Here is a 47,491-nt window from a genome sequence, read left to right on the forward strand (position 1 = left end):
CCTAGACCACTTGCCATCTCTTGGATCAACGTATCCATTTGGTAAAAATCACCTTGGTCAAGCTGCGTTTGCAATTTTCCAGCACGCTCTAGTAATTTATCGTCCATCGTTTCAGCATATTCAGTATAGGCTGCAGTTATTTGCGCTTCCATATCTAATTCTTTTTGAAAAGCTGTTTTCAAAAATTCAAAGATCGTTAACGCTTCATCCACTTCAACGTATTGATCTAAATAGCCCATGTGACAATTTTTAGGCATCGTGACTTGCCCATTATCTGGTAATAATTCGCCTGTAATGATCTTGATCAACGTCGATTTTCCAGCACCATTTTGTCCGATGAGCCCGACATGTTCCCCTTTATTGACTTGCAAATTAAGTTGTTCATATAAAATTTTATCTCCAAATTGTTGCGTAATATCAATTAAACTAAGCATTTTTCTTTCCCTTCTTCATGTACAGAACCAAAAACGCTGTAGACAAAATGTCTACAGCGTGACGCTATTTGATTCATCTCACACTGATTTACACGGATAATCCTCAAACCAGTCTAACATGCACACTCTAAAAAGTCTAGATAAGCTACTTCACTCAAATGAAAGTTCGACTTCTAACAGATGATCTTCTTGTGCGGATACCCGATAATCCGGTAACACATCGCTTCCCCAACTATCGATACCACCAACACCACGAACCGCACTATAAATAGATAATACGGTACGTCTAGCCAGCGGCAATTCCTCTTGATGGGTCGCACTTTCTAATTCTAAAGGTGTATACGGTACACACGAAAAGTGAAAGGGTTTATCTAAGGCATTTACGCGCAAGTGACTTTCATGATAAGGTACGTGACGATTGTCTAATTGTGTATCACGTGTTACTTTGACCCAGTTGGTCTCCATATGCATGCCTGAGTCTTGAGGCACAAGATACGGTGCTACTGGCAGACCTTCTACATGGTATTCCCCAGGCTTTCCACCTTGTTTGCGATCTGGATACGTCTCACCAGAAAGTCCATCATACGTAAATCCAGTAGCCAAAGTAGGCATGATCATGCGTATTCCAAAAACAGGTAATTCAGGAAGATCAGCCTGTCCGTGATATCGCGCAGTCACTTTGATCGTACCTTCCACGCCTACAGTATATGTGATATCCGTGGTAGTTTTTGGTACAGTGATCGTTTCATACGTATACGTGATTGCTACTGTTTCGGCTTTTTGAGTCGTTTGAAATTGATTGTTTGCGGGTGCGATCGCTACTGCTGTTTGATCTTGTTGATCCACAACAACCTGAATTGCGGTACATTGAGTAAAGTGATCTGCACTTAACCACATGCCAGATTTCAAATGAAATTGACTTCCACGATCGTTGTCCGTCAATGCTCGCCAATAAGTCGGCTTGATTGGACGATACAGCCACTCGCGCTGCTTGACCTTAACTGACTCTAATCCACCGGCTACATGTGAAAATAAATAGCTAAACTCTTCACCATGAACACCTAACACGACATCGCCATAGACGACAGCTAATTTAGCGGTATTTTTCATAATAATAAGCTACCTCCTGAATTGATGGTTTGGCCTGACGTGTGGCAAACAATAATCCATTACCAGAAAATTCATAATCTGATGGACGATCATCAAAATCGCCACCATAACGTAATACTTCTTGTCCAGTCAACGGATCTTTACGTAAAATTGCTTGATCGATATAGTCCCAAATAAAACCACCTTGATAAGATTCAAATTCATCATACAATTCCATATATTCTTTTAGTCCACCTAAAGAATTTCCCATATTATGCATAAACTCACACAAGATAAACGGTTTTTGTCCATCTTGTTTAAAATAGGTACGGATTTCTTTGGGCGAAGCATACATACGACTTTCCATATCTGAAATGAAAGGTTTCATCGCCTCATCATAAAATACGCCTTCATAATGAACCAAACGAGATGAGTCGACTTTTTTATAATATGCATTCATCTCTTTTAATGTTTCGCCGACGAAAGATTCATTTCCTAGTGACCAAAATAAGATCGATGGATGGTTTTTAAACCATTCATAATTGGAAATCGCTCGATCCAACGTCACTTCACGCCATACTGGATAATCACCAGGAACATTCCAAGACGGTTCGATCGCGCCCATTTTTTGCCAAGAACCATGGGTTTCTAAGTTAGTTTCAGCCATCATATAGATTCCTGCATGATCACAACGATCGTAAAACGATAAACGATTCGGATAGTGTGATGTACGAACGGCATTAATAGCATTTTCCTTCATAAACTCAATATCGAACTGTTCATCTTCATCTGTAATGACGCGACCACTTTTCGCATTCCATTCATGACGATTGACGCCATTTAATTTCAAACGTCGACCATTTAAATACATGACCTTATCGTTTAAGACCAATTCACGAAAACCAAACGTTACAGGTGTATACGAAATGACTTTATCGTCTTTTAAGATCTCAACAATCACTTGATAACACTCTGGTGTAGTGACATCCCATAATAAAATATCAGAAAGTTCGAATTCGATCATTTTCTCACTCGACGTCTTTTGTAACAGCTCGTGTCCATCTTTTTGTACAGTATAACGATAACACGCTCCTTCATCGCGTAATACTTTTAATTCGATCGCTACTTTTCCTGTTTTTTCTTGACTATTCACCTTAGGCTTTACTGTGATATCTTCCAAATGAATAGGGTTTTCACCAATCAATTCGACCGAACGAAAGATCCCAAAAAAACGAAAGAAATCTTGATCTTCTAAAAAAGCAGCTGTGCTTCGTTTATATACTTCGACAGCTAATAAATTATCATTCGCTTTTAAAAATGGTGTCAAATCAAATTCTGAAGGTGTGAAACTGTCTTCTGCATAACCGATAAATTCCCCATTTAACCAAATATACATCGCTTGCTCTACACCGTTAAATCGAATCCTTACTGGACGATCAAGTAGTGCTTCTTCTAGATCAAAGGTCAAGCGATACGAGCCCACTGGATTTTCTGGATCTTGGCTAAACATCCCTTGCGTTTGATCTGGGCGACGATAACGTTTCCCTTCCCACGGATACATCGTATTGATATAGTGTAACGTATCGTAGTCAGAAAATTCGATATGTTGCGGAACACGAATCGTATCAAAACTAGAACCATCAAAGTCCGTCTGATAAAAATCTTTAGGACGAACTTGAGGGTTTTGACTATAACAAAAATCCCAAATACCATCTAAATTTTGTACACGTGATCGCTTTTGCTCATACATGTCTTTTGAGCTGTAGTTTATATGATCACTATGTGCATCCAAACGTCCAACACGAAATATTTCTGGTTGATCTAACCATTCAATCGATGGATTCATTCCACTACCTACTTTCTTTTTTAGCTTGCAGAAGAAACTGCTTGCTGAGCGGTAAACTCTGCTTCTAGTTCTGCTACAATTTTTTTATGTTTTTTCTCAGTTAGCGTTACTTTAAAGGCAAACACTAAACCTGAGAGAATCATTAAAGCTGCGGGTAAATAAAACGCATAAATCTTAAAGACGGTAACATCTTTCGTCGTGATTTCTTGGAACGTAGCGTTACCTGTCATGCCGGCTGCGATCGCTACAATTCCTACGATCCCGTTAGATAATGCACCAGCGATTTTGTCTAATAATGGACGAATCGATAAGGTAACAGCTTCATTCCGTACCCCATTTTTCCATTGACCATATTCAACAGCATCCGTAATCGTCATCAATGCGGACAAAAAGATCAATTGTTGTGGGAAATAAAATAAAATCAAGCCGACTAAGATCAAACCTAAGTGTTGACCTGCAATACTAAAGAAAATATAAGACGATGCCATCACCGCAAGTCCGATCAAATACACATATCGTCTAGAAATCAAACGAGTTAAGGTTGGAAATAGCGGTACTGCGATAATGCCTAGCGCTGCTGCTACGAATCCTACTAACCAAAATGCTGAAGCATCACCATAAACAAATTTAAAGTACAATAACAATACAGCCGTCGTCGCGACATTCGCGATCGCATACGCAATGTATGATAATGATAACCACATCAACTGATCATTTTGTGCAATCGCTTTAAATACTGTGCGCATCGTTACTTTTTCAGTTTGTTGACGGATAACGCTATCATTTTCTTTAGTGTTTAAAGCTGTAATGATCGCACTTCCTGCAGCAACGATGGCAACGATGATTCCAAACCAAAACCAACCAGAAGCTCCTTGCTCACCTTTTTGGCCAGTCATCAAATACGTAAAGAAAATTGTAATCGGTACCACTACTAAAGTCGTTCCATTAGCACCTAGCGATGAACCAAAACGAGCAAATGTTGCCAAATTCTCACGCTCTTTTGTTTCTGTACTCAAAGCCGGGATCATTGACCAAAACGCGATATCTTTAAATGAATAAAATGAATCTAATAAGATAAAACAAATACCAAATAATATTACAAATAATACCGGGTTCGTTTCTGGTAAACCAAAAAAGTTCGTAAATAATGGAATCAATAGTAATGAACTCATCACACCACCAACAACTAGCCATGGTTTAAATTTACCATATTTGGTTCTCGTATTGTCGATGACTCCCCCAATGATTGGATCAAATAAAATCTCGACTAAACGAATCCCCACGACCAAAGTAGTGACGATCCCAATCAATTTTGCTGCTGTAGCTTTATCTGTATTGGCAAACATCGAACTGGTGACAAACAACATAAAATACGTACTTAGTGTTACATAAAATACATCATGACCAAAAGCACCAAAAGCATAACTAATTCGTTGACCTAGTTTTTTCCCCATAATCCATCATCCCTCTTAAAAAATATTTAACGCTTTCATAAACCTAGTATAGCAGTTAATAAAACGTTTTCCTTATGTTTTTGTCGCACTTATTTAACAAAATGTTGCATATTATGCTAAAGTAAGCAGAGAGGTGATTTTATGGAACAAGCGATTTTTTCAGTTTTACCACAACGAACGATCCAAGCTTCTTTGCAATTTGAATTTTGTGGTTTTTCCAAAACACTAGATCATCATTCATTTGGTCCAGCTGTACGTGATCTATATATTTTACATTTAGTGTTAGATGGTGAAGGAATGTATACCGTCAAAAATAAACAATATAGTCTTAAAAAAGGCGATTTTTTTCTGATCCGACCTCATGACACTACTTTCTACAGTTCCTCGATCAAAGATCCTTGGAGCTATATTTGGCTAGCCTTTAGCGGTGTGACTGCAGATCAGATCATCACGAAAAGCTGTTTAGAACGAGATTACTATGTCGCTTCAACGACAAATATCACACCTTATATCAGTACGATCCAAGCATGTTTAGAATTAGATCATAGTGACTTGATCCAAGAATTGAAGCTCACCGAACTGACCTATCGCTTTTTAGCTCTCTTTGTACAAGATGCGGTCAATTCTGAGCCGAATATTGCTCAAAAAGTGTCTCCACTGATCTTACAAGTGATCCAATTGATCAAAGAAGAGTATCAAACGATCTCAATCCAACAATTGGCTGCAACTCTAGCTGTCAATCGTAGTCATCTTTCACGTCAATTCAAAAAAGAGATGAATATGACGATCCAACAATGGTTGATGAGTATTCGGATCAATCAAGCTGCTTTTTTACTAATCAATACCGATCAAAGTGTTGAAAGCATCAGTGAAGCTGTCGGGTTCTCTAGTTTGGTTTCATTTAGTCGTGCTTTTCATCGCTATACTAATGAAGCTCCGACTACTTATCGTAAACGTGTACATCAACCTGAAGGCTCTATCGATTCTTTTGAAACGTTGATCAGACGTATCGCAAAACAATCCCCTACGACTCGTTCCACATAAAAAAGGTGATGTGACAAAAATCTGTCACATCACCCAAAAATCAAATAAACAGCATACCCGAAATAGTAGTTTCAAAAAAAGCCGAATAATAACCGAAATAGACAAAGCTATTATCGGAATTATTCGGCTTATTTCATTTAGCTGTCCATTTCTGACACAGCTTCATTTTTGATTATACTTCTTGATTGTTTGCCAATGCATCTTCGACAGCCATTTGTGCTTCAATATCAGAGATACTGTAGACATTTTCGCTTACGACTGATACTTCTTTTGGCTCCATGTTACGGTAACGAGCCATACCAGTACCAGCAGGAATAATTTTCCCGATGATAACATTTTCTTTCAATCCAAGTAATGGATCTTTTTTACCACGGATCGCAGCATCTGTTAATACACGAGTTGTTTCTTGGAATGACGCAGCAGATAAGAAACTGTTTGTTTCTAATGATGCTTTGGTAATTCCTAGTAACACTGGACGTGCAGTGGCTGGTACGCCACCTGCTACTAATGTTTCGTAGTTACGATCTTTAAAGTCAGCGATATCTAATAATGTTCCTGGTAAGATATCTGTATCACCTGGATCCATCACGCGAACTTTACGTAACATTTGACGAACCATTACTTCGATATGTTTATCGCCGATTTCTACCCCTTGCATACGGTATACACGTTGTACTTCACGCAATAGATAATTTTCAACTGATAATACATCACGAACTTGTAACAATTGTTTTGGATCGATCGAACCTTCAGTAAGTGGTGCACCACGATGAATCATGTCGCCTTCCACTACTTTCATACGTGCTGTAAATGGTACAGTATACGTACGAGTATCTGTTTGACCTTTGATCGTTACTTCTTTTGTACGTGTAGCAGAATCTTCAGAGATGTCGATTACATCACCAGTAACTTCAGTGATGACCGCTTGCCCTTTAGGATTACGTGCTTCAAAGATTTCTTGGACACGAGGAAGCCCTTGAGTAATATCGTCTCCGGCAACCCCACCGGTATGGAATGTACGCATTGTTAACTGTGTACCAGGTTCACCGATTGATTGGGCAGCGATCGTTCCAACTGCTTCACCAACTTCAACTTGAGCACCAGTCGCTAAGTTACGACCATAACAATGTTTACATACACCGTGTTTTGTATTACATGTAAATACCGAACGGATCGATACCATTTCGATTCCTGCTTCGATGATTTGTTTTGCAAGATCTTCAGTGATTAATTCGTTTGTACCCACGATAATCGCACCTGTTTCAGGATCTAAAACAGCTTTACGTGTGTAACGACCAATTAAACGCTCTTCTAGTGATTCGATGATTTCGTTACCTTCAGTAATCGCACGAATATCTAAACCACGATCAGTTCCACAATCGTCTTCACGGATGATCACATCTTGAGCAACGTCTACTAGACGACGAGTCAAGTAACCTGAATCGGCAGTCTTCAAGGCAGTATCGGTCATTCCTTTACGAGCTCCATGGGTAGAGATAAACATCTCTAAGACAGTTAGTCCTTCACGGAAGTTTGAGATGATCGGTAACTCCATGATTCGACCATTCGGAGCGGCCATCAATCCACGCATACCAGCAAGCTGAGTAAAGTTGGAGATGTTACCACGGGCTCCAGAATCTGACATCATAAAGATTGGATTTTTCGCATCTAAAGATTCCATCAGTTTTTGTTGGATTTGATCTTTAGCGCCATTCCAAACCGCAATTACGCGTTCATAACGTTCATCGTCTGTAATCAAACCACGACGGAATTGTTTCGTAATCACTTCTACTTGATGATGGGCTTCTTCAATAATTTCTTGCTTCTCATGTAAGACCATGATATCCGCAATCCCTACTGTGATCCCAGCAGTTGTAGAATGTTTGTATCCTAAGTCTTTCATACGGTCAAGCATGTGAGACGTTTCGGTTACTTTAAAACGTTTGAAGACTTCAGCGATGATATTTCCTAGATTTTTCTTCTTGAATGGTCCCACAAGTTCTTGTTCTTTGATAAACGTTGGGATATCTGATCCAGCACCGACAAAGTATTTGTCAGGTGTTTGGACTGTCAAGTTGAAATCAGTCGGTTCATTTAAATAAGGGAATTCTGGTGGCATGATTGAGTTAAAGATAATCTTACCAACAGTAGTTACCATTAATTTATTGCGTTGTTCTTCAGTAAATGGTTTGTCACCTAAAGTTTTAGGATTTACAGCAATACGTGAATGTAAATGCACGTAGCCATTGCGCCATGCAGTCACTGCTTCATCCATATCACGGAAGATCATGCCTTCGCCTTCGCGATTAGATTCTTCCATTGTTAAGTAATAGTTTCCTAATACCATATCCTGAGAAGGCGTTACAACTGGTTTACCATCTTTAGGGTTCAAGATATTTTGAGCCGCAAGCATCAACATACGCGCTTCTGCTTGTGCTTCTTCATTTAATGGTACGTGAACGGCCATTTGGTCTCCATCGAAATCGGCATTGTACGCTTCACAAACAAGTGGATGCAAGCGGATCGCACGACCTTCAACTAAAACTGGTTCAAAGGCTTGGATACCTAAACGGTGAAGCGTAGGTGCCCGGTTCAACAGTACTGGATGCTCTCTGATGACGTCTTCTAAAACGTCCCAAACTTCATCTTCTTGGCGTTCGATCTTACGTTTTGCGTTTTTGATGTTTGATGCAAGTTCGCGTTGAACTAACTCGCGCATCACAAATGGTTTAAATAACTCGATTGCCATTTCTTTAGGTAATCCACATTGATACATTTTTAAGAATGGTCCTACTACGATTACTGAACGACCAGAGTAATCGACACGTTTACCAAGTAAGTTTTGACGGAAACGACCTTGTTTCCCTTTCAACATATGAGAAAGAGATTTCAATGGACGGTTACCTGGTCCAGTCACTGGACGGCCACGACGACCATTATCGATCAACGCGTCAACAGCTTCTTGCAACATGCGTTTTTCATTTTGAACAATGATATTTGGCGCGTTTAAGTCTAATAAACGTTTCAAACGATTGTTACGGTTGATCACACGACGGTATAGATCATTTAAATCAGAAGTCGCAAAACGACCACCTTCTAATTGAACCATCGGACGTAGATCTGGAGGAATAACAGGAATAACATCCATTACCATCCAACTTGGTTTGTTACCAGAAGCACGGAAAGCTTCTAAAATATCTAGACGACGAATCGCACGTGTCCGTTTTTGACCTGAAGCAGTTTTCAATTCTTCTTTTAATTCAACAACTTCACCATCAAGATCAACAGTTTCCAACAATTGACGGATTGCTTCAGCACCCATCGCAGCATTGAATTCTTGACCATATTGTGCACGTTTTTCGCGGTATTCGCGTTCAGTCAATAATTGTTTTTTCTCTAAGCTAGTATTTCCAGCATCGATTACAACATATGAGGCAAAATAAATGACTTCTTCTAAGGCACGAGGGCTCATGTCTAATACAAGACCCATACGTGAAGGAATTCCTTTAAAGTACCAGATATGTGAAACAGGTGCTGCTAGTTCGATGTGACCCATACGTTCACGACGAACTTTTGAACGAGTGACTTCTACGCCACAACGGTCACAAACGATTCCTTTATAACGGATACGTTTGTATTTTCCACAAGCACATTCCCAATCTTTTGTAGGACCAAAAATACGCTCGTCGAATAGACCTTCACGTTCAGGTTTTAAAGTACGATAGTTAATAGTCTCAGGTTTTTTTACTTCACCATAAGACCAGCTTCTGATTTTTTCTGGAGAAGCTAAACCGATTTGCATACTTTCGAATTTATTTACATCGATCAAAAGGGGTTCCCTCCATTTCATTTCACGGCTGAATCAAACAAGTAGGTCACTTTGCTAAGCAAAGTGACTACTTTTTAATCTAACGGGTTTTTTACTGCTTCTTCATCACGAGGTAAGACAGTTGGTTTTTGATGTTGTGCATCTTTTGCACTTTGTTGTTCAGCGTATTTTGTCAACGCATCCACAGTTAGTAAATCATCATCTTCATCGTCCATGTCACGCAATTCGATTTCTTGATCTTCGATATCTAATACGCGCATATCAAGTCCTAATGATTGTAATTCTTTTACTAATACGCGGAATGATTCTGGAACACCAGGTTTTGGAATTGGTTCACCTTTAACGATCGCTTCGTATGTTTTCACACGACCAACCACGTCATCGGATTTGTACGTTAAGATTTCTTGTAAAGTATATGCCGCACCGTAAGCTTCAAGTGCCCATACCTCCATCTCACCAAAACGTTGTCCACCAAATTGAGCTTTCCCTCCAAGTGGTTGTTGCGTTACTAATGAGTAAGGTCCGATCGAACGAGCATGTAATTTGTCATCAACCATGTGGGCCAATTTGATCATATACATGACACCGACTGAAATACGTCCATCGAATGGTTCACCTGAGCGTCCATCATAAAGAACTGTTTTCGCGTCACGAGCCATACCCGCTTCACGTACAGTTTCCCATACGTCCTCATCTGATGCACCATCAAATACTGGAGTTGCTACGTGGATACCTAATTGACGGGCAGCCATTCCTAAATGCAATTCTAATACTTGTCCGATATTCATCCGTGATGGTACCCCAAGTGGGTTCAACATGATATCGACTGGTGTACCGTCTGGTAAGAAAGGCATATCTTCTTCAGGCATGATGCGTGAAACTACCCCTTTATTTCCGTGACGTCCGGCCATTTTATCTCCTTCGTGAATTTTACGTTTTTGAACGATATAAACACGAACTAGCATATTGACACCTGGTGATAATTCATCGCCAGCTTCACGGGTAAAGATCTTCACATCATGGATGATCCCGCCACCACCGTGAGGAACACGTAATGATGTATCGCGTACTTCACGCGCTTTTTCACCAAAGATCGCATGCAACAAGCGTTCTTCAGCTGAAAGTTCAGTTACCCCTTTAGGAGTGACTTTCCCAACTAATAGATCGCCATCTTTTACTTCAGCACCAATGCGGATAATCCCCATTTCGTCTAAGTGTTTCAAGGCGTCTTCACCAACGTTTGGAATCTCGCGAGTGATTTCTTCAGGTCCTAATTTTGTATCACGTGCTTCTGATTCATATTCTTCAATATGGACTGAAGTATAGACATCATCTTTCACAAGACGACGACTCATGATAACCGCATCCTCGTAGTTATACCCTTCCCAAGTCATGAAGGCTACAAGAACGTTTTGACCTAATGCCATTTCACCGTTTTCCATCGATGGTCCGTCAGCTAATGTATCCCCAGCTTCTACTTTTTCATGTAAAGAAACAAGTGGACGTTGGTTATAACTTGTACCTGAGTTTGAACGACGGAATTTTGTTACTGAGTACGTATCTAAAGTACCATTGTCACGACGAACACGAATTTCTTTCGCATCCACGTATTCAACGATTCCATCATGTTTACATAGTAAAGCAGCACCTGAGTCATGCGCTGATTTGTATTCCATACCAGTTCCGACCCATGGAGATTTAGGATTGATCAATGGAACAGCTTGACGCTGCATGTTGGCACCCATCAAGGCACGGTTGGAGTCATCGTTTTCCAAGAAAGGAATACATGCTGTCGCAACGGCAACTACTTGTTTAGGTGATACATCCATATAATCGATTTTATCAATTGAGATCTCTAAGTTTTCACTTGTTGCACGAGCCATTACGACATCGTTTGTAAACGTACCATCTTCATTTAAAAGACTGTTCGCTTGGGCTACAACATAATGATCCTCGATGTCTGCTGTTAAATAATCGATTTGATCCGTTACACGACCTGTTTCACGGTCTACACGACGGTAAGGTGTCTCAATAAATCCATATTTATTAACTTTCGCGTATGAAGCCAAACTATTGATTAACCCGATATTTGGTCCCTCAGGTGTTTCAATCGGACACATACGCCCATAGTGAGAATAATGTACGTCTCGGACTTCATAACCAGCGCGGTCACGAGTCAATCCACCAGGTCCTAAGGCTGATAGACGACGTTTGTGTGTCAACTCACCTAACGGATTGGTTTGATCCATGAACTGTGACAACTGAGAAGAACCAAAGAATTCTTTGATACTTGCCACTACTGGACGAATATTGATTAATTGTTGTGGTGTTAGTGTTTCCGTGTCTTGGATCGACATACGTTCACGTACTACACGTTCCATACGGGCTAAACCGATTCTAAATTGGTTTTGTAATAATTCACCAACTGAACGGATACGACGGTTTCCTAGGTGATCGATGTCATCTACGTTTCCGATATTTTCCATTAAGTTGAAGAAATAGCTCATTGAGGCAATGATATCTGCAGGACGTACTGTGCGTACTTCGTCTGTTGGATAACCATTACCGATCACTGTCACTTCACGCTCAGGATCTAGTGGTGAAAAGACTTTGATGACTTGAACTGTCATTGGATCAGTCACAACACCATCTTCTGAAGGATAGTACGTTACTGCGTTTAAACCATTGACTAATTGCTCACCTAAAAATTCATCCATGATTTGATGTGTGATCACAGTTCCTTTTTCAACTAAGATCTCACCTGTTTCAGGATCAACTAAGGTTTCTGCTAAAGTTAAGTTTAGTAAGCGTGTGCGTAGGTCTAGTTTCTTGTTCACTTTATAACGACCAACAGCTGCTAAATCATAACGACGTGGGTCAAAGAAACGGGCATTTAGCAAGTTACGAGAACTATCCGCAGTTTTTGGCTCACCTGGACGTAGACGTTCATAAACATCTTTTAGTCCTTCTTCAGTACGAGAATCACTTGCATTTTTGTGTAAATCTTTTTCGATCGTGTTACGTAAAGACTCACTTTCACCAAAAATCTCAAAAATCGTATCGTCAGAACCAAAACCTAATGCACGAACCAATACTGTCAAAGGAATTTTACGTGTACGGTCGATACGTACATATGAAATATCTTTGGCATCTGTTTCCATCTCTAACCATGCGCCACGGTTAGGGATCACAGTTGATCCAAAACCTTCTTTACCATTTTTATCTACTTTTCCGTGGAAATAAACTCCCGGAGAACGAACCAATTGAGAAACGATAACACGTTCCGCACCATTGATGATGAATGTTCCTTGCTCTGTCATTAACGGGAAATCGCCAAAGAATACTTCTTGAGCTTTGATCTCGCCTGTTTCACGGTTTGTTAAACGTAACGTTACGTGTAAAGGTGCAGAGTAGTTTGCATCATGTGCGCGTGCTTCTTCCACCGTATATTTCGGTGTTTTCAATTCATAGTCGACAAATTCAAGTGATAAGTTTCCATTAAAATCATCAATCGGCAAAATGTCTTCAAACATTTCTCTTAATCCTTCATCTAAAAACCATTGATAAGAGTCAGTTTGAATCTCAATCAAATTCGGTAATTCCAATACTTCACTGATCCGTGCGAAACTTCTACGTTCGCGGTGCTTTCCGTATTTTACTACGTGTCCAGCCAAGCTCTTCACCCCTCTAAAATTTCTTTCAAAATAGCTATCATAAATTTTACATTTTTATTACAAAAATTAAAATTTAGTGACAAAGAACATTTTTTACGGGTTTAGGACAAAAAAAAACCAAAAATAGATTCCCTTCGTTAAATGAAGTTTTCTACTTTTGCTCCTTATCCTACGGCCGAAACGGACAATAGATCGTTTCTGCTCCCTGCACTTGCGATAGTTTTTGCTCTATTAACTATACAGATATTTTCAGAAAAAGTCAAGGAAAAACTATTGTCTTTTCATCTTGATTATTTCCTACAATAGACAGCCACTCCAGACTTCTTTATACTATGAAACAACTATACAAAAAAGGATGAGTCATGTGAGTACAAAAACCAAAATCTTAGAAGTGATGAAACAAGCACCCGATACTGTCTTTTCGGGAGAAAAGCTTGCCCAGTTACTTGATCTATCACGCACTTCGATTTGGAAAGCGATTCGTGAGCTAGAAAAAGAAGGCTATCGCTTCGAACATTTAAAAACCGGCTATCTTTATAGACAGTCGGATGTTTTAGAGCCAAATGAAATGAGCTGTGAGGCATTGCCTAGTACACAAATCTACTTGAAAAAATCGACTGATTCCACGATGAACGATGCCAAAAACGGCTTACTTTCACATGTTCAAACACCAGCGCTATTTGTTTCAGAAGCTCAAGATGGTGGTCACGGACGCTTTAATCGTCCCTTCTTTTCTCCTGAAGGCCAAATTTATATGAGCCTATTGATCGAGCCGCATCAAACATTTGAAGAATTGCCTCAGTATACGTTACTTGCGGCTGTAGCTTTAGCACTGGCCATCGATGAATTGGCTGGAGTGTCTTGTGAAATCAAGTGGGTCAACGATATTTATCTAGATGGCAAAAAAATTTGTGGGATTTTATCCGAAGCTACTAGCGACATTGAAACTGGACAAATCAGCAGTGTCACAATTGGGATCGGCATCAATTTTTCGATTGATCCAGCTGATTTTCCCAAAGAAATCGCGCAAAAAGCGCGTTCAATCTTTAACAATCAAACAGCGACAACTACTCGTAATCAGTTGATCCAACTGGTTTGGAAAAACTTTTTCGAGTTACTTGATAGTCTTCCAGATCAAAGCTACATGAAAATCTATCGTCAAAAATCGCTAGTTTTAAATCGCGAAGTTTCATTTACTAAACAACAAACTCAATATACAGGTATTGCAAGAGAAATCACTGAAACGGGAGAATTAGTAGTCGATACACCGACTAAACAATTCAAGTTGTCTTCAGGTGAGATCAGTCTGACCCATATTGAAAAATATTTTTAAAGAAAAAAGAAGCTGTGACAAAATGCTGCCACAGCCTCTAAAGATCAGAATAAACGGTGTTCCAGAAGTAGCTCCTTTGAAAATAAGCCGCATCATGACCGAAATAGATGAATCTATTATCGGAATGATACGGCTTATTTCTTAGAGCTGCCCACTTCTGTCACAGCCTTTTTTTAACGTAAGATCAATGTTAGTACAAACGTTAAGGCATATGCGCTATTGAATAAAATCATATTTTTGATAGCATAGCCAAAGCTTTGTGGTTGATCAACTTGTTTTTTGTGGTTCATCAAATGCTTGTGTACAATCGGCAAGGTCAAAAAGACCAAAAGTTGTTCCCATGAAAAAACGCCAAATGGCCAACCAATCAAAATAACTAGATAACAGCTATACATCAAAAGCTGAAACAAGCGCAACGCTGGTTTTTTTTGGATATGATAGACCAATGTGTAACGTTGGTTTTCGATATCCGTTTCAAAATCGCGTAAGTTATTAGCTAACATGATATCGGCAATCGTAAACATCAACTGTAAGGCTGCCCAAATCATCGCTAAAATTTGCCAGACATTTCCATTCAATGAGAATATTCCTGTTGAAAATTGAAAAGATAAGAAAAAGACCGGGTCTGTAAACGTATTTAAATACACAACGATGGCAAAAATCCCTAGCCCCATCGTCACTCCACTGAATAGTTCTCCTAAAGGCATTCGCGATAAGGGAAGTGGTCCGAATGTATAAAAAATACCTACCAAGCACATCAATCCACCAAAAACAAACACAAACCATCCTGTCAAAATACTCAAACTAAACCCAACGATCGCTGATAATCCCATCATAAAAAAAATCAAATGGCGAATCGTAACAGGATCGAGTTGCTCTCTGCCGATGACATTTTGTTCGTATTTATAACTAGTAGACTTCGCTTTCGTATAATCCATGTAATTGTTGATTGCGGTCGTAGTCATATCAAATAGCAACATCCCAATAAAAAAGAATAACGTGTATCCAAAATGGAACTGTTTGAAATACGTACTAGCGAATAATACACCAATAATAAATGGGAAAAAACTTGCGATTTTTGTTTGGATTTCCACGACTTCTAAAAAGGTGCGTAACGTTAACGGTCGCATCTCTCTCCTCCTATTTTAGATCTGCTCGATTCCCCATCTTAAAACCAGAATCGCCGCCTAATTCAAAATTATCTTTGATCCCATCTGTAATATAGACGACACCTTCTTTAGTGACGAAGATCGCGTCAGTACCTTTTGGGGTCTGTTCTTCGATATACTTCAATCCTTCTTTGACACCTTTATCAAAAGCTACAGTCGTTAATCCATCGCCGTCGATCGATTTATCCGTGATTACCGACACACTAGCTACGTCATTATCATAAGGATAACCCGTTTTAGTATCAAAAATATGGTGGTAACGTTGACCATCTACATCCAAGTAGCGTTCATAAATTCCTGAAGTGACTACCGTCTTGTTTGATTCTTTTACTGTTCCTAAGACATTACCACGTGCCGTATTAGGATCTTGGATACCGATCGTCCAAGGCTCGTCTTCTCCTCTAGGGCTATTACCTAGCACAAAAACATTTCCACCTAAATCAACGATTGCGGTCGTAACACCATTATCTTTCAATACTTTTACGACTTCATCTGTAATATACCCTTTAGCGATCGCACCAAGATCCATGATCATTCCTTTTTCTTCTAGATAGACCGTCTTATCTTGATCATTTAATTTTACTTTGTGATAATCAACTAATTTTAGTGCTTGATCGATCTCAGATTGCGCAGGTTTGCGTGCATCATCAAAACCAATACGCCATAATTGCGTGATTGCTCCAATTACGAGATTGAATCCACCATCAGATTTCACGCTATAATCGTATGCTTGTTTGACAAGATCATAAATATCATCAGATACTTTTACTGGTTCGATCCCCGCTTTTTCATTAATTGCATCGATCTCAGAACCACTTTGATTGATTGTGATCTGATCTCCCAGTTTTTCTACACGTGCAAAAGCAGGTTTAAGCACGTCTTCTTTTCCTTCATCATAGATGCGAATCTTTACATATGTACCTAAAAGAAATTTTTCTTGCATATATGGTTCTGATCGTAACTTTCGGCTCGTTGTGCTTGTCTGGGTGCTACTTGTTGTTTGATCGTTTGTCTGACAAGCACTTAATCCGACTGTCATTAGTGCTAACCCTAAAATAAGCCAAGATTTTCTCATCGCTTTTCGTTCCTTTCTATTGTCTTGTGTTCTATTATACTAAAGCTACTTAAAAACAGAAGAAAAACTTGACGCAGTTGCCCACATCAAGTTTTTTTCATCTTACTATTTTAAAAGAAGGTCTATTTGCTTTCTACGTAGTTGTCGACTTCAATTGTTTTTGTATCACCTTTTTGAGCGGCATTGATCAATTGTTCAGCATACAATACGAATGAATGGAAACTATGTGTTGCACCAGTCACGACATCAATGTTTCCTGGATTTCCATCTTCTTTACTCATTTCAGAAACTAACTCTTCATTGAATTTTGCAATATATTCTTTTGGTCCAATTCCTGATTTAGCTTCCATTTTTTCATTGTATTCTGTGTCATCTTTCTTAGACTTGCCGTCTTTATCCAAATAGTCAAAGTTTGATTCTGTGATCTTACCATCTTTGACAACGATCGAGAAGTCTGCATGATAGCCATTGCTGTCATTTTTTTCTTTCAATGTGTACGTACCATCTTTAAGTGGTGCACCATTGTCGATTTCGATTGTATCTGTATCCCCGATACGTGCAGCTTGGATCAATTGTTGTGCATAGTTTTGGAAGTCATGGAAGCTATGTGTTGCACCAGTAACCACATCGATTGAACTTGGATCTTGTTTAGAAACTAATGCTGAATTGAATTGTTCTAAATATTCTTTTGGTCCAATTCCTGATTTAGCTGTCATTTTTTCATTGTATTCTGTGTCATCTTTTTTAGACTTACCATCTTTATCTAGGTAGTCCATATCAGATTCTGTAATTTTTCCATCTTTAACGACGATTTTAAATTCCGCATGGTAGCCATTGCTATCATTTTTTTCTTTCAATGTATACGTACCATCTTTTAAATCCATTCCTTTTGCTTCTTCAGTAGTAGAAGATGCTGTTGAAGAACTTGTAGTTGATGATGACGTCATAGAAGAGCTAGCTGTGCTGCTTGTTTTTGCATCATCTGTTTTGTCTGCGGTACAAGCACCTAATGCGATGGTAGATAGTGCTAACATCGTGAGACCTGTAACAATTTTTTTTGTTTTCATTCTTTCCCCACCCTTTAATTGGTTATTTTTTATAGTTTGTGATTACTTTAACATTATAATACGGTTACATTGTCCTGTCAATCGTTTCCAAAAATCAATATTCACAAATAAGCTTTTTCTCATATTTGTGAAAAAATTATAAAAGTTGTTAGACAAATACAAAAAAACAATTTATACTATAGAAAAATAGCAATTATACTGCATATTTTACTAATTGAATACTTAAGGAGAGAGAAAAATTATGACTAAGACGAACATCGTTGTCGTCGGTGCCGGATACGCCGGAGTAGCTGCTACTAAATTCATGGCTAAAAAATTCAAAAAAGACCCAGACGTAGCCATTACATTAATTGATCGTCATTCTTATCATACAATGATGACTGAACTTCATGAAGTTGCCGGTGGACGTGTCGAGCCCGATGCAATCCAATATGATTTACAGCGTTTATTTGCACGTAAGAAAAATGTACAATTAGTTACTGATACGGTGACCGCAATTGACAAAGAAAAAAAAGTCGTGAAAACCAAGTTAGGCAATTATCCTTTTGATTATGTAGTTTTAGGTATGGGTGGCGAACCAAATGATTTTGGCACACCGGGTGTGAAAGAAAACGGCTTTACGTTATGGTCATTTGAAAATGCCGTCAAAATTCGTGAACATATCGAAAAAACGGTAGCGAAAGCGGCTATCGAGCCTGATGCAACAGTTCGTAAAGCAATGTTAACGTTCGTTGTTTGTGGTTCTGGATTTACGGGTATCGAAATGATCGGAGAATTAATCGATTGGAAAGATCGCTTAGCTAAAGAATACAAATTAGATCCAAGTGAATTCAATCTAAAAGTGGTCGAAGCAATGCCAACGATTTTAAATATGTTAGATCGTAACGATGCAGCCAAAGCTGAACGTTACTTGAAAAAGAAAAACGTTGATCTTGTATTAAATGCACCAATCGTTGAAGTGGCAAAAGATCATATCAAACTAAAAGATGGTTCAGTGATTCCAACGCATACTTTGATTTGGACTGCTGGTGTCAAAGCAACTTCAGATGCTGCTGACTTTGGGCTAGAAGCTGCTCGAGGCAATCGCTTGATTGCAAATGAATATATGGAAGCAAAAGGTTACGAAGATAAAAATATCTATGTCATTGGTGACTTAGTCTATTATGAAGAGTTTCCAAATACACCAACACCGCAAATCGTGCAAGCAGCTGAACAAACGGGACATACTGCTGCAGCGAATATCGTTGCTTCCGTTAAAGGAAGTGAAAAACATAAATTCAAAGGGAATTATCAAGGATTTATGGTTTCGATTGGTTCTAAATGGGGTGTTGCGAACTTATTTGATAAAATCCATTTAAGTGGTTTCTTAGCAATCGTAATGAAGCATGTTGTGAACTTGAAATATTTCTTTGATATCCGCTCTGGTTATTATATGTTCCAATATCTAATGCATGAATTCTTCCATATTAAAGATGACCGCAATGTCACACGCGGACACTCTTCACGCTATGGGAATGTATTATGGTCTGTTCCTCTTCGTGTATTTTATGGATTGGTTTGGTTCATTGAAGCTTTCAAAAAAATTGTTGGTGATGGTCAATGGCTAAAACCTGGCACGTGGTTTGGTGAAGGTTCTTGGTTTACTGGAAACAGCGTGTTCCCTTGGACTTGGGATTATCAATCAGTCGCTGATGTCGCAAGTGGAGCTTCTCAAGCAGCTGAAGCAACAAGCGGGGCTAGTGGTGCCGGTGCGACAGCAACGGCCGAAACGGCAACTCAAGTGGCTCATTTTGGTTTGAGCTATGCTTATGGCGAGCAACCAATGGCTGTCATTGAAAAATCACCAGATTGGTTTATGAGTATCATGAAATTCATTATGCCAAATATGGAAGTAGCGATGTTCTTCCAAAAAATGATGGTATTCGTTGAAATCGGAATTGCACTAGCTCTAATGGCAGGTCTATTCACTTGGTTGTTCAGTGCAACTACGATTGTACTCGTTTTAACATTCTGTATGTCAGGAATGTTCTATTGGACAAATATCTGGTTCTTACCAGTAGCATTTGCTTTAATGAACGGTTCTGGTCGTGCTGTCGGATTAGATCGTTGGGTAATTCCATGGTTACAAAAAACATTAGGTAAATGGTGGTATGGAACACCAAGATCCATGTACGGACAAAAATAAACGTAAAGGCTGGGGAGGAAAAACTTCTCCAGCCTTTTTCTAAAGATATGATATGATAAACACAAAGATGAAGAAAGGAGTCCAACATGAAACTAAAAACCTTGATCAAACAAAGTCGAATGAAACCACTAGACGTTGTCATTATTTTCTTTTTGATCCTGTGCTCCTTTTTGCCTTTAGCCATTTTTGGTTACCAACAAGGTCATGCAGATAGTGCCACCAATCAAACGATTGCCGTTTTACGAGTAGATGGTAAAGAAATCAAAACCTTTGATCTATCGGATGATAAAAAAAGCTATACCTATATGTATAAAGATAAAGATGGAGATTATAACTTGATCGAAGTCGCCGATGGTAAAATTCGCGTTAAAGATACGAATTGTGGAGACTTGATTTGTGTTCGTCGTGGTTGGATCTCTAAAAAAGGTGAATCGATCGTCTGTTTACCGCACAAATTAGTGATCGACATCCAATCTTCTACAGGAGGTGACGACGGCGAATTAATTTATTGATCGCCTTGCCTATGTTCCCTTCTCGTTTACGCAAATTGATGTTTATCTCGCTTCTTGTAGCTCAAGGTGTAGTCCTGGGGATTCTTGAAAATATGATCCCTTACCCTTTTGGTTTTGCTCCAGGAGCAAAACTTGGTCTTGCTAATTTAATTACGATTATCGCTATTTTTACTATGCCAAAACGAGATAGTTTTTTACTCTTGTGGTTGAGATTATTTTTGACTACATTACTGGGAGGGACACTTTCTACCTTTTTATATAGTATGAGTGGTGCCTTATTAAGTTATTTTGGCATGCTTTTAGTCAAACAACTAGGTCCAAAACGAGTCAGTATCGTTGGTATTAGTGCCACTGGTGGCTTTATGCATAACGTCGGCCAGCTAGTCATGGCCTCTTTGATCGCTAAATCTTGGACTGTAATGCTTTATCTACCCGTTTTATCTTTTCTTGGTATCTTATCTGGGATCGCGATTGGGATCGCAGCAAATTTCTTATTACAACGTGTTGAAACATTAAAAAAATTCCGACAAGATTACGAACGGCAAACCAATACTCATTGGTTTACGGATCAAACGTAACAAAGGAGCAAGCCGATGAAACTTCATCCTTTGTGGGCAGAGTATCCCACACTTCAAACAGAACTAAAAGCTACACGTACCTTAATGGAATCTTCTATTAAGTTAACAAATAAAGAGGTCGAACAAGCAATTTTAACAATGATCGAATCAGGTGGTAAATTACTCCGTCCTGCCTATCAATTGCTTTTTGCAACATTTGGTCCCGACCAAAATCGTGATAAAGCGATTGCGATCGCAGCTTCGATCGAACTCCTTCATACTGCAACTTTGATTCATGATGATATTGTCGATGAAGCGGAAGTAAGACGGGGAACTTCAAGTATCCGAGCTCATTTTGGAAATGCGACAGCTGTCTATGCCGGTGATTACTTATTTGTTTCCTGTTTTAAGCTAATGTCCGCTTACGCTTCTTCTTTAAAAAGTCTTCAACTACATTCAAATAGTATGGAAAAAATTTTAAATGGTGAACTTGGTCAAATGGATCATCGTTACCATTACACCATTACGGTGGAAGAATATTTAGAGACTATCTCAGGAAAAACAGCAGAATTATTCGCCCTCAGTTGTGGTATTGGCGCAATCGAAAGTGGTACGAGTGAACGCTTTGCCAAAAAAGCTAGTGATATCGGAATGGCCATTGGAATGGCATTTCAAATTATCGATGACAGCTTAGATTATTCCCAAAAAGAACAAGTTCTTGGAAAACCCGTTTTAAATGATGTGAAACAAGGTGTATATTCTTTACCGTTGATTATTAGTTTGAATCAAGCACCCGAACGCCTCTTGCCGCTTTTAATGAAACAAAATGCGATGACCATAGAAGATCAACAACAAATTTGGGAGATCGTCCAAGAACAAAATGGTGTAAAACAAGCCTATAGCTATGCCGAACAATACACTAAAAAGGCATTGAAATTAATTGCTAGTTTGCCTGAAACACCTGCTAAAACACAGCTCACCACGTTAACGAAAACCATTTTGAATCGTCATAATTAAAACTGAGACTGCGACAGAAGTGAACGGCTCTAAGAAATAAGCCGCATCATTCCGATAATGAATTTATCTATTTCGGTCATGATGCGGCTTATTTTTTTCCAAGGAGCTACTTCTGGAATGCCGTGTATACGATTTTTAAAGGGGGATGACAGCTTTCTGTCATCCCCTTATTTTTTTCATATAACAAAACTTAGCGCATAGTAACAAATTCTTCAGCACCTGTTGGATGGATTGCTACTGTGTTGTCAAAGTCAGCTTTTGTAGCTCCCATTTTGATCGCTACTGCAAACCCTTGTAACATTTCATCTACTCCGCGTCCGATGGCATGTAGTCCAATAATTTTTTCTTCTTTACCTAAGCAGACTAATTTCATCTCACAAGGTTGACGATAGTCACCTAGTGCAAAATACATCGGTGTAAATTTAGAATGATAGATTTTGATTGCATCTTGACCATATCTTGAGATAGCATCGGCTTCTGAAAAACCGATCGTCGCAATTGTTGGATGGGTAAAGACGACAGTTGGAATAAATTCATACTCTAAGTGCATCAAAGTTTGATCATTGAATAAACGTTCAGATAAACGTCGACCGGCAGCGATGGCTACTGGTGTTAATTCTACAGCTCCCGTTACATCGCCTACTGAATAAATCGTTTCGGCTTTTGTTGCTTGAAACTTATCAACTTCGATATGTCCTTTTTTACTTAATGTCACATCTGTATGTTCCAAACCTAAGTGCGCCGTATTCGGATTACGTCCACCGGCAAAAAGTACTGTTTGTGCATGTACTTCTTTACCATTTTCAAAAGTCGTGATATATCCATCGCTAACTTTTTCGATTTTTTCAGGTACATGATACGCACGGGTATCGATCCCCATTCCTTGATAGATCTCGATCAATTGTGTGGATAACATTTCATCAAAACTACGCAAAGGTCGTTCTTTACGATAAGCCCAAGTTACTTGGCTCCCTAGACCATGTAATACACCGGCTAGTTCTGCCGCAATATAACCGCCACCGATCACTAAAACAGATTGCGGTAATTCTTCTAGAGCAAAAAAACCATTGGAGTCAATCGCAAATTCGCCGCCTGGGATATCTAATTTACTAGCATGTCCACCTGTCGCAATCAGGATATGTTTACCTTCATAGATTTGATTATCCACAGAAATATGTGAGTTATCCACAAACTGTGCATAACCTTTTAATAAAGTCACTTTATTTTGATCTAAACCGCGTTGATAAGATCCATGGATTCGTTCGATATAGGCCTCACGATTTTTGACTAACGTTTTAAAATCAAATGAGTCTACTTTTGCTTCGATACCATAATCGATTGCATCACGTTTGATTGTTTCTAAAATATCACTTGCTTGCCACATAACTTTTTTTGGTACACAACCAACATTGACACACGTTCCACCTAATTCATTAGGTTCAACTAATAATACTTTAGCACCATGCATCGCAGCACGATTTGCTGAAGCGATACCGCCACTTCCGCCTCCGATAACAATATAATCATATACTTGACTCATTTGGCCACTTCCTTCATCTTCTTTGTGACTAACGCTATCATGTTCTATTTTTTCCGTCAAGCAAGCCTACTCCAAATAAAAAATCTCCCTTAGATCAGGAGATTTTTCAACTTATTTTTTTTTGCGGATCATATCGCCGACATTTACTGGTTCATTTACTTCCATAGTTAAGATCATCATCGGATTAGGTGCCCGATCGATCATTTCGCCTTCTTCATTTTTCATAGCGACCACTGTTTGTTCAAAATGGTGGAAGTTTGGACCATAAAATTCGATTTCATCGCCGACCTCAAATAGATTGCGTTGTCGAATCGTTGCAATCTTGGTTTCTTCATCATAGGCTAAAACTTCACCGATAAATTTATATTGTGGAATTTTACGACGTTCACCAAATAATTGTTCTTCATCAGACGGTACTTGATAATAAAAACCTGTAGCAAGTTCACGTTGGGCCACTTTCCATAATTCATCGATCCACTCTTGTTTACACACATAATGCTCAGGATCCGCCATATAACTATCAACTGCTGCTTTATACACGTTTGCGACTGTCGACACGTAATGGATCGATTTCATTCGGCCTTCGATCTTGAAACTATCGACCCCATTTTGAATCAAATCTGGAATATGCTCGATCATCGACATATCAACTGCACTCATCGAAAACTCTTCTGCGACCGCCCCGTTTTTTGTAAAACTTCGACGTTCCGTCCCAAAAGGTAGATCATACAATTCGTATTTCCAACGACAAGATTGCGAACACCCCCCACGATTAGCATCGCGCATCGACATATGATTAGATAACGTACAACGTCCAGAATAAGAAATACACATCGCGCCATGAATAAAGGCTTCGATCTCGACATCTGTTTGCTTACGGATCTTAGCAACTTCAGCCATCGACACTTCACGCGCCAAAACGATTCGCTCTAAACCTTCTTCTTTCCAAAATTCTAAGGTTTCTGCATTAGTGGCTGAAGCCTGTGTGGATAAATGAATAGGTAATCCTGGTGCTTCAGTTGCGCAAATCTCGATCAAGGCTGGATCGGAAACGATAACAGCTGAGATCCCGATATCTCTTAGTTGACGGAAAAAATCGCCCGCGCCTTCTTGATTGCCTTCATGTGTGACCATATTGGCTGCGACATAAACTTTTGCATTGTGTGCTTTCGCAAAAGCGACACCTTCTTGCATTTGTTCATAGGTAAAGTTCCCTGCGCGACTACGAAGGCCATACGCATTACCGCCAATGTAGACCGCATCCGCTCCGTAGTGAATCGCTGTTTTTAATTTTTCTAATGTTCCAGCAGGTGCTAGAATTTCTGGACGTTTAAGTGGTGTGTTGACTTGCATGGTCAAACTCCCCTTTCCTTATTTGATTGCGTCTGGTTCTAAATGGAAAAAACCTTGATCTAGTGTCCGCTCTTTAGGATGGTGTGCACGAATGATTTGTTCTAACATCTGTGCTTCTTCTTCAGCGAATTCACCTTGTTCGATTTGTTTACGTGCCTGATCATATGCTTTCACGATTTCTACAAACGCTTCACCTGGTGTATAAATCCCATCTAGTTTCCAAGTATCATAACTTGCTTGAGCTAAATCACGTAATTCGCCCGTTAGAGCGATATCATGATTGGCAAAAATATGTGTACCATGTTGATCTTCAAAAATCGAATAATGTGTTTCTGGTTTTTTGGGTTCGGATAAAAAAAGGCCCTGCTGTCTGTCGATTCCTTCATCTTGTTTCGTAAAGCGATAGTAATTTTGTAATAAAGGACGTTTTGATTGATGGATACAAGTAGCACCATACACTAAGACTTCTACTGGAATCTTAAGGGTAGTAGCCATCGTCTGCATTTCTTTAAAGGGCACTTCACGTGCTAAAACAGCTGCTTTTGCACCTTTACGACCCCAAAAATTGATTTGACGTGCGCTTGTAACCATGGTTTCACCATCATAGACAAATGGTAATGTCAATGCTGGTTGTTTTCGCATCAGATAAATGATTCCCGGATCTCCTAATGTGATTTGATCGGCCTTTTGTTCGACCAAAAATGTTAGGTATTCAGGGATTTGTGCCATTTTTTCAGGATGCATGATCCCATTTACAGCAATAAGCACTTGTTTTTCTTGTACATGTGCCATCTCAATCAATTGCTTTTGTTCATCACGTGTAAATGAATTCGGCAAACGTAGTCCGTACGTTTCTTCCCCAAAATAAATACAGTCGACGTATGGCAAAATAGCGTGTGCTTGTGCCAACGATTCAACTGTAGCAATAAGTTTGATCATGAAGCATCCTCCTTTTCAACAAATTCATATTATCACAAACTATCGTAAAAAAAAAGCTGATTAGAAAAAAATAATTTCTATATCGCTTTATTTAAAGACTTTCCAGCTATACAGCCTTCGCTATCGATTTGTGATTTTTATATAAAAAAATGAGATGTGACAACTCTCTGCCACATCCCATTTTTACTATGCTTCTTGTAATGCTTGTTTTTCTTTTGTTTTTTGATTACGAACACTTAATGTGATTTTCCCTTGTTTGGCACCAATCGTCACATGATCAGATAATTTGATTTGACTAGAGAGCAACGCTTCACTCAAACGATCTTCTACTTCTTTTTGCAATGCCCGACGAATTGGTCTAGCACCATATTCTGGGTCAAAACCAGCTTTTCCAATCACTTCATAAGCAGCCGGCGTAATTTTCAGCTGTACACCTTGTTGCGCTAGACGTGCGATTACTGGTTGACTCATGATTTTCACGATATCTTGAATTTCATCTTTCGTTAATGAACGGAAGACTACCGTTTCATCGATACGATTTAAAAATTCAGGTCGGTAAGCAATTTTTAGTTCTTGCATGATTCGTTTTTGCATCGCTTCGTGATTTTTAGTGGCATCGACAACATTAAATCCGACATTTTTTTCTTCGCGTAATTGTGTTGCGCCGATATTTGAGGTCATGATCAAAATCGTATTTCTAAAGTCGACTTTACGTCCTTTAGAGTCTGTTAAATGACCATCATCCAACACTTGCAATAAAATATTGAATACATCTGGATGGGCTTTTTCGATTTCATCTAATAAAATCACTGAGTACGGTTTTGTTCGTACTTTTTCCGTCAATTGTCCACCTTCATCATATCCTACATATCCTGGAGGTGAACCAATCAAACGAGAGGTACTATATTTTTCCATGTATTCTGACATATCGACACGAATCATGGCTTCTTCGCTACCAAAAACAGCAGCTGCCAGTGCTTTAGCTAACTCAGTCTTCCCAACACCAGTAGGTCCTAAGAACATGAACGAACCGATTGGACGATTTGGATCTTTCAGTCCGCTACGAGCACGACGGATAGAGCGTGAAACAGCTGTCACTGCTTCATCTTGACCAATTACTCGTTGATGCAAGACTTTTTCTAATTCCAACAAGCGTTCGCTTTCTTTTTTCTCCAATTGTTTTAGCGGAATACCTGTCCATTGTGAAACCACATCGGCAACATCTTCTTCCGTCACTTTTTCAGCTTTTTGAGTCGCTTCTTGTGCTTCTTTCAATGTCCATTCTGCTAGTTCTTGACTCAATCGTTTTTCTTCTTTACGAATAGAGGCTGCAAAATCAAAGTCTTGATCACGAACTGCTTGTTCTTTTTGCTCCATCAGTTCTACCAATTTGGCTTGCAAAACAGCAGTTTTAGAAGCCTCTTTAGCTTCATCTAGTCGAACTTTTGCTGCACTTTCATCCATCAAATCGATTGCTTTATCGGGTAATTGACGTGAATTCAAATAGCGAACAGATAAATCAACTGCTGCTTGTAACGCCTCATCAGTGATTGTTACACCATGGTGATCTTCATAGCGTGGACGCAATCCTTTTAAAATCTCCACAGCTTCTTTAGCACTAGGCTCGTCAACTTGTACCCGAGCAAAGCGTCGTTCTAAGGCAGCATCTTTTTCGATATATTTTTGGTATTCATCAAGCGTTGTGGCACCGATAGTTTGTAGTTCCCCACGAGCTAGTGCCGGTTTTAAAATATTCGAAGCATCGATTGCGCCTTCTGCTCCGCCAGCGCCGATCAACGTGTGCAATTCATCGATAAATAAAATCACTTGACCATCTTGATAGATCTCATCAATAATTTTTTTCATGCGATCTTCAAATTCACCACGATATTTCGTGCCAGCGACTAATGCACCCATATCTAACATCATCAAACGTTTATGCTGCATATCTTGCGGCACTTCTCCGTTGATGATTTTTTGAGCTAATCCTTCAGCGATCGCCGTTTTCCCTACACCAGGTTCACCGACTAACACCGGATTATTTTTCGTACGACGACTTAGTATCTGGATCAAACGTTTGACTTCAGTTTGACGTCCTACGACTGGATCTAATTTTTGCTCACGTGCTAATTTTGTTAAGTCACGTGCTAAAGTATCTAACGTAGGTGTCCCTTCAGTGGCTTGTGTATTCCGTTGACGACGACGATTATTGCTCGTTTTGCTACTTTCAGAAACACCCATTTTTTTCTTCAATAATTGGCGCATTTTTGCCAAACTGAATCCTAAATTTAAGACAATACGAGAAGCTAAAATCTCTTCGTCACGCAGTAATCCTAATAATAAATGTTCGGTACCGATTTGGGTGGAACCTAAGCGTTTTGCTTCATCTCCAGCATAGGCAAAAATTTGTCTGGCACGTGGAGAATAGGGTAAAAATCCATTCTCAGGATACATTTTCATCAAGCCATAACCCGTCAAATGCTCGATTTCTTCGCGAATATCTTGTTCGGTCACATTCATTTCGCGTAAAACTTTTCCCGCAATACCATCTTGTTCAATAATCAGTGCTAAAAGTAAATGCTCTGAACCAACGGATTGATGTTTAAAATATTTTGCTTCTTCTTGTGCGATTTCTAGCACGATACGTGCTTTTGGTGTGAATAATTCATCCATCACATTCACTTCCTATCTTCATAACTTAGACGCTCCAATACTGCCATCAGCATGGAGGCGCGTAGTTGATTTTCTGTTTCGACTGACCCTAATGCTTGCTTAGACAATGTGGATAATAACAAATTACCTTCGCGTTTGGTTAAGATCTTTTCTTCATATAATTTTTGTAAAATTGCTTGTGCATCTTTTTCAGAAACTTCATCTCCGATTAATTTAGCAACATGTTCTAGAAACTGATGATAAGTGGCCAGTTGTACTTTCTCAATACGAATATATCCACCACCGCCACGCTTACTTTCAACGATATAGCCTCGATGGACGGTAAAGCGAGTGTTGATGACATAGTTGATTTGAGAAGGAACACAATTGAATAATGTTGCCATTTCGGCACGTTTGATTTCAATCATTTCACTAGTCTCTAAAATCTGTTTAATATATGCTTCAATCAAATCAGATGTGTTTTTTTGAGCCATCCTCCGTTCCTCCCTTGACTAATACTGACCTTAATTATAACGAATTTTTTTTACAAAGAAAAGGAGAAGGCCTTTTGTGAAACTTTCCCTTAAAAGTTCTTTAGGTTTCTCTTACTATACTTCAAAGTGTTTGATTAGACAAATAATTACAAAAAGAGAGTGCGACAGATTTCTGTCACACTCCCTAAAAACCACATAAACGCTATTTTAGAAGTAACTTATTGCTTATAGCTACACCTATTTTCTTTAATTTGGAATCGTAATCGGACCATCTGAAGCTTGAGAAACTTCTTTTGATACTACTTCTTTCCCATCACGAGTAATCGTGATTTTAGCTTTTTGACCTTCTTTAACAGTGATCGTTAATGAACGATTATACGTTGGATTCTCTTTGGTAAGAACGTATTGATCGATTTGGCGGCCACTTGTTGCATTCGCATCTGATACTGATACCGTGATTGTTTGACTTGCTTCGCCTTTAGTATCGAATTGTCCTTTGACGTCGATTGTAAAAGTTTTGTCAGCTGGTTCTTTGCCTTTTGAAATCACTAAAGCAACTTGGCTGCCTTTTGCGACTTCGCCAGTTGGCGTCATACTAATTACTTTTCCTTCAGCTACCGTATCATCATACTCCTCAGTCGAAGTACTTGTTAATCCAGCATCTTTTAATGCTTTTTCCGCATCTGACTTGGTTTTGCCCGTCACGTCAGGTACCGTAATTGTTTCCACACCTTTACTTAAGACATACGTGACACTAGTATCGCCTGGTAAAACATCTTCACCATAAGCTGGTGTTTGTGAAATGATCGTACCTTTTGGCTGATCGCTAAAGACTTCATCAGACATCGTCAAGCTATTTGCAGATAAACCATTTGCTGCCATTCTTTGGTAGGCTTGCGTTTCAGTCAGACCAGTCAAATCCGGCATCATCACTGGTTCAGGCCCCTTACTGATCACAAATTCCACTTGCGTTTCATCCGCTACCACTTCTTCATCTGCATCTGGTGTTTGCGAAATGATCTTACCTTTTTCTACATCGGAACTATATTCTTCAGTAGTCGTAATATTTTTCTTTTTAAATCCAGCATTAAGTAGCGTTTGTTTGGCATCGTCTAATGTTTTATTTTCATAATCTAACATCTTCACAGTAGCTTTTCCTGTTGAGATATATAGTGTAATCGGCGTTGTTTTTTTCACTTCAACACCAATTTCTGGATCCGTTTTAACGACTTGTCCAGCTTCGATCGTTTCACTAGCGATTTCTTTACTAGAATTTGAAACAGTCAGACCAGCTTGTGTCAATTTATTGATAGCTGCTGTCTCGTCTAGTTTTGCTACATCAGGAATTGCGATCGATTGATTGGTTCCCGCTACGACCCAATAGACCCCACCGATCAAACATAAGATCAATACAATAATGGGAATACTTAACCACCAACGTTTTTTCTTCGTAGGTTTGTTGGGTTGTTCTTCTACTTTGTGTTCTGGTTCTGATTGGACCGCAACTTGCTCCACTTCAGGACGAATAGGCGCTACAGGTTCTAACTCTTTAGTTTCTACTAGTGGCCCTTCAGGAAGCGGTGTCCATTTGGCTTCGTTTGCTCGTGCAGGAGATAATGCGGTATTTAAATCATTTTGCATCTCTTGTGTTGTTTTATAACGATCTTCTGGATTTTTAGCAGTCGCTTTTAACACGACATTTTCCAATGCCTGTGGGATCGCACCATCAAATTGGTGAACAGAAGGCATTTCATCTTGAAAATGTTTTAAAGCGATCGTGACCGCTGACTCGCCGTCAAATGGAACACTTCCAGTCAACATCTCAAATAAAATGATTCCCATCGCATAGATATCTGATTGGCTAGTGGCCATCGAACCTCGCGCTTGTTCAGGTGATAAATAATGCACCGATCCTAACATCGAGTTGGTTTGGGTAATTGACGTTTCGGATAAGGCAATCGCGATCCCAAAATCTGTGATCTTCACAACGCCTTCTTCATTGATCAAAATATTTTGCGGCTTTAAGTCACGATGAATAATACGATGTTCATGCGCTAAAGTGACCGCAGATAAAATTTGATCCATAATGTCGACGACTTTTTCATAGGCAATTGGTGATTGGGTTTGAATATAACGTTTCAGATCCATCCCTTTTACAAATTCCATGACAAGGTATTGTTGATTATTTTCCTCTCCAACATCATAGACCGATACGATATTTGGATGAACCAATTCAGTAGCTGCTAGTGCTTCTCGTTGGAAGCGACGAATGGCATTTTGATCATTTTGAAAGTCAAAACGTAAGACCTTGACTGCCACTTCACGATCCAAAATCAAATCTTTCGCTAAAAAGACATTTGCCATACCACCACTACCGATATTGCCAATAATCTGGTAGCGATCATCGAAGGTTTTGCCAATATCAAACATGTGCTTCACCTCCATAATGAATCAAAATTGCTGTAATATTATCAAGGCCTCCTCGAAAGTTTGCGCCTTCAACTAAGGTTTCAACACGCTCTTTCATAGTTGGATAATCTTCAATAATTTGTTTGATTTCAGCATCTGATAGCATATTTGTTAAGCCATCAGAACATAATAGTAAATAGTCATGTGCACGTAAAAAGTGACTTGTTACGTCCACATCGACTAATCCAGGCATTCCAATCGAACGTGTTAAAATATTTTTACGTGGATGATTGATCGCCATCTCTGGAGTGATTTCTCCAGTTTTAACTAATTCATTAACTAAAGAATGGTCTTCAGTCAATTGGATCAGCTCGCGTTCGCGCAAGAGATACATTCGACTGTCTCCCACATGTGCGAGTGCGAATTGATCGCCAATCACACAAACAGCTACGATCGTAGTTCCCATTCCACTTAATTCTGGTTGTGATTTACCTAGTTCGTGGATCATTTTATTTTCTTGTTGGATAACTTTGATCAGCCAACGTGTTGCTAGTTCGCAATCTGCGATATCAGTGGCTTCCCAACTTTTGCCGATGTCTTCAACAGTTTGACGACTGGCAACATCGCCTGCTTGATGGCCTCCCATCCCGTCTGCTAATAGCGCTAGCAAATACCCTTTTTGATTTAGGAAGGTCTGGGCATAATCTTGATTGCTATTTCGTTTTTGACCGACGTCACTTAAAAAAGAAACTTCCATATCTCCTTCACCTCGTTATTTTTTTCTTAAACAGCTGATAAAAAAGCCATCTGTGTGGAATGTATGTGGATAGATCGTTAATAAATCTTCTTGAATTTCAGATTGTACATAGTGATTGACTTTAGGTGTTATTTTTTCAAACTCTGGATGTTTGGCCAAAAAGGTATCGACTACTTCTTTGTTTTCTTGATCTAAAATCGTACAAGTACTATAAACTAAAATACCGTCTTTTTTTAGAGTTGGCGCAACACTTTCTAAAATCGCAAGCTGGATGTTTGGCAAGTTCGCAAAATCCTGTTCTTTTTTGCTAAATTTAATGTCTGGCTTACGACGGATCAATCCTAGACCTGAACAAGGCGCATCGACTAAGATTCGATCAAACGTTTCTGCTTCAAAACGTTCACTAGCCTCTCTAGCATCCATCTTCTCAGCCCAAACAACATCTTCAACATGAAGTCTAGCTGCATTTTCTTCGATTAGTTTTACTTTATGGGCATGAATATCTAATGCGGTTACTCGGCCACCTTTTTCTTGATCTAAGAACGTTGCGATATGAGTGGTTTTCCCTCCCGGTGCGGCACAGGCATCTAATACTTGGTGCTCTGCTTCAATCTGCATCACAGGAGCTACAAGCATCGAGCTTTCATCTTGGATCGTCATTTTTCCTGATTTAAACAAGTTGCTTTTGGCTAAAAATCCTTTTTCAGCAACAACACCATATTTTGAGAGATAGCTTTCACGAACTTCTAATCCTTCATCGTGTAGGAAATCGATGGCTTTTTTCCGTGAAATTTGACGCGTATCGATCCGAGCACTTACATGACTCGGGCGCATCAAAGATTCACCAAGTAAACTTGTTTGTTCATAACCGATTTGTGCTACTAAACGATCTACTAACCACATCGGTAAACTAAATTCGATCGATAAGCGCATATTCCCACTCAACGTATCTAAAGTGGGTGCACCTTGACGTTGAAATGTTCGCAGTACGCCATTTACAAATTTACCGATACCAGGATTACCCCGATGTTTAGCGATTTCTACTGCTTCATTAAAAATCGCATGCGTTGGAACTTTATCTAAAAATTCCAATTGATAAATCGACAACCGTAAAAGTTGTTGTACCCATGGATGGACCTTTTTTGCTTTTTTTAAAAAAGGTGCTAGATAAAAATCTAAGCGTAACTGATTACTAATGGTTCCGTAGACTAATTCCGTAAGTAAACGCGCGTCTTTTTCGTTCAGTTGATTGCGTTCAATTTCTTCTTTAATCAGTAAATTAGAATAAGCGCCACCTTTTTCGACACGTTCAATCAATGAAAGTGCGACAAAACGGACTGTTTTTTCAATCGATTGTTTCATGCATTCCCTACCTTATCTGTTTGTTGAATATGTTGACCAGCACCATTTAAAAATGCTTTTATCGGCTGTACACTTTTACCTGCTGGTTGTAACTCTTCGATTGCTAGGATTGTTTGTTTTCCACAGGCAATCCATAATTCTTGCTTCGTACGCTTGATAATCGTCCCTGGTTTTTGATCAGTCGTTTCTGACACGACACGTACTTTGCGAATCTTCCAGCGAACATCTTGGTACGTCGTAAAAGCGATCGGCCAAGGAAACATACCACGAACTTGACAATCGATCTGTTCAGCGGTTTTCTCCCAGTCGATTGCTTCTTGTTCTCTAGTGATATTCGGTGAAAATGTCACTTGAGTCTCGTCTTGTGGTGTTGGGATTTTACCATCGATGATTGCTGGTAAACTTTCAAGTAGTAACTCACGACCTATAACACTCAATTTATCGAACATGATTCCCACATTATCTTCTTTAGTGATTGGGATCGCTTTTTGTGCATAGATTCCACCGGCGTCCATTTTTTTGATCATTTCCATGATCGTCACACCCGTTTTTTCTTCTCCATCCATAATTGCGTAATGGACAGGAGCACCACCGCGATATTTAGGCAATAAGGAAGCATGCACATTAATAGCTGCGATTTTAGGAATCGACAGTACACTTTGGGGTAGAAACTGACCAAAAGCAGCTGTCACGATCAAGTCTGGTGCAAATTCTTCGATCATCGCTACTTCAGGTGAACCGGAAATTTTTTCTGGTTGCAATACTGGAATATTCAATGCTACAGCAGCTTCTTTAACTGGAGTTGCTTGAATAATTTTTTTTCGCCCAACTGGACGGTCTGGTTGTGTCACTACCGCTACGACCTCATATCCCGATTCTACCAATCCTTGTAAAATCGGAACTGAGAACGCGGGTGTTCCCATAAATACAATTTTAGTCATCTGCATGCTCCTCATAATAAGATTCTAAATCTTCTTCAGCGATTCGTTCGATCACTTTATCTGTAAATAAGATACCATGTAAGTGATCGATTTCGTGTTGGATCGCTCTAGCCAAATAGCCAAAAGCTGTCACTTCGATTTCATCGCCATCACGATCAAAATAACGAACAGTGATTTCTTCAGCTCGTTCTACTGTACCAAAAACATGCGGCATACTTAAGCAACCTTCGATATCGATATCTTTACCTTTACGATCAACGATTCGTGGGTTGATCAATTCAAAGCGATCATTTTCTTCTACTTCAACTACAGCAACTTGGATATTTTTGCCGATTTGTGGTGCAGCAATGCCGACACCATCGTGGGCAACCATTGTTTCATACATATCTTCTAATAATACGACCAATTCATCTGTAATTTGGTCGATCGGCTCACAAGGCTTTCTTAACTGTTCATCTGGATGGATCAAAATAGGATAGCGCATAGCTACCTCCTTTAAATAAATGATAATGGCTCATTATCGATTGAAAGAAATAAGCCACTTCTTTGGTCTAACTGACTAGACTGCATAATCTCTTGTAATGTTGGAACTAGATTAGGTTCTTGTTTATATTTGATGATCAATTGATAATAATAGCGATTTTTAATACGCAAGATCGCACTTGGTGTTGGTCCTAATAAACGTGCATTAGGACTTAATACTTGTGTCAGTTGTTGATAGATCTGATACATTTTTTTCGCTGCGATTTCTTCTTTTTCATGGCTTGCGACTACTTTGATTGTAAAATAGTAAGGTGGATAACCTGTTTCATGTCGAATAAACATTTCTTGTTGGTAAAATCGCTCGTAATTTTGTTGTTGTGCCAAAATGATCGCATGATGATCCGGATTGAACGTTTGGATCACGACTTCACCTAATTTATCTGCTCGCCCTGCTCGTCCACTTACTTGGGTTAGCAATTGAAATGTGCGTTCACTTGAACGAAAATCAGGTAGATTTAATGAGGTATCGGCATTTAGCACACCTACTAATGTAATATCTGGAAAATCGAGCCCTTTGGCAATCATTTGTGTCCCAAGTAAAATCGATGCTTTTTTTTCACCAAACTCACGTAATAGCTTTTCATGTGCTCCTTTTTTACGAGTCGTATCAACGTCCATTCGTAAAATAGCAGCTTCTGGGAACAATTGTTGCAATTCTGCTTCGACTTTTTGCGTTCCCGTACCATAATAGCGAATCTTACTACCTTGACAGCTTGGACAACGGTTTGGGATCTGTTCTTCATGTCCACAGTAATGACATCGCATCGTTTTAGTATCCATATGCAACGTTAATGAAATGTCACAATTTGGACACGGTAGCACAAAGCCACAATCGCGACACATCACAAAAGAAGAATATCCACGGCGATTTAGCAATAAGACGATTTGTTCTTTTTTCAACAGACGATCACGAATTTTATCTTGCAGTACTCTTGAAAAAGTTTCCGTTCCTTGATAGATCATTTCTTCACGCATATCTACAATTTCGACTTGAGGTAGTAAAGCGGCTTTATTGCCACGTTTGGTTAGTTTTAAAAAGCGATAAACGCCTTTTTGTGCACGTGCTCTTGATTCTAGCGAAGGAGTCGCACTACCAAGTACAATCGGACAATCGTGATAACGTGCACGCCAAATCGCCAAATCACGAGCATGATAGCGTGGGCTTTCTTCTTGCTTGTAACTGGCTTCATGTTCTTCATCAACAATCACTACACCAAGATTTTCTAGTGGTGCAAACACGGCTGAACGTGCCCCCACTACGACCTGTGCTTCATTACGCTCGATTTTACGCCACTCGTCGTATTTTTCCCCTTTCGATAATCCACTATGTAATACCGCTACTGCTTCACCAAAACGGCCTTTAAACCGTTCCACCATTTGTGGCGTCAATGCGATCTCAGGAACCAACATCATGGCTGTCTGACCTTTTTCTAAGACTGAAGCAATCGTTTGGAGATAGACTTCAGTCTTACCGCTTCCTGTGATACCTTCTAGTAGAAATACTTGATGGGCTTTTGCCGCCAAAAGTTCATTTACAGCAAGGGCTTGTTCATCATTCAATACGAACGCTTGCGTTTGTTCAAACTGACGGTTGGCATAAGGATCGCGATAAGATTCGACTTCAAAAAATTCGAGCCAACCTTCTTGCTGTGCATGTTTAAGTACTGTGGCGCTAATTCCTTGTTCCGTATAAAAGCTAGCTGGCTTTTGCTCGTGACGTGTCAATAAGTCAAGTAACTGGACTTTTCTTTTCGCACCTTTGCGGATTGTCGAGGCAAAGGTTGGAAAATTAGCTTGTGTAACCAAAGAACGAACATGACGGATCGTCCGTGCACGATTTTGTTGTTTCACTAAATAGTCGATATCAATAATCCCTTGGTCACGCCATTGTTTGATTTGATGTACAGAAACTAAAGCTTCTTCAAATGCGATCGTTTCACCATGTTGGAATAAACGCGCGTCGCTTTCAGGATGGGCTTTAAGTCGTACGATTAGTTTTTCATACTTCGCTTTCATCACACTTGGTAACATCGTTTGCAAGCATGTGATTTTAAATGAAAATGTTTGGTTACGCATATACTCAGCTAATGCTAAAAGTTCTTTATTGATTACCGGTGCTAGATCAATGCATCGCGTAATCGGTTTGAGCCCGCTAGTATCTGCTTGTTCATCAAACCCTACTACGAAGCCTTGGATCTGTCGATTTCCATTACCAAAGGGAACTTCTACACGCATCCCGATTTCTAGTACTTCCTTCATTTCACTTGGAATCGCATAACTAAATGGCTGATCGGTCTGTCTAGTCGGTACGTCCACAATGATTTCTGCTACTTTTTCCATCGAACGCCCTCCTTATCTGGCCTTATTTTACTAAACTTCTTCGCGTTTGTCTTTAATTGACAAAAAGAACTTCACTAAGTTTCTCTAAAGAAAAAGAATAGACAGAGCATGGTTAGCTACCAAACTCTGTCCCCAAAAAATAATTATAATTTTTGTTCTTGACGAATGCGTTGTTCTAATTCTTTTTGTTCTTGTTCTTTTTTCGCTTTGCGTTCTTCTTCTTCTAAACGAATGCGCGCGCGTTTTACTTCTGGATGTGGATCTACGATAACTGTTTCGGCATCGATTTCTTCTAATGCTTGTCCCACACTTTTAACTGATTCGAAACTTTCCAATGTAGCGTTCGCCCCAGCATCTAGTTCATGAGCGCGTTTACTTGCTAAAATAACTAATGAATACTTTGAATTCACACGATCCAATAATGAATCGATAGATGGTTTTAACATCATATGGTTTACAACTCCTCTAACATTTTTCTATATTTACCAATCACGCGATCGACTCTGACATGTTCGGTATCAATGATTTTTTTGATTCGTTCAACAGCTAGTGGCACTTGATCATTTACAACAGCATAATCGTATAGCGCCATCATTTCGATTTCCTCACGTGCAATCTTCATCCGTGCATCGATCACATCTAGATCATCTGTTCCACGACCAACAATACGCGAGCGTAATTCGCTTAGATCTGGAGGAGTCAAAAAGATAAACACGCCATCTGGCATCTTTTCTTTAACTTGTTTCGCGCCTTGTACTTCGATCTCTAAAAAGACATCTTTCCCTTCATCTAATGTCTTGCGGACATAAGATAATGGGGTACCATAATAATTTCCTACGTACTCTGCGTACTCCAACATTTCACCAGCTGCAATTAACGCTTCAAACTCTTCGCGACTACGAAAATAATAATCGACTCCCTCTACTTCACCAACTCGTTTTTGACGAGTCGTCATTGAGATGGAATACTGAAAATCATTTCCTTCGCTATCAAATATCGCTTTACGTACCGTTCCTTTACCTACACCAGAAGGCCCAGATAGCACGATCAATAGTCCTCGTTCTGTCATAACGACGTCCTTTCACACTAAAATATACTTATCGTCTATTGTGCACTTTTTTTATTGAAGTTTCAAGAACTACTTCATTATAACGAGAATTTGATTAAAAAACTACTTTAATCCTTCTCATAATCGTTGTTATTCTATATTTTGGACTTGTTCACGCATTTTTTCAATCGTTGTTTTTAACGTGACGACACGATTTTTGATGTCGATACTTGTTGTTTTCGAACCGATTGTGTTGACTTCACGATTAAACTCTTGAATCAAAAAGTCTAACTCACGTCCAATCGGTGTCGCTTTTTCTAGAAGTTGTGTTAACCGCGTCAAATGCGCAGCTAAGCGGTCAAGTTCCTCATGGATATCCCCACGCTCTAATAACACAGCAACTTCAGTTAAAATCCGTGATTCGTCTACTAAATCTCCCACTCGTTGACGTAAAGCTGTGAGTAATTTTTCTTCTTGTTCTTGTTCGATGATCGTTGTTTTTAAGGTGATTGCCTGATATTCAGCTAATATTACAGCTTGTTGTGCTTTGATGGTATCAGATAACTGCTGTCCTTCACTAAGTCGATTTTTTACCAAATGCTGCAACGCTTTTTCTAACGCAAAAAGAACTAATTCCTGATAAGTAGCTAATTCTAAAGGAGTCTCATCGATTAAGATAAACTCTTCTTTTAAGACCATTTGCTCGAGTAAGTGCTCGAGATTTGGTACCGTTCCAAATCTTAATTGGCTTTCCTTTTTGGTTTCTTCGATGATTTGCTCGATTGCATTCCAATCGATTTGAGTCGTTTTTGGTAGAGCTGTTTTTAATGCTATCGTGATATAGATATCCAATCGACCTCTAGCTATATATTCTTTGATGCTTTGACGTAAAGTACTTTCTAATTCATTTAGACGTCTTGGCATATGAAACTGACAATCTAAAAAACGATGATTAACGCTTTTGATTTCTACAATAACACTCATTTGGTCACGTTCGACCTCACCGCGACCAAATCCTGTCATACTCTTCACAGACATTCTCCTTTATTACATTTGTGTGATAATGGTTTTTAGGCTTGCAAATTCTTCATTCGTCAATGTAATGCCTTTTCCCATTTTTTCATGATTTGGACCCCAATCTCGTAAATCAAACTTTGGGGGGCGACCGTTCCAACTCACTAAATTCAACTCTTTTTGCCAACCTTTGGCATTAGCTGAAAGCACGGCGATCTCTTCAACGATCTCATAACTAAATTCGCTCATATATTTCCTCCTTAATATGTATGTTGTTCCATTTGGAATGCACTCATCATCTCTTTAGTCGCATCTTTTATCGGTGTCACTGCAGTCAATTCTCCTTGCACGATAATTCGTGTGGTTGCAGAAAGATCACCACAAGTGACTAGTGTGACGATTTTTTTATTCGGTACTTCATCTAAGACTTCGATTTTAGTCGGAGCTACCCGTTGTTTATCATATGCTTTGTAAGAATAGATATTAACAAGATCAGTCAGATAGATCATATTCCCAACTTCAAATTCTTCAAGCGGCGTAAACAATAGATCGGCACGATCGGTTCGATGACTGGCTAAAGCATAGTTTCCTTCACCCATTTTTTGTGTCTCACTAAAGGTCCCTGCTCCAAATAATAACGCTTCATTTGCTAATCCTTTGAAGATTGGTAAATTGATGCCTACGCTTGGAATCGCGATCCCACCAATAACCGGCAAGCGTTTATTACTAAATTGTGCATCTAATACCGCTTGTGTACTTAACGGCTGTACTGCATCAAAATCAAACGTAGCTGTTTTTTTCTCATTCTCTTTGATTTCAGAAGCTGTTACCGTAGAAACATCGTATTTTGAAGTATTCCAAGACATCAATAAGTATTTGATTTGATTATTAAACACTAATGCCAATCCAATCAATAATAATAAAACGAGTAATAAATTGGTAACCCAATGTAGTACACCTTTTTTCTTTTTCATCGGCTCCTCCTTTGAGTGTAGTTGTCTTTAGTTTACCATGATTTCAAGGTTTGAGTTTTATTTGTGCCCAAATAATAAGAATGATTCTTATCTTGTAATCAAATCTTAAAATAAAACTCGAACTTTTTATTGTAGAATAGAAACTGAAGAAATACGCAAAAAAAGGGGGGATCACCTGTGAAGCAATCAATTTATATCCATATTGATACAACAAGTAATATTGTCATGACTAGAGGACTACAAGCTGCTGATTTTCACACAGGCATCGTACATCCCCCAAAAAATCTGCTTTTATTAAATCCCGCCTCGACTTATGGAGACTATGAAGCCCATACTGGCTTAAAAATCGTTCGTGGTGTTGATGCGGTTGAACAGTATGCGCAAATCGTTGCCAAGCAACGTTTGGGCGAGGAAAATAAATGGATCGATTTTTCTGATCTGTCCATGCTACGCGAACTTTCTCCTTTAGAGATTTCAGAGTTACTTTATTTTGGACACACGCGTACGCATCTACGCTCTCCCTTTTTTTACAAACTACAAAATAACTTTGTTTACTTTGATCTTCCACAACGAATCTCTCGTATCTACTATCGCTATCTAGATGAGTTTTATCGTGTGTTAGCTGGAAAAATCAAACGACAAACCTTAGAGAATTTAAATGACAAACGCTCATTTTTTAAACGACCTTTGTCCATTGCTGATCTCCCTTTAGAAGTAATCAAACAAATCCATGATTATACTAAAGAAGGAATCGTGTTATCTTTTGATCAAGCAACAAAAGATACCCATGAATTTCATTTACCCTTATATCTGACGGACCAAGAATTTGCTTCAAGTAAAGAAGTACCACTTGAACGCTATGTAGGTGAATTGAGCTATCACATAAATTCTAAAAATTGGAGTCTTACTTTAGCCGATTCCAGAGTTGCTTTTATCTAAAAAAAACATCGCTAGATATTGCGTTTAAAGCACCTGAATTCCAGTGTTTTAAACGAATATCTGTTAGCGATGTTTTTTTATCGTCCTTCATCGATTGCTTTTAATTTACGATATCTTGGACTTGTTTCCAATAATTCTTTTGGTGAACCTGACAATTCTAATTGACCGTTCTCAATAAAGATCACTCGTTGCATCTGATCGATCCCTTGCAAATGATGCGTGATCCAAATCACTGTTTTATCTGATAATTGACTAAAGAACGTATCGATCAAGGCTTGCTCAGTAATTGGATCAAGACCGACTGTGGGTTCATCTAATAAAACAATTGGTGTGTCCTTTAATAAAATTCTAGCTAAAGCCATTCGATGGCGTTCACCACCAGAAAAACGCAAACCAGCTTCATCGACCATCGTGTGTAACCCCTCAGGTAGACGTTTTACTAGATTTTTTAATCCGACACGATCTAAAACGTCCCAGACTTCATCCTCACTAGCTTCTTCGTTACCTAGGCGTAGATTGTTTAAAATGGTTGTTCGAAACAGATAAGGTGTTTGTTGGATCACTCCAACTACTTCTGCGATTGCATCACCCAATTGACTAGTCGGTACACCGGCTAAAGTTACCTGACCAGTAGTAGGAACTAGGTCTCCACGAATCAGTGAAGCCAGAGTGCTTTTTCCTGAACCACTTCGTCCTAGGATCGCGATCTTTTGCCCTTTAGGAATCTTAAGTTCGAGATGATCTAAAACAAGTTTTGATTCATTGGGATAATGAAACGTAACGTCTTCTACGCGAATATCGAGCTGTTGATTTTCAGGAAGCGCTACAGGAGTCACTTCAGCTTTTTCTTCTAAATGATTTAAACGATCTAAAGAATCTTTATAGATATTCGTTTCTTGCGCTGCATCTGATAAGACGGCAAATGCATCGACCAATGGAAACAAGCTCAATACAAAAGCTGCAATCCAGTTAGCAGCTCCACCATGATCGCCCACAAAACGCTGACTCGTCCACAAAATCAAACTAATCGCGATCAATCCGATATACAGTTGCAAAATAAAATTACGAACTCGATTAAAATGGCGCAATTCATTTTGAACATCGTAAAGCTGTTGCTCATTTTCAACATAACTACTTACGTAATCTTGACTACGCTGACTAAAAATCCAGTCAGAAACCCCCATTACATTATCCGTCAAATCTGTATATAGAGCATTTTTGACTTGTTTTTCTTTTTCTTGACGTGCACCGTTTAATAATACTGAATACAAAGGAAAGACAAATACCAATACAAACAATAACAACGCCATCACTAACGCGAACCAGAGAGAATAAAATCCTAATCCGATCACGACGAAAGCATATAAGATCCAAGCAATGATCGTTGGGAAAACCGTTCTTAGATATAAATTTTCGATATGATTGATATCTTCTGCCAATAGACCTAAAATATCGCCAATCTTAAAATTGCGTTTAAAGAAAATCGCATCTTTTTCAAGCACTGTATATAATTTTAAACGCAGTGTCGATGTTAAACGCAACACCCAGTTATGACTGGTCAACCGTTCAATATAACGAAAGACCGGACGACCAATCCCGAAAGCACGAGTTAACACAATGGGAATATAGATCAACAAAATATTCTCCGGAATCGAAGCAGCCCGACTGATCAAATACCCCGAGACAAACATCAATGCGCCCGCGCAAAAGAACGTCATAAAGCCTAAAAACAAAGCTAAATATAAAGAACGTTTATATTGATGCAAAAAAGGTTTCACCCAAGTATCTTTTTCAAAAGCCTTAAATAGAGGAATTTTAGGCATCTAGATCCCTCCTCATTTGTTTAGTTAGTTCATAAAAATGGCCTCGTTTTGCTGTCAGTTCAGCAAAACTACCTTGCTCAACTACATGTCCAGCTTCTAATACCAAGATATGATCCATCTGATGCATCCAATGCAAGCGATGCGTAGCAAAAAAGACAAGTCGATTCTCCATTAACGGTAGCATTCTTTCTTTAATCTCTACTTCTGTTTCAATATCTAAATGCGCTGTAGGTTCATCTAATAACAAGATGCGGCGTTCTTTATCTAAAAAGGCCCTAGCTAGCGCGATCCTTTGAGCCTGGCCTCCACTTAGTGCTCTTGCACCGTCTCCGATCTGAGTGTTTAATCCTTCGGGTAATTCCGCAACCAATTCCGTCAAACCAGCGACTTTGATGGCTTCTTCGATCGCATCAGGGGTTGCATCGGGTGTATAAAACGTAATATTTTCTAGTAAAGACAATTGGAAAATATATGGATTTTGTGGAATATAAAGCATTTGTTTTTGCCAATCAGATTGCGCCAGACTCGCTACAGATACACCATCAATTTTGATTTCTCCCTCATTTGGTGATAAAAAACCACTCAATAAGTCAATCAAAGTTGATTTCCCTGAACCACTCATTCCAATAATTCCGACTTTTTGTACACCTTTCAAAGATAGATCAAAAGGATATAATGTTGGATTTTCATCATAGGCAAATGTGATGTGCTCCAATTCGAGTGTCGTTTGTTGATTGACTTCTGCCAAAGCTTTCTTTTCAACTTCGATTTCTGGTAATTCTAGTACTTCTCTAATTGCTGTCATCGCATTTTTACCATCTAGCGTTGCATGGTAATCACTTGAAAAATCACGTACTGGTAAAAAATATTCTGGAGATAAGATCAGTACTGTCAATGCGGGGAATAATAAGATCCCTTCATTGATCAAACGTAAACCAAGTAAAACGGCAACGATCGCTACAGATAAAGTAGTAAAAAAATCTAAAGCAAAAGTCGATAAAATCCCAATACGCAATGTGCTCATGGTCGCTTTACGAAATTCTTCACTGGTATTGTAGATACTTTTTCCATAGCGTTTACTCAACCCAAAAATCTTCAAGGTATCGATCCCACGTAACGAATCGATAAAATGGTTCGACAATACTTGAAAAGCGTGGTACTGACGATCGGCTTTAGCCTGTGCTGCATATCCTAAAATAATCATAAATACGATAATCAAAGGAAAAACCAAAATCAATACGACACCAGATTCCCAATCTAATAAAAAAACTACGGCCAAGATCATCCAAGGAATGATCATCATATTCATGACTTTCGCTAAAATCAAATGAATATAATTTTCTACTTTAGAAATCCCTTCTAAAGCCATCGTGATCACATTTCCAGTTCCTTGTTCTTGTACTAACGTAGGTCCTACACGAAATATTTTTTGCAGTAAATCATGTCGTAGATTTTTTGCTTGTTCCTGAGCAAAGCGATCCAATAATTTGTCTCTTAAATAAGTGACTGCATGCCTTGCTGCATAACAAACAAAAAAAGCTACCATCATGAGTAGTTGTGCGCTTAATTTTTGCCCTTCCCATAATCGAGTGATCACTGTTGCAAGCGTATAAGCTTGTCCAATTATAAAGAGAGCTTGCAAGATAGCATATCCTGCAAGCACTCCCATGATCTTACGAATGTTGGGCAAGCGCATAATCGCTTTATCAATCATTCTTAATATCCTTTCATATTGACCGTTACTCGTTTTCTAAACACATAGTAAGCCCAAGCTGTATAGGCTAACACAAATGGCAACAACGTAAACGACATGTATGTCATGATTTTCAATGTATATGGTGAAGATGATGCTGTTTTGATCAACAAGTCATAATCACTACTAATTGAGCTAACCATCACACGTGGGAATAATCCCGTAAACAACAATGCAACTAGTGCAATCATTGTAAATCCACTAGCTAAAAAGGCTAGTAGTTCTTTTTCTTTAAAGACAGAGATATTCGCAATAACAGTTAAGACTACGATCACAATCGTCAAGCCTAGTGTCGTTGCAAAATGTTTTTCATAGAAATCTGTTTGGAAATACATCAAAACAGCAAATGCTACTAACCCAACATAAAGTACTGCATATAATGCTTTTGCATAGTTACGCGCACGTTCACGTACTGGGCCTTCTGTTTTTAATGAAATATAGTTCAATCCATGTAAATAAGAAAGTAACGTTAAGGCAACACCACCGACTACAGAAAATACATTGATATAATCTGTAAAAGTCGCAGAAAGATTTCCACTAGCATCGATTGGCATTCCTTGGATCATACTGATGAACAAGATTCCAAAGAAAAATGGAACGATTGTACTTCCGATCGTCAATGTCCAATTCCAGAAATTTTTGTTTTTTTCCGGAACTTTATGACGAAATTCAAAAGATACTCCACGAATAATCAATCCAAATAAGATAATAAATAAAATCAGATAGTAACCACTAAATAATGAAGCATACCAGTATGGGAATGAAGCGAACATCGCGCCACCTGCTGTTAATAGCCACACTTCATTTCCATCCCAAACAGGACCGATCGTATTGATTACTTGATCTTGTTCTTCATCATTATGTGCTAGTGTTTGAACAGCCATTCCAACACCAAAGTCAAATCCCTCTAAAAAGAAGAAACCTGAAAATAATACACCAATCAATATAAACCAAACTAACTGTAATGTAGACATTAGAATGCACCTCCATCAAATGGATCAATGGCTGGTTTTGCATCCGCAGCGTGTTGATGGTCCACATATTCTGGACCTTTTTTCAATTCACGAACAACTAAGTACACCATTGTAGCACCAAGCCCTGCAAATAGTAAGAAGTATACTGTATTTGAGAACATCAAGGAAGCTACAGAAACATTAGGCGAAACACTTTGTTCGATTGTAAATAAACCATAAACAGTCCAAGGATAACGACCTAATTCTGTTACTAACCAACCTGAAGTATTCGCTAAGAACGGTGCAAAAGTCATCAGCCCAAGCACCCACAATAACCATTTTTTCTCGTATAATACTGGTTTTTTCTTACGTGTTAAGAATAAGCCTAAAGCTGATACAACAAACATCAACGCACCAAATCCTGCCATGATACGGAATGTCCAGAACAGCGTATTTACTGGAGGATAATAGTTACGATCTCCATATTCTGCTACTAATTGTTTATTGATTTCATTCATTCCTTCAACCGAACCAGATAGTTTATGGTAAGAAAGAATACTTAACATATAAGGAACTTCGATTCCAAATACGCGTTCTTTTTTCGCTTCATTTGCCCAAGCGATCAATGTCCAAGATGCTGGATCACCAGAAGTTTCATATAGACCTTCTGTTGCAGCAAATTTCATTGGTTGATCTTCTACTAAAGCCTTCATTTGGAAATCCCCAGCTGTTAGTACTGCGATTGAACCAACTAAAGAGACAACTAATCCTACGCGCAATGATTTTTTATAGATTTTTTCAGATACAGCAGATAGATCTTTTTTCTTCAACACTCTAAATGCTGAAAGTCCGGCCACCACGATCCCACCAGTTAAGATAGCTGCTGCGATTACGTGAGAAAATTCATACCACAACTGTGGATTTTTCAATAAAGCACTAAAGTCGTTCATAACGGCACGACCATTTTCAATTTGGTAGCCTTTAGGATGTTGCATAAAGGCATTGGCCACGATGATCCAAAAAGCTGACATCAATGAACCAAATCCAACCAACCAAATAAACAATGCATGCACACCTGGTTTTACCCGATCCCACGTAAACATCCACAAGCCTAAGAAAGTTGATTCTAAGAAAAAGGCAAGCAATGCTTCAACTGCAAGTGGTGCACCAAAAATATCTCCGACAAAACGTGAGTAGTCTGACCAGTTCATTCCAAATTGGAACTCTTGAATGATCCCTGTCACTACTCCGACTGCGAAACTAAGCAACATGATTTGAGCCCAAAATTTTGCCATTTTTTTATAGGTTTCATCTTTTGTTCGCACATAAAGTGTTTCCATAATTGCAACAATAAACACAGTACCAATAGATA

36 protein-coding genes are annotated in these 47,491 nt (G+C 39.0%); 7 read left to right on the plus strand and 29 right to left on the minus strand.

What is annotated here, in order from left to right; genetic code table 11:
• The 4 genes from QZ413_RS07610 to QZ413_RS07625 form a co-directional block, all read right to left on the minus strand.
• Positions 1-434 (minus strand): ATP-binding cassette domain-containing protein (locus tag QZ413_RS07610; protein ID WP_297078899.1); only part of this gene is annotated, 434 nt, incomplete at its 3' end.
• 150 nt (positions 435-584) lie between these two features.
• Entirely contained in the window at positions 585-1,544 is a 960-nt protein-coding gene (locus tag QZ413_RS07615) for a beta-galactosidase small subunit (protein WP_297078902.1), read from the minus strand.
• The gene (locus QZ413_RS07620; RefSeq protein WP_297078904.1) at positions 1,528-3,369 is read right to left on the minus strand and encodes a glycoside hydrolase family 2 TIM barrel-domain containing protein; all 1,842 of its coding nucleotides are present in this window, start codon (positions 3,367-3,369) and stop codon (positions 1,528-1,530) included. Before QZ413_RS07620 ends, QZ413_RS07615 begins: the two co-directional genes overlap by 17 nt.
• 20 nt (positions 3,370-3,389) lie before the next feature.
• Positions 3,390-4,823 carry a glycoside-pentoside-hexuronide (GPH):cation symporter gene (locus tag QZ413_RS07625; protein ID WP_297078906.1) on the minus strand — a complete coding sequence of 478 codons (1,434 nt, stop codon included), beginning with the start codon at positions 4,821-4,823 and terminating at the stop codon, positions 3,390-3,392.
• Between the two features lie 141 nt (positions 4,824-4,964).
• On the opposite strand from QZ413_RS07625, the gene QZ413_RS07630 reads away from it, so the two are divergent.
• Entirely contained in the window at positions 4,965-5,867 is a 903-nt protein-coding gene (locus tag QZ413_RS07630; protein ID WP_297078908.1) for an AraC family transcriptional regulator, read from the plus strand.
• A 172-nt stretch (positions 5,868-6,039) separates the two neighbouring features.
• Here QZ413_RS07630 and rpoC read toward each other — a convergent pair whose 3' ends face one another.
• A complete protein-coding gene (rpoC, locus tag QZ413_RS07635) occupies positions 6,040-9,696 on the minus strand; it encodes a DNA-directed RNA polymerase subunit beta' (protein ID WP_297078909.1) in 3,657 nt (1,218 codons plus the stop codon).
• Between the two features lie 74 nt (positions 9,697-9,770).
• Complete coding sequence (gene rpoB, locus QZ413_RS07640; RefSeq protein WP_297078911.1) at positions 9,771-13,370, minus strand: DNA-directed RNA polymerase subunit beta; 3,600 nt, start codon at positions 13,368-13,370, stop codon at positions 9,771-9,773.
• 364 nt (positions 13,371-13,734) lie between these two features.
• On the opposite strand from rpoB, the gene QZ413_RS07645 reads away from it, so the two are divergent.
• Positions 13,735-14,703 carry a biotin--[acetyl-CoA-carboxylase] ligase gene (locus QZ413_RS07645; protein WP_297078913.1) on the plus strand — a complete coding sequence of 323 codons (969 nt, stop codon included), beginning with the start codon at positions 13,735-13,737 and terminating at the stop codon, positions 14,701-14,703.
• A gap of 173 nt (positions 14,704-14,876) precedes the next feature.
• Here QZ413_RS07645 and menA read toward each other — a convergent pair whose 3' ends face one another.
• The 3 genes from menA to pplA all read right to left on the minus strand — a co-directional run bounded on the left by menA (position 14,877) and on the right by pplA (position 18,014).
• Positions 14,877-15,833: a 1,4-dihydroxy-2-naphthoate polyprenyltransferase gene (gene menA / locus QZ413_RS07650; RefSeq protein ID WP_297078915.1), complete on the minus strand. Its 957-nt coding sequence runs from the start codon at positions 15,831-15,833 to the stop codon at positions 14,877-14,879.
• Positions 15,834-15,843: 10 nt separating this feature from the next.
• Positions 15,844-16,947 (minus strand): FAD:protein FMN transferase, encoded by a 1,104-nt coding sequence (locus tag QZ413_RS07655; RefSeq protein WP_297078917.1) that lies wholly within the window; start codon positions 16,945-16,947, stop codon positions 15,844-15,846.
• Positions 16,948-17,069: 122 nt separating this feature from the next.
• A complete protein-coding gene (pplA, locus tag QZ413_RS07660; protein WP_297078919.1) occupies positions 17,070-18,014 on the minus strand; it encodes an extracellular electron transfer flavoprotein PplA in 945 nt (314 codons plus the stop codon).
• A gap of 241 nt (positions 18,015-18,255) precedes the next feature.
• On the opposite strand from pplA, the gene QZ413_RS07665 reads away from it, so the two are divergent.
• The 4 genes from QZ413_RS07665 (at position 18,256) to QZ413_RS07680 (ending at position 22,285) form a co-directional block, all read left to right on the plus strand.
• Positions 18,256-20,199, plus strand: coding sequence for an NAD(P)/FAD-dependent oxidoreductase (locus QZ413_RS07665; RefSeq protein ID WP_297078921.1), 1,944 nt, complete (start codon positions 18,256-18,258; stop codon positions 20,197-20,199).
• Between the two features lie 86 nt (positions 20,200-20,285).
• The gene (locus tag QZ413_RS07670; RefSeq protein WP_297078922.1) at positions 20,286-20,711 is read left to right on the plus strand and encodes a NusG domain II-containing protein; all 426 of its coding nucleotides are present in this window, start codon (positions 20,286-20,288) and stop codon (positions 20,709-20,711) included.
• Between the two features lie 11 nt (positions 20,712-20,722).
• Complete coding sequence (locus QZ413_RS07675; protein ID WP_297078924.1) at positions 20,723-21,289, plus strand: Gx transporter family protein; 567 nt, start codon at positions 20,723-20,725, stop codon at positions 21,287-21,289.
• 15 nt (positions 21,290-21,304) lie between these two features.
• On the plus strand, positions 21,305-22,285 hold the full coding sequence (locus QZ413_RS07680) for a polyprenyl synthetase family protein (protein ID WP_297078926.1): 981 nt from the start codon (positions 21,305-21,307) through the stop codon (positions 22,283-22,285).
• Between the two features lie 190 nt (positions 22,286-22,475).
• Here QZ413_RS07680 and gor read toward each other — a convergent pair whose 3' ends face one another.
• The 16 genes from gor to QZ413_RS07760 all read right to left on the minus strand — a co-directional run bounded on the left by gor (position 22,476) and on the right by QZ413_RS07760 (position 40,651).
• Positions 22,476-23,825, minus strand: coding sequence for a glutathione-disulfide reductase (gene gor, locus QZ413_RS07685; RefSeq protein ID WP_297078961.1), 1,350 nt, complete (start codon positions 23,823-23,825; stop codon positions 22,476-22,478).
• 111 nt (positions 23,826-23,936) lie between these two features.
• Positions 23,937-25,178 (minus strand): U32 family peptidase, encoded by a 1,242-nt coding sequence (locus tag QZ413_RS07690; RefSeq protein WP_297078928.1) that lies wholly within the window; start codon positions 25,176-25,178, stop codon positions 23,937-23,939.
• Between the two features lie 18 nt (positions 25,179-25,196).
• Positions 25,197-26,117: a peptidase U32 family protein gene (locus QZ413_RS07695; RefSeq protein WP_297078929.1), complete on the minus strand. Its 921-nt coding sequence runs from the start codon at positions 26,115-26,117 to the stop codon at positions 25,197-25,199.
• Positions 26,118-26,303: 186 nt separating this feature from the next.
• The gene (locus QZ413_RS07700; protein ID WP_297078931.1) at positions 26,304-28,790 is read right to left on the minus strand and encodes an ATP-dependent Clp protease ATP-binding subunit; all 2,487 of its coding nucleotides are present in this window, start codon (positions 28,788-28,790) and stop codon (positions 26,304-26,306) included.
• Positions 28,791-28,795: 5 nt separating this feature from the next.
• Positions 28,796-29,263, minus strand: a complete 468-nt coding sequence (locus tag QZ413_RS07705; protein WP_297078933.1) for a CtsR family transcriptional regulator — start codon at positions 29,261-29,263, stop codon at positions 28,796-28,798.
• Between the two features lie 246 nt (positions 29,264-29,509).
• A complete protein-coding gene (pknB, locus tag QZ413_RS07710) occupies positions 29,510-31,693 on the minus strand; it encodes a Stk1 family PASTA domain-containing Ser/Thr kinase (protein WP_297078936.1) in 2,184 nt (727 codons plus the stop codon).
• The gene (locus tag QZ413_RS07715) at positions 31,686-32,429 is read right to left on the minus strand and encodes a Stp1/IreP family PP2C-type Ser/Thr phosphatase (RefSeq protein WP_297078938.1); all 744 of its coding nucleotides are present in this window, start codon (positions 32,427-32,429) and stop codon (positions 31,686-31,688) included. Before QZ413_RS07715 ends, pknB begins: the two co-directional genes overlap by 8 nt.
• Positions 32,430-32,444: 15 nt before the next feature.
• Complete coding sequence (gene rsmB / locus QZ413_RS07720) at positions 32,445-33,791, minus strand: 16S rRNA (cytosine(967)-C(5))-methyltransferase RsmB (protein ID WP_297078940.1); 1,347 nt, start codon at positions 33,789-33,791, stop codon at positions 32,445-32,447.
• Positions 33,788-34,732, minus strand: a complete 945-nt coding sequence (fmt, locus tag QZ413_RS07725) for a methionyl-tRNA formyltransferase (RefSeq protein WP_297078941.1) — start codon at positions 34,730-34,732, stop codon at positions 33,788-33,790. Before fmt ends, rsmB begins: the two co-directional genes overlap by 4 nt.
• On the minus strand, positions 34,725-35,216 hold the full coding sequence (gene def / locus QZ413_RS07730) for a peptide deformylase (protein ID WP_297078943.1): 492 nt from the start codon (positions 35,214-35,216) through the stop codon (positions 34,725-34,727). Before def ends, fmt begins: the two co-directional genes overlap by 8 nt.
• An 11-nt stretch (positions 35,217-35,227) precedes the next feature.
• Entirely contained in the window at positions 35,228-37,615 is a 2,388-nt protein-coding gene (gene priA / locus QZ413_RS07735; protein WP_297078944.1) for a primosomal protein N', read from the minus strand.
• A gap of 143 nt (positions 37,616-37,758) precedes the next feature.
• Positions 37,759-38,064, minus strand: a complete 306-nt coding sequence (gene rpoZ / locus QZ413_RS07740) for a DNA-directed RNA polymerase subunit omega (RefSeq protein ID WP_297078947.1) — start codon at positions 38,062-38,064, stop codon at positions 37,759-37,761.
• Between the two features lie 5 nt (positions 38,065-38,069).
• Positions 38,070-38,684, minus strand: a complete 615-nt coding sequence (gene gmk, locus QZ413_RS07745; RefSeq protein ID WP_297078949.1) for a guanylate kinase — start codon at positions 38,682-38,684, stop codon at positions 38,070-38,072.
• A gap of 129 nt (positions 38,685-38,813) precedes the next feature.
• Positions 38,814-39,686, minus strand: coding sequence for a YicC/YloC family endoribonuclease (locus QZ413_RS07750; RefSeq protein ID WP_297078963.1), 873 nt, complete (start codon positions 39,684-39,686; stop codon positions 38,814-38,816).
• A 24-nt stretch (positions 39,687-39,710) separates the two neighbouring features.
• Positions 39,711-39,926, minus strand: a complete 216-nt coding sequence (locus QZ413_RS07755; protein ID WP_297078950.1) for a YdbC family protein — start codon at positions 39,924-39,926, stop codon at positions 39,711-39,713.
• An 11-nt stretch (positions 39,927-39,937) separates the two neighbouring features.
• Positions 39,938-40,651, minus strand: coding sequence for a class A sortase (locus QZ413_RS07760; protein WP_297078951.1), 714 nt, complete (start codon positions 40,649-40,651; stop codon positions 39,938-39,940).
• Positions 40,652-40,828: 177 nt separating this feature from the next.
• On the opposite strand from QZ413_RS07760, the gene QZ413_RS07765 reads away from it, so the two are divergent.
• On the plus strand, positions 40,829-41,590 hold the full coding sequence (locus QZ413_RS07765; protein ID WP_297078953.1) for a hypothetical protein: 762 nt from the start codon (positions 40,829-40,831) through the stop codon (positions 41,588-41,590).
• Positions 41,591-41,667: 77 nt separating this feature from the next.
• Here the strand turns inward: QZ413_RS07765 and cydC are convergent, their stop codons facing one another.
• The 4 genes from cydC to QZ413_RS07785 all read right to left on the minus strand — a co-directional run.
• Positions 41,668-43,413 (minus strand): thiol reductant ABC exporter subunit CydC, encoded by a 1,746-nt coding sequence (cydC, locus tag QZ413_RS07770; RefSeq protein ID WP_297078955.1) that lies wholly within the window; start codon positions 43,411-43,413, stop codon positions 41,668-41,670.
• The gene (cydD, locus tag QZ413_RS07775; protein ID WP_297078957.1) at positions 43,406-45,127 is read right to left on the minus strand and encodes a thiol reductant ABC exporter subunit CydD; all 1,722 of its coding nucleotides are present in this window, start codon (positions 45,125-45,127) and stop codon (positions 43,406-43,408) included. Before cydD ends, cydC begins: the two co-directional genes overlap by 8 nt.
• A gap of 2 nt (positions 45,128-45,129) precedes the next feature.
• The gene (gene cydB / locus QZ413_RS07780; RefSeq protein WP_297078958.1) at positions 45,130-46,140 is read right to left on the minus strand and encodes a cytochrome d ubiquinol oxidase subunit II; all 1,011 of its coding nucleotides are present in this window, start codon (positions 46,138-46,140) and stop codon (positions 45,130-45,132) included.
• Positions 46,140-47,491, minus strand: a 1,352-nt coding sequence (locus tag QZ413_RS07785; RefSeq protein WP_297078959.1) for a cytochrome ubiquinol oxidase subunit I, incomplete at its 5' end; no start/stop codon positions are given. The genes cydB and QZ413_RS07785, both read right to left, overlap by 1 nt.

It is taken from the genome of uncultured Enterococcus sp. (assembly GCF_913775425.1).
Lineage (GTDB): Bacteria > Bacillota > Bacilli > Lactobacillales > Enterococcaceae > Enterococcus_G.

Excerpts from the sequence above, each read along its gene's own strand:
- priA (WP_297078944.1), bottom strand. The coding sequence starts at position 37,615 with ATGGAAAAAGTAGCAGAAATCATTGTGGACGTACCGACTAGACAGACC.
- QZ413_RS07670 (WP_297078922.1), top strand. The coding sequence starts at position 20,286 with ATGAAACTAAAAACCTTGATCAAACAAAGTCGAATGAAACCACTAGAC.
- QZ413_RS07705 (WP_297078933.1), bottom strand. The coding sequence starts at position 29,263 with ATGGCTCAAAAAAACACATCTGATTTGATTGAAGCATATATTAAACAG.
- fmt (WP_297078941.1), bottom strand. The coding sequence starts at position 34,732 with ATGACTAAAATTGTATTTATGGGAACACCCGCGTTCTCAGTTCCGATT.
- QZ413_RS07690 (WP_297078928.1), bottom strand. The coding sequence starts at position 25,178 with ATGCAAGTCAACACACCACTTAAACGTCCAGAAATTCTAGCACCTGCT.
- QZ413_RS07695 (WP_297078929.1), bottom strand. The coding sequence starts at position 26,117 with ATGATCAAACTTATTGCTACAGTTGAATCGTTGGCACAAGCACACGCT.
- cydD (WP_297078957.1), bottom strand. The coding sequence starts at position 45,127 with ATGATTGATAAAGCGATTATGCGCTTGCCCAACATTCGTAAGATCATG.
- def (WP_297078943.1), bottom strand. The coding sequence starts at position 35,216 with ATGCGCTATCCTATTTTGATCCATCCAGATGAACAGTTAAGAAAGCCT.
- pknB (WP_297078936.1), bottom strand. The coding sequence starts at position 31,693 with ATGTTTGATATTGGCAAAACCTTCGATGATCGCTACCAGATTATTGGC.
- QZ413_RS07750 (WP_297078963.1), bottom strand. The coding sequence starts at position 39,686 with ATGACAGGATTTGGTCGCGGTGAGGTCGAACGTGACCAAATGAGTGTT.
- QZ413_RS07675 (WP_297078924.1), top strand. The coding sequence starts at position 20,723 with ATGTTCCCTTCTCGTTTACGCAAATTGATGTTTATCTCGCTTCTTGTA.
- menA (WP_297078915.1), bottom strand. The coding sequence starts at position 15,833 with ATGCGACCGTTAACGTTACGCACCTTTTTAGAAGTCGTGGAAATCCAA.
- QZ413_RS07760 (WP_297078951.1), bottom strand. The coding sequence starts at position 40,651 with ATGAAAAAGAAAAAAGGTGTACTACATTGGGTTACCAATTTATTACTC.
- QZ413_RS07700 (WP_297078931.1), bottom strand. The coding sequence starts at position 28,790 with ATGGATGAATTATTCACACCAAAAGCACGTATCGTGCTAGAAATCGCA.
- gmk (WP_297078949.1), bottom strand. The coding sequence starts at position 38,684 with ATGACAGAACGAGGACTATTGATCGTGCTATCTGGGCCTTCTGGTGTA.
- pplA (WP_297078919.1), bottom strand. The coding sequence starts at position 18,014 with ATGAAAACAAAAAAAATTGTTACAGGTCTCACGATGTTAGCACTATCT.
- rpoZ (WP_297078947.1), bottom strand. The coding sequence starts at position 38,064 with ATGATGTTAAAACCATCTATCGATTCATTATTGGATCGTGTGAATTCA.
- QZ413_RS07680 (WP_297078926.1), top strand. The coding sequence starts at position 21,305 with ATGAAACTTCATCCTTTGTGGGCAGAGTATCCCACACTTCAAACAGAA.
- QZ413_RS07620 (WP_297078904.1), bottom strand. The coding sequence starts at position 3,369 with ATGAATCCATCGATTGAATGGTTAGATCAACCAGAAATATTTCGTGTT.
- QZ413_RS07715 (WP_297078938.1), bottom strand. The coding sequence starts at position 32,429 with ATGGAAGTTTCTTTTTTAAGTGACGTCGGTCAAAAACGAAATAGCAAT.
- cydB (WP_297078958.1), bottom strand. The coding sequence starts at position 46,140 with ATGTCTACATTACAGTTAGTTTGGTTTATATTGATTGGTGTATTATTT.
- QZ413_RS07630 (WP_297078908.1), top strand. The coding sequence starts at position 4,965 with ATGGAACAAGCGATTTTTTCAGTTTTACCACAACGAACGATCCAAGCT.
- rsmB (WP_297078940.1), bottom strand. The coding sequence starts at position 33,791 with ATGAAACAATCGATTGAAAAAACAGTCCGTTTTGTCGCACTTTCATTG.
- gor (WP_297078961.1), bottom strand. The coding sequence starts at position 23,825 with ATGAGTCAAGTATATGATTATATTGTTATCGGAGGCGGAAGTGGCGGT.
- QZ413_RS07615 (WP_297078902.1), bottom strand. The coding sequence starts at position 1,544 with ATGAAAAATACCGCTAAATTAGCTGTCGTCTATGGCGATGTCGTGTTA.
- QZ413_RS07755 (WP_297078950.1), bottom strand. The coding sequence starts at position 39,926 with ATGAGCGAATTTAGTTATGAGATCGTTGAAGAGATCGCCGTGCTTTCA.
- cydC (WP_297078955.1), bottom strand. The coding sequence starts at position 43,413 with ATGCCTAAAATTCCTCTATTTAAGGCTTTTGAAAAAGATACTTGGGTG.
- QZ413_RS07665 (WP_297078921.1), top strand. The coding sequence starts at position 18,256 with ATGACTAAGACGAACATCGTTGTCGTCGGTGCCGGATACGCCGGAGTA.
- QZ413_RS07625 (WP_297078906.1), bottom strand. The coding sequence starts at position 4,823 with ATGGGGAAAAAACTAGGTCAACGAATTAGTTATGCTTTTGGTGCTTTT.
- QZ413_RS07655 (WP_297078917.1), bottom strand. The coding sequence starts at position 16,947 with ATGAGAAAATCTTGGCTTATTTTAGGGTTAGCACTAATGACAGTCGGA.